General features: G+C 61.2%; 56 protein-coding genes (1 of these 56 only partly in view). 25 read left to right on the top strand and 31 right to left on the bottom strand.

The window, feature by feature from the left end; all coding sequences use genetic code 11:
- On the top strand, positions 1–524 hold the final stretch of the coding sequence (locus tag RI101_10045) for a hypothetical protein (protein ID MEC4890388.1). 1,468 nt of this gene lie to the left of the window's left edge; 524 of the gene's 1,992 nt are visible here — the last part of the coding sequence; its start codon lies beyond the left edge, outside the window; the stop codon is at positions 522–524.
- 38 nt (positions 525–562) lie between these two features.
- On the top strand, positions 563–2,143 hold the full coding sequence (locus RI101_10040) for a hypothetical protein (protein MEC4890387.1): 1,581 nt from the start codon (positions 563–565) through the stop codon (positions 2,141–2,143).
- Here RI101_10040 and RI101_10035 read toward each other — a convergent pair.
- Entirely contained in the window at positions 2,138–3,415 is a 1,278-nt protein-coding gene (locus RI101_10035; protein ID MEC4890386.1) for an NAD(P)/FAD-dependent oxidoreductase, read from the bottom strand. The genes RI101_10040 and RI101_10035 overlap by 6 nt on opposite strands.
- A gap of 97 nt (positions 3,416–3,512) precedes the next feature.
- On the opposite strand from RI101_10035, the gene RI101_10030 reads away from it, so the two are divergent.
- Positions 3,513–3,683, top strand: a complete 171-nt coding sequence (locus RI101_10030; GenBank protein MEC4890385.1) for a hypothetical protein — start codon at positions 3,513–3,515, stop codon at positions 3,681–3,683.
- 86 nt (positions 3,684–3,769) lie between these two features.
- Here the strand turns inward: RI101_10030 and xth are convergent, their stop codons facing one another.
- A complete protein-coding gene (gene xth, locus RI101_10025; GenBank protein MEC4890384.1) occupies positions 3,770–4,549 on the bottom strand; it encodes an exodeoxyribonuclease III in 780 nt (259 codons plus the stop codon).
- Between the two features lie 144 nt (positions 4,550–4,693).
- Positions 4,694–5,074 carry a hypothetical protein gene (locus RI101_10020; protein MEC4890383.1) on the bottom strand — a complete coding sequence of 127 codons (381 nt, stop codon included), beginning with the start codon at positions 5,072–5,074 and terminating at the stop codon, positions 4,694–4,696.
- Positions 5,075–5,252: 178 nt separating this feature from the next.
- On the opposite strand from RI101_10020, the gene RI101_10015 reads away from it, so the two are divergent.
- Positions 5,253–6,329 (top strand): cytochrome c peroxidase, encoded by a 1,077-nt coding sequence (locus RI101_10015; protein MEC4890382.1) that lies wholly within the window; start codon positions 5,253–5,255, stop codon positions 6,327–6,329.
- A 75-nt stretch (positions 6,330–6,404) separates the two neighbouring features.
- Here the strand turns inward: RI101_10015 and RI101_10010 are convergent, their stop codons facing one another.
- Positions 6,405–7,232 carry a mechanosensitive ion channel gene (locus tag RI101_10010; GenBank protein ID MEC4890381.1) on the bottom strand — a complete coding sequence of 276 codons (828 nt, stop codon included), beginning with the start codon at positions 7,230–7,232 and terminating at the stop codon, positions 6,405–6,407.
- Between the two features lie 115 nt (positions 7,233–7,347).
- On the opposite strand from RI101_10010, the gene RI101_10005 reads away from it, so the two are divergent.
- The 3 genes from RI101_10005 (at position 7,348) to RI101_09995 (ending at position 12,198) form a co-directional block, all read left to right on the top strand.
- Positions 7,348–8,889 (top strand): HDOD domain-containing protein, encoded by a 1,542-nt coding sequence (locus RI101_10005; protein MEC4890380.1) that lies wholly within the window; start codon positions 7,348–7,350, stop codon positions 8,887–8,889.
- A gap of 146 nt (positions 8,890–9,035) precedes the next feature.
- Positions 9,036–10,577, top strand: a complete 1,542-nt coding sequence (locus RI101_10000) for an HDOD domain-containing protein (GenBank protein MEC4890379.1) — start codon at positions 9,036–9,038, stop codon at positions 10,575–10,577.
- A gap of 85 nt (positions 10,578–10,662) precedes the next feature.
- Positions 10,663–12,198 carry an HDOD domain-containing protein gene (locus RI101_09995; GenBank protein MEC4890378.1) on the top strand — a complete coding sequence of 512 codons (1,536 nt, stop codon included), beginning with the start codon at positions 10,663–10,665 and terminating at the stop codon, positions 12,196–12,198.
- A gap of 23 nt (positions 12,199–12,221) precedes the next feature.
- On the opposite strand, the gene RI101_09990 is transcribed toward RI101_09995, so the two are convergent.
- From RI101_09990 to RI101_09975, 4 genes are read right to left on the bottom strand one after another with little or no spacing between them, the layout of a single operon-like run.
- Entirely contained in the window at positions 12,222–12,644 is a 423-nt protein-coding gene (locus RI101_09990) for a hypothetical protein (protein ID MEC4890377.1), read from the bottom strand.
- Complete coding sequence (locus RI101_09985) at positions 12,641–12,877, bottom strand: hypothetical protein (GenBank protein ID MEC4890376.1); 237 nt, start codon at positions 12,875–12,877, stop codon at positions 12,641–12,643. The genes RI101_09990 and RI101_09985 overlap by 4 nt, the downstream gene beginning before the upstream one ends.
- A 32-nt stretch (positions 12,878–12,909) precedes the next feature.
- Positions 12,910–13,593: a tetratricopeptide repeat protein gene (locus tag RI101_09980; GenBank protein MEC4890375.1), complete on the bottom strand. Its 684-nt coding sequence runs from the start codon at positions 13,591–13,593 to the stop codon at positions 12,910–12,912.
- The gene (locus RI101_09975; GenBank protein MEC4890374.1) at positions 13,590–14,981 is read right to left on the bottom strand and encodes a dihydrolipoyl dehydrogenase; all 1,392 of its coding nucleotides are present in this window, start codon (positions 14,979–14,981) and stop codon (positions 13,590–13,592) included. The genes RI101_09980 and RI101_09975 overlap by 4 nt, the downstream gene beginning before the upstream one ends.
- 50 nt (positions 14,982–15,031) lie before the next feature.
- On the opposite strand from RI101_09975, the gene RI101_09970 reads away from it, so the two are divergent.
- The 4 genes from RI101_09970 (at position 15,032) to bcsS (ending at position 19,297) form a co-directional block, all read left to right on the top strand.
- Positions 15,032–15,259 (top strand): DUF1653 domain-containing protein, encoded by a 228-nt coding sequence (locus tag RI101_09970; GenBank protein MEC4890373.1) that lies wholly within the window; start codon positions 15,032–15,034, stop codon positions 15,257–15,259.
- A 105-nt stretch (positions 15,260–15,364) separates the two neighbouring features.
- Complete coding sequence (locus RI101_09965; protein MEC4890372.1) at positions 15,365–15,979, top strand: CBS domain-containing protein; 615 nt, start codon at positions 15,365–15,367, stop codon at positions 15,977–15,979.
- A 218-nt stretch (positions 15,980–16,197) separates the two neighbouring features.
- Positions 16,198–18,510 carry a glycosyltransferase gene (locus RI101_09960; GenBank protein MEC4890371.1) on the top strand — a complete coding sequence of 771 codons (2,313 nt, stop codon included), beginning with the start codon at positions 16,198–16,200 and terminating at the stop codon, positions 18,508–18,510.
- Between the two features lie 85 nt (positions 18,511–18,595).
- Positions 18,596–19,297, top strand: coding sequence for a cellulose biosynthesis protein BcsS (gene bcsS / locus RI101_09955; GenBank protein ID MEC4890370.1), 702 nt, complete (start codon positions 18,596–18,598; stop codon positions 19,295–19,297).
- 49 nt (positions 19,298–19,346) lie between these two features.
- Here the strand turns inward: bcsS and RI101_09950 are convergent, their stop codons facing one another.
- A complete protein-coding gene (locus tag RI101_09950; protein MEC4890369.1) occupies positions 19,347–22,964 on the bottom strand; it encodes a response regulator in 3,618 nt (1,205 codons plus the stop codon).
- A gap of 253 nt (positions 22,965–23,217) precedes the next feature.
- On the opposite strand from RI101_09950, the gene RI101_09945 reads away from it, so the two are divergent.
- Positions 23,218–23,970: a Crp/Fnr family transcriptional regulator gene (locus tag RI101_09945; GenBank protein ID MEC4890368.1), complete on the top strand. Its 753-nt coding sequence runs from the start codon at positions 23,218–23,220 to the stop codon at positions 23,968–23,970.
- 46 nt (positions 23,971–24,016) lie between these two features.
- Here the strand turns inward: RI101_09945 and RI101_09940 are convergent, their stop codons facing one another.
- Entirely contained in the window at positions 24,017–24,487 is a 471-nt protein-coding gene (locus tag RI101_09940) for an MEKHLA domain-containing protein (GenBank protein ID MEC4890367.1), read from the bottom strand.
- Positions 24,488–24,560: 73 nt separating this feature from the next.
- Positions 24,561–24,773 (bottom strand): hypothetical protein, encoded by a 213-nt coding sequence (locus RI101_09935; protein ID MEC4890366.1) that lies wholly within the window; start codon positions 24,771–24,773, stop codon positions 24,561–24,563.
- A 136-nt stretch (positions 24,774–24,909) separates the two neighbouring features.
- Here RI101_09935 and leuC point away from each other — a divergent pair, with 136 nt between their 5' ends.
- From leuC to RI101_09920, 3 genes are read left to right on the top strand one after another with little or no spacing between them, the layout of a single operon-like run.
- On the top strand, positions 24,910–26,313 hold the full coding sequence (gene leuC / locus RI101_09930; GenBank protein MEC4890365.1) for a 3-isopropylmalate dehydratase large subunit: 1,404 nt from the start codon (positions 24,910–24,912) through the stop codon (positions 26,311–26,313).
- 6 nt (positions 26,314–26,319) lie between these two features.
- Positions 26,320–26,943 (top strand): 3-isopropylmalate dehydratase small subunit, encoded by a 624-nt coding sequence (gene leuD, locus RI101_09925; GenBank protein MEC4890364.1) that lies wholly within the window; start codon positions 26,320–26,322, stop codon positions 26,941–26,943.
- Between the two features lie 16 nt (positions 26,944–26,959).
- The gene (locus RI101_09920; GenBank protein ID MEC4890363.1) at positions 26,960–27,346 is read left to right on the top strand and encodes a hypothetical protein; all 387 of its coding nucleotides are present in this window, start codon (positions 26,960–26,962) and stop codon (positions 27,344–27,346) included.
- Between the two features lie 49 nt (positions 27,347–27,395).
- Here RI101_09920 and corA read toward each other — a convergent pair whose 3' ends face one another.
- Positions 27,396–28,451, bottom strand: coding sequence for a magnesium/cobalt transporter CorA (gene corA, locus RI101_09915; GenBank protein MEC4890362.1), 1,056 nt, complete (start codon positions 28,449–28,451; stop codon positions 27,396–27,398).
- Between the two features lie 91 nt (positions 28,452–28,542).
- On the opposite strand from corA, the gene RI101_09910 reads away from it, so the two are divergent.
- On the top strand, positions 28,543–29,340 hold the full coding sequence (locus RI101_09910) for a 3'(2'),5'-bisphosphate nucleotidase CysQ (GenBank protein MEC4890361.1): 798 nt from the start codon (positions 28,543–28,545) through the stop codon (positions 29,338–29,340).
- 15 nt (positions 29,341–29,355) lie between these two features.
- Positions 29,356–30,219, top strand: a complete 864-nt coding sequence (locus RI101_09905) for an NAD(P)-dependent oxidoreductase (protein ID MEC4890360.1) — start codon at positions 29,356–29,358, stop codon at positions 30,217–30,219.
- 24 nt (positions 30,220–30,243) lie between these two features.
- Here the strand turns inward: RI101_09905 and RI101_09900 are convergent, their stop codons facing one another.
- The 6 genes from RI101_09900 to RI101_09875 all read right to left on the bottom strand — a co-directional run bounded on the left by RI101_09900 (position 30,244) and on the right by RI101_09875 (position 35,950).
- Positions 30,244–30,705 carry a hypothetical protein gene (locus RI101_09900; GenBank protein ID MEC4890359.1) on the bottom strand — a complete coding sequence of 154 codons (462 nt, stop codon included), beginning with the start codon at positions 30,703–30,705 and terminating at the stop codon, positions 30,244–30,246.
- A 29-nt stretch (positions 30,706–30,734) separates the two neighbouring features.
- Positions 30,735–31,889 (bottom strand): aminotransferase class I/II-fold pyridoxal phosphate-dependent enzyme, encoded by a 1,155-nt coding sequence (locus tag RI101_09895; GenBank protein MEC4890358.1) that lies wholly within the window; start codon positions 31,887–31,889, stop codon positions 30,735–30,737.
- 168 nt (positions 31,890–32,057) lie between these two features.
- On the bottom strand, positions 32,058–32,675 hold the full coding sequence (gene msrA, locus RI101_09890) for a peptide-methionine (S)-S-oxide reductase MsrA (GenBank protein ID MEC4890357.1): 618 nt from the start codon (positions 32,673–32,675) through the stop codon (positions 32,058–32,060).
- A gap of 139 nt (positions 32,676–32,814) precedes the next feature.
- On the bottom strand, positions 32,815–33,357 hold the full coding sequence (locus RI101_09885) for a hypothetical protein (protein MEC4890356.1): 543 nt from the start codon (positions 33,355–33,357) through the stop codon (positions 32,815–32,817).
- Between the two features lie 26 nt (positions 33,358–33,383).
- Positions 33,384–35,084 carry a hypothetical protein gene (locus RI101_09880; protein MEC4890355.1) on the bottom strand — a complete coding sequence of 567 codons (1,701 nt, stop codon included), beginning with the start codon at positions 35,082–35,084 and terminating at the stop codon, positions 33,384–33,386.
- Between the two features lie 152 nt (positions 35,085–35,236).
- Positions 35,237–35,950, bottom strand: a complete 714-nt coding sequence (locus RI101_09875) for a hypothetical protein (GenBank protein ID MEC4890354.1) — start codon at positions 35,948–35,950, stop codon at positions 35,237–35,239.
- A 474-nt stretch (positions 35,951–36,424) separates the two neighbouring features.
- Between RI101_09875 and RI101_09870 the strand changes: the two genes are divergently transcribed.
- From RI101_09870 to RI101_09860, 3 genes are all read left to right on the top strand, one after another.
- On the top strand, positions 36,425–37,270 hold the full coding sequence (locus RI101_09870) for a hypothetical protein (GenBank protein ID MEC4890353.1): 846 nt from the start codon (positions 36,425–36,427) through the stop codon (positions 37,268–37,270).
- Positions 37,271–37,453: 183 nt separating this feature from the next.
- Positions 37,454–37,729, top strand: a complete 276-nt coding sequence (locus RI101_09865; protein ID MEC4890352.1) for a DUF433 domain-containing protein — start codon at positions 37,454–37,456, stop codon at positions 37,727–37,729.
- Positions 37,726–38,082 (top strand): DUF5615 family PIN-like protein, encoded by a 357-nt coding sequence (locus RI101_09860; protein ID MEC4890351.1) that lies wholly within the window; start codon positions 37,726–37,728, stop codon positions 38,080–38,082. Before RI101_09865 ends, RI101_09860 begins: the two co-directional genes overlap by 4 nt.
- 285 nt (positions 38,083–38,367) lie before the next feature.
- Here RI101_09860 and RI101_09855 read toward each other — a convergent pair whose 3' ends face one another.
- The 3 genes from RI101_09855 to RI101_09845 form a co-directional block, all read right to left on the bottom strand.
- Positions 38,368–38,847 (bottom strand): hypothetical protein, encoded by a 480-nt coding sequence (locus RI101_09855; protein MEC4890350.1) that lies wholly within the window; start codon positions 38,845–38,847, stop codon positions 38,368–38,370.
- 81 nt (positions 38,848–38,928) lie between these two features.
- On the bottom strand, positions 38,929–40,272 hold the full coding sequence (locus tag RI101_09850; protein MEC4890349.1) for a TldD/PmbA family protein: 1,344 nt from the start codon (positions 40,270–40,272) through the stop codon (positions 38,929–38,931).
- Positions 40,269–41,726, bottom strand: coding sequence for a TldD/PmbA family protein (locus tag RI101_09845; GenBank protein ID MEC4890348.1), 1,458 nt, complete (start codon positions 41,724–41,726; stop codon positions 40,269–40,271). The genes RI101_09850 and RI101_09845 overlap by 4 nt, the downstream gene beginning before the upstream one ends.
- Before the next feature lie 94 nt (positions 41,727–41,820).
- On the opposite strand from RI101_09845, the gene RI101_09840 reads away from it, so the two are divergent.
- From RI101_09840 to RI101_09830, 3 genes are all read left to right on the top strand, one after another.
- A complete protein-coding gene (locus tag RI101_09840) occupies positions 41,821–42,141 on the top strand; it encodes a hypothetical protein (protein ID MEC4890347.1) in 321 nt (106 codons plus the stop codon).
- A 134-nt stretch (positions 42,142–42,275) separates the two neighbouring features.
- On the top strand, positions 42,276–43,892 hold the full coding sequence (locus RI101_09835; GenBank protein MEC4890346.1) for a SulP family inorganic anion transporter: 1,617 nt from the start codon (positions 42,276–42,278) through the stop codon (positions 43,890–43,892).
- Positions 43,893–43,901: 9 nt separating this feature from the next.
- On the top strand, positions 43,902–44,138 hold the full coding sequence (locus RI101_09830; GenBank protein MEC4890345.1) for a hypothetical protein: 237 nt from the start codon (positions 43,902–43,904) through the stop codon (positions 44,136–44,138).
- Positions 44,139–44,140: 2 nt separating this feature from the next.
- On the opposite strand, the gene RI101_09825 is transcribed toward RI101_09830, so the two are convergent.
- From RI101_09825 to ettA, 3 genes are read right to left on the bottom strand one after another with little or no spacing between them, the layout of a single operon-like run.
- Entirely contained in the window at positions 44,141–44,941 is an 801-nt protein-coding gene (locus tag RI101_09825; GenBank protein MEC4890344.1) for a DUF1295 domain-containing protein, read from the bottom strand.
- Positions 44,938–45,849 (bottom strand): SDR family oxidoreductase, encoded by a 912-nt coding sequence (locus tag RI101_09820; GenBank protein ID MEC4890343.1) that lies wholly within the window; start codon positions 45,847–45,849, stop codon positions 44,938–44,940. Before RI101_09820 ends, RI101_09825 begins: the two co-directional genes overlap by 4 nt.
- Positions 45,850–45,857: 8 nt before the next feature.
- Positions 45,858–47,543, bottom strand: coding sequence for an energy-dependent translational throttle protein EttA (ettA, locus tag RI101_09815; GenBank protein MEC4890342.1), 1,686 nt, complete (start codon positions 47,541–47,543; stop codon positions 45,858–45,860).
- A gap of 136 nt (positions 47,544–47,679) precedes the next feature.
- On the opposite strand from ettA, the gene RI101_09810 reads away from it, so the two are divergent.
- Complete coding sequence (locus tag RI101_09810) at positions 47,680–48,135, top strand: hypothetical protein (protein MEC4890341.1); 456 nt, start codon at positions 47,680–47,682, stop codon at positions 48,133–48,135.
- Between the two features lie 87 nt (positions 48,136–48,222).
- Here the strand turns inward: RI101_09810 and RI101_09805 are convergent, their stop codons facing one another.
- The 7 genes from RI101_09805 to RI101_09775 all read right to left on the bottom strand — a co-directional run bounded on the left by RI101_09805 (position 48,223) and on the right by RI101_09775 (position 55,841).
- Positions 48,223–48,390, bottom strand: a complete 168-nt coding sequence (locus RI101_09805; protein ID MEC4890340.1) for a hypothetical protein — start codon at positions 48,388–48,390, stop codon at positions 48,223–48,225.
- Positions 48,391–48,399: 9 nt separating this feature from the next.
- Positions 48,400–49,149, bottom strand: a complete 750-nt coding sequence (locus tag RI101_09800; protein MEC4890339.1) for an alpha/beta fold hydrolase — start codon at positions 49,147–49,149, stop codon at positions 48,400–48,402.
- Positions 49,146–49,871: a hypothetical protein gene (locus tag RI101_09795; protein MEC4890338.1), complete on the bottom strand. Its 726-nt coding sequence runs from the start codon at positions 49,869–49,871 to the stop codon at positions 49,146–49,148. The genes RI101_09800 and RI101_09795 overlap by 4 nt, the downstream gene beginning before the upstream one ends.
- A 19-nt stretch (positions 49,872–49,890) precedes the next feature.
- Positions 49,891–53,196, bottom strand: a complete 3,306-nt coding sequence (locus RI101_09790; GenBank protein ID MEC4890337.1) for a hypothetical protein — start codon at positions 53,194–53,196, stop codon at positions 49,891–49,893.
- 115 nt (positions 53,197–53,311) lie between these two features.
- Complete coding sequence (locus RI101_09785; GenBank protein ID MEC4890336.1) at positions 53,312–54,793, bottom strand: YdiU family protein; 1,482 nt, start codon at positions 54,791–54,793, stop codon at positions 53,312–53,314.
- An 8-nt stretch (positions 54,794–54,801) separates the two neighbouring features.
- A complete protein-coding gene (locus tag RI101_09780) occupies positions 54,802–55,449 on the bottom strand; it encodes a carbonic anhydrase (GenBank protein MEC4890335.1) in 648 nt (215 codons plus the stop codon).
- A gap of 17 nt (positions 55,450–55,466) precedes the next feature.
- Entirely contained in the window at positions 55,467–55,841 is a 375-nt protein-coding gene (locus tag RI101_09775) for a DUF2294 domain-containing protein (protein MEC4890334.1), read from the bottom strand.
- A 375-nt stretch (positions 55,842–56,216) separates the two neighbouring features.
- Between RI101_09775 and RI101_09770 the strand changes: the two genes are divergently transcribed.
- The coding region (locus RI101_09770; protein MEC4890333.1) for a proton-conducting transporter membrane subunit at positions 56,217–57,117 on the top strand (901 nt) is incomplete at its 3' end.

The following is a 57,117-nucleotide window of genomic DNA, read 5'->3' as shown; positions in this document are numbered from 1 at the left end:
AGAAAGACGACGTCCACCGGTCGAACTTCGGCGAGACATGCGACAAGTGCCATGGTGAGCAGACTTGGAAAGCGATCGCCTTCGACCATGACCGCGACACCACATACCCCCTCCTCGGCAGGCACCGCACAACAGCCTGCGAGAGTTGCCACACCGGCCGCCTCTATAAGGACAAGACACCGGCCGCCTGCTATGCCTGCCACAAGAGCGAAGATGTCCACCGGCGCAAATTGGGGACAGAATGCCAGGACTGCCACAGCCTGCGGGACTGGAAATTGTGGGACTTCGACCACAATCGCAGGACGACCTTCAAACTGGATGGCGGACACAAAGGGCTCGACTGTTATGCCTGCCATACGGAGCGCATGGATAAGAAAGTGAAATCCTCGTCGGCCTGTGTCAGCTGTCACAAGAAGGACGACAAACACGAAGGCAGTTTTGGCTCGCAATGTGAGCGCTGCCATGAAACAACGTTGTGGAAAACGATGAAACCGGGCACCGGAGTCTTTCGCGGCCGGCCGTGATGACGCGCGACCTGTGACGGAACTGAAGGAACGATCACGTGAGGTATCAACGCAATATCACTTCTACGCTCACCCTTCTTGCCGTGGCGTTGCTGCTCTTTGTCGGATACCAGGTCTGGCTGAAGCCCGCCTACCTCGATCCCAAACCGGCTGCAGACCCTGCGTCAACGACAACATCCGCATCACCAACGTCAGCGCTGACCTTCCCAGGCCAGCAGAAGAATCCGACCTGGGATGTACCGGCATCCCGATTGGTCGAACTTGGTCCGGCGCCGGATTCGACGCTCGAGAAGATTCGCGACGAACTCGACAGGGGCAATTACGGTGGCGTCGAGCCGCAGCTGAAAGCCCTCTCCCACAAGAAACTCACACACGTGCCAACGCGGCAATACATTGCAGGCCTCTGGAACAATCTCGGCATCCAGCAGGAAAAGTTCGGCGGCACCGCCCTCTCCGTCAAGGCCTTTAAGCAGGCGGTTTCCTGGGATCCCTCCAATCCCCTGGCGCACCTCAACCTCACCCAGGCCTACTGGGAGCTGCGTGATCCGGCCATGACGCCGCAGTTCTTGGAAACCGTCATTCGCCTCGCCCCACAAGACCCGTTTCCCCATCTTGCGCTCGCCGACCTTCTGCTGGCTAAGGGAAATGCCAGTCTGGCGGCGAAACACCTGGATCTGGTTCGTACACGAGCGGAACGCGATCCCAACAATCAGTCGTACTTGCGAAAGTTGCTCGCCAAGATTCCCAAGAGTGAACTAGTAACCACTGCGGCGGCACAAACCGTCCAGCCCCCGCCCTCCACACAGCCGGACAACGCTCGAACGACTGCGGCTTCGTCCGTTCCCGTCATGGCTTCGAACACAGCCAGCCGCACACCCACCGCCACGGTACCGTCTCCTGCGACACCACCACCCCAGCCTCCCCGGTCAAGCACGGCTCATTTCATCATTCAATTCGATGGACCTGCGGACCAGACCATCGGGACACAGATGCGCGCGATTCTGGAATATGCCCACGACGAACTGACACAGAAATTCGGACATGTCCCATCGAAACCCATCACCGTCGTGCTCCATACCGCTCAAAAATTTGCCAGCACGGCAGGCACTCCGGCATGGGCCGATACCCTCTTCGACCGCTCATCGGGAACCATTCACCTTCCCACGCAGGGAGCCCTTGAAGATTTGGCCATCCTTAGCCGCATCGCCCGTCACGAATTTGTCCATGCCTTGCTCTTCGAGCATGTCAAAGGTGCCGTTGCCGCCGTGCCCCATTGGCTCCTCGAAGGCCTGGCCCTGCAACTCACGGAAGACCCGTGGCCAGACCTCGACGAAGGCGGACAGCAAGCCGGCGCGTTCGTTCCCTTACCGTCATTACAAGGAGAGTGGATCCAGCTGACGGACGACGCTCGTCAGAGCGCCTATCGTGAAGCCCGATCAGCCACACAGCATCTTCTCGACCGCTACAGCATGTATGGAGTACGCCAGGTCATCAATGTGCTGGCAACCGGACAGGCGATCGACGCCGCGATGCAGCAGAAGCTCTCAGTGTCCTATGACCAGTTTCAACGCCAATGGGAACAGACCTACCGCTCATCGATGACGCCGAGCCGCTCATGACCGCTCGCTCATGGCAGCCTGTCCCGCCAGCCGGCCCGTCGTCCAGGCCCATTGAAAGTTGAAGCCCCCGATGCGGCCGTCGCAGTCGAGAATCTCTCCGACAAAATAGAGTCCCGGCACCAGCTTGGATTCCATCGTCCGAAAGTTGACCTCTTCGAGCGGCACTCCGCCGGCCGTGACTTCGGCATAGTTCCATCCGCGATCCTGCACGATGGGAAAGGGAAACTTCGTCAGCAGAGGGAGAAGATGGTCTCGATCTTTCCGTGGCAATTGAGCGCTAGCGATCTGGCCGTCGCAGCCCGCGTACTGGATGAGGGATTCGGCAAATCGTTGGGGAAGCCGTTGGGCCAGCGTCTTGACCAGTGAGCGTCGGGGGTGCTCCCGCGTCTGCTCGATGAACCATTCCCGCACATCCTCTTGTGTGTGACCCGGGAAAAAGTTGCCGTAGACCGCCACTGGATCTTTCTGCTCGCGAGCCAGACACCAGAAGCGGCTGGCATCCATCACGACCGGCCCGCTGATGCCGAAGTGCGTCCAGAGCAAGCTCCCCGTTCGTGCATCAACGAGTTTCCCGTTCACCATTGTTGTTAGCTCGACCTCCTGGGAGAGGCCGGAAAGGTTTTTCTGAAACATGCGGTCATCCAGCACAAGTGGAACCAGCGCAGGAACGGTCGGCGTGACATGATGTCCTAGCTGTCGGGCGAGTTCGTAGCCAAATCCATCGCTCCCCGACTTCGGGATAGACCGGCCTCCGGTGGCCAGAATCACCTTCTTCGCAAAGAGGGTTCCCTGCCCATGATGAATCGCAAACCCCTCGTCCGCTCCCGACCTGCGCTCAATGCGCTCGACTCGATGGTTCGGACACATGCTCACACCGAGCGCGCGGCACTGCTCGACCAGCGCATGGAGAACGGTTCTGGCTTTATCGGTCACGGGAAAGAGCTTGCCGGTCTCTTCACGCTTGAGTTCGACGCCCATGGAGGCAAACCACTGGATCGTCTCCTCGACAGAACACGCGGCGAGAACGTTCTTGATGATGCGCCGATTCCCAAAGAAGTCGTTTGGCGACACTTCATCGTGCGTGACGTTACAGCGGCCGCCTCCGGAGACCAAGATCTTGGCCCCGAGGGTCTTCGCGCCATCCAGCAGTACGATGCGGCGTGGATCAGAACGTGGCGCAGCCTCCCCGGCGAAAATGGCCGCAGCCAAACCGGCGGCACCGGCCCCGACGATCGCGACATCGCACTGTTGAAAATGTTCGAGATTAGACACTTTTAACTACCCGTTAACATGGAATTAATCTGGCGATGTTACGTTCCTTCCCGTATGTCGCAATTCCCGCGACTGATTGCAGCAGGAGGTAGATCCCATGACCTGTCAAAAATGTAAAGGCCTGATGATAGAAGAAGAGCAGCCGGAATTGGCGCCCACGGCGGTCATCCATCGGTGCATCAACTGTGGACTCGTCCTCGATCCGTTGATTCAGAAGAATCGACTCGGCGCCCGGCGTGGAAAAGAAACTTTCGTGCATGCGGCATAAGGGAGGAAGTCTGATCTGATCCCATCCGGTGGTACGGACGACTTCCGTAGCCCCGGATCGGGCGGGTGTGGGCGTCGCGCGTGCGGTTAGATCGAAAACTCTGCCCAGAGAAACGTATGGTCTGAAGGGTCTTTCGCTCGCCGCGGCTCGACGTCCACGTCAACCCTCACACATTTCTCCGCCAGCGGCGCCGTCGCCAGAATATGATCGATGCGCCACCCCTTATTCGCCTCCAGTGAACTCGGCGCCCGGTAATCCCAAAACGTATACTGCCGCCGGTCCGGATAGAGCTTCACAAATACATCCTCGAATCCCCACGCCAGAGTCTTCTCGTAGGCTTTTCTGGCATCTTCGTGATAACAGACGTGCTTGAGGTGCTTCTCCGGGCTGTGGACGTCGATCGGCCGCGGCGCCACATTCATGTCGCCGCACCAGATCGCGGGCTGCGAGGGAGAGAGATGTTGCGCGAAATACGTTCGCAGCCGGTCATACCATCCCAATTTGTATTGATACTTGGGTGAATCGATCTCATACCCCTGCGGCACATAGGTGTTGATGATTGGAATCCCGTCGATCACCACGCGCAGCAGCCGCGCATCCTCCACCTCTCCTCCGTCGTCGAATCCGTGGAACACGGCCTCCGGCTTCTTCCGGCTCAGGATTGCCACACCGTTGTATGATTTCATGCCGCGAAACGTGATCTCATAACCTGACGGGGCCAGCGCCAGGAGTGGAAACTCGCTGTCCTGCACTTTCGTTTCCTGAAGGCAGAGCACGTCGGGCTTCTGCTGGTCGAGCCAGTCCAGCACGATCGGGAGGCGCTTGCGCAGGGAATTGACGTTGAAGGTTGCAATTTTCATAGGCATGAGCGGTCTTGCCGGGCGGGGATGCTACCAGATGTGTGCCGACGGAACAAGCGCGCCCGGCGGACTCATCTTGCGTGGGCCTCACATAACAACGGCCGCCGGCGGAAAGCCGGAGGCCGTTGAGAACCATTCGGAGCGAGTCCGTTACTTACCCAGGCCGCCGAACGCGTCCTTCAATTCCTGACCGGTCGCTTTCATCTCCTGGCCGGCGGCCTTCATCTCTTCTCCCTGAGCCTTCACCGCGTCGTGCTTTGCCTTGGCCTGGTCCTTTGCGGCATCTGCCTTACCCTTTACCTCATCACGGCGGGCCTTCGCCTTCCCTTTCACTTCGTCTTTCTTCGCCTTGATATCGGCTTTCATCTGTTCTTTATCCGCCTTGATCTTATCCCCCTCAGCCTTCAGATCACTTTTCATCTGATCTTTCATGGCCCCGAGTTCACTCTTCACTGGATCATCCGCCAGCACAAAGGACGCCGTCCCCACCAGAGACAATGCCGCCACGGTCGCGATCAGTATGTTTCGCATGACACCCTCCTGAATACCGAGTTGATCAACAAAAGAATGTTCCCTAGGCGCAGATCCGCATATCCTGCCTTGGAATGAGACTAGAGTCAAATTCCTCTATTATGATAATCCATTGAACTGCTCACATCGATCTCGCTACATTACGATCCTGGGATTCACGCTCGAAAGGAGATATCCAATGCGCGCACATACGCAATCCCTCACGATACTCGCAGGGGGACTCCTGTTCATGGGCGCAAGCCTCCTGCTCTCGCTTGATTCGACGCAAGCCGACGCCGCACCGGGTTCCGCCTCAGATTCGCCCTACCTCCTGCCGCAAATCCAAGGCTTGGAGGATCCAAACGGATTTGTCCCGGCCGAGAACCCGCTCACCGCTCGAAAAGTCGAACTCGGCCGGCTGCTATTTTTCGACAAGCGCCTGTCGAAAAACGACACCATCGCCTGCGCGAGCTGCCACTTGCCGAGCAAAGGATTCACAGACGGCAAACCCGTCTCGACCGGCATCAACGGACTAAAAGGCGGCCGGAGCGCGCCGCCGTCGCTGAACCGCGTCTTCAGCAAGGGCCAGTTTTGGGACGGGCGGGCAGACACTCTGGAAGCCCAATCCATCGGGCCATTTGTGAGCCCGGTGGAGCACGGATTCATCAATCACGATGACATGGTGGCCAAGATGAAGAAGATCGCCGGCTACCGGACATTGTTCCAGGAGGTGTTCGGGCACGACATCGTCATCGAAGACGTCGGCAACGCCATTGCGACCTTCCAACGGACGGTCTTGTCAGGCAACAGTGCCGTGGACAAATTCGACCTCGGCGGAGACGAGAAGGCCTTGTCCGAATCGGCACGCCGCGGTCTTGAATTATTCCGAGGAAAAGCCCGCTGCACACGCTGCCATTCAGGATTCAATTTTACCGATGAGAAGTTTCACAATCTCGGCATCGGGTGGGATACCAACACGGTCGATCTCGGCCGCTACATGGTGACAAAGAATCCGGAGGACATCGGAGCCTTTAAAACACCGACCTTGCGGGAGATCGCCCGCACCGCGCCCTATATGCACGACGGGCGATTCAACACGCTCGAAGAAGTGGTGCGGTTCTACAACCAGGGCGGGATCAAGAATCCCCATCAGGACAACACGATCATCCCGCTCGAACTCACCGAGCAAGAGCAACAAGACGTCGTCGCCATGCTCAAGTCACTCAACGGAGAAGGCTGGCAGCACGTAACCGCGCCCAAATCCTTTCCGAAGTAAGGGTTCAGTCGGTGGCGGCGACCGATCAACGGGTCTCGCGCGGGAGTTGCACGGGGCCCGCTCTCCATTTCCGATCTACGGCGTGGCCATGTCCAGGAGATACCGCCGGAGAATCGCCTGCTCCACGCGGGACCGGCCCCGATCGGGCGCGGGAAACCGAAGCACCAGATGGATGCGGCCAGGCTCATCCAGCTGAATCGTAATGCGCGGCTCCGGCGAGGGCGCTTCCAGCAGATTCGTTTGTTCGAGCAATTTCATCTGCCGGGCCGCCTCCTCCATAAACGGTCCGCATTCCATCTTAGCCACCGCCAGCAACGTCCGTTCCGCTTTCCGCCAATCGTCCTCCGCCTTGAGCGGCACGATCAGGGTATATAAACCATACTCTTGTTCCGGATTTTCTTTGACCAGCGCGTTCGTGAGCAGCAGGCTGTTGGGAAAGCTGGTCACGCGTCCCGTATACAAATGGGTCGCCTGGCCGGGGCCGATCTCCAACAGTTTGGTCGCAAAGACATCATGGTCCAGCACCACACCCCGGCACCCGGCAATCTGAATCCGGTCGCCAACCGCATAGAGCTTGCTCCCGACACGCAGGGCCGCGCCGCTCCAGCAAAGAATCAACTCCTTCGTCGCCAGGACCAAGGCGGCCGCGAGCGCCACCAATGACACGGCAAAGGCCTGCAGTTCATGCGCCCAAATGACCACCAGTCCGAGCAGAAACACGAAGACCATCGAGTTTCTGGTCGTCACCACCCAGCGGCGCTTCGCCTCCATCGACAAGGCCGGATTGCGCGACAGCCATCGCACCACCAGCGTCCGCGTCAGCACGATCGAGACCAGAAGGATGAGGGACTTGAGCCCGTCCAAAATCACAGAGCTATCGACACTCATCCAGCCGCTTTGCATCTCCACCTCCTTTGAACCAGCCGATCCGCCCCACGACCATGAGTCTATCGTTTCATCTTAAGTCTATCCATAATTGACCGATAGAGAAACTGGTTCACATTCTATGGGAGATGCCATGTCCGCACCAGTTATCATGGGCGACTCCGCCTTGATCGATTCGATCCGGCCGCAGCTTCACGAACAGCTTCAGCCGTTATTTGAGCAGAAAAACCCCTGTTTACCCGCTCTTCAAGCGACGTGCCGCAAGATTCTGGAGCTCATGGAAACCACCTCCAGCGCGGAAACCTTTGCGCAGCAGATCCGCCGGGACCCTGGACTCACCTGCAAAGTGCTCCAAATTTCGAACAGCATCGCCTATAGCCCGCAACAGACGATCGAGTCCGTTTCGCACGCCGTCAGCTGGCTCGGCCTCGACACCGTCCGGTCCCTGGTGGTGGCCGCCCATTTAGTGGATCAATTGAAGCACCTGCCGAACAGCCAGCGCACATTGGAAACCATCATTGCCCGATCGCTCCTCGCCGCCACCTACGCCGGAGAATTGGGAGCCGCACTGGCGTATCCCTCTCCCGGACAATTGTTCACCGGCGCCTTGCTGCATTCCATCGGCGATTTGGCCATCGCCTATCAAGCGCCAGACCTCCATCAGGCCTTGCGCGCCATTCCACTGGTCAACACATCGCCGGAGGAACGCGCGACGGCCGAACGGCGCGTGATCGGAGTCCCGCGTCTCACCTTGGCGCGGGCGCTCGCCAGTCTGTGGAACCTGCCGGAACAAGTAGTCGGGCTCTTCAGCCTCACCACCCACGAGATGCCGCGCGGCCGATGGCTCAGCAGCCCGCAAACCTATCAAGGAATGGTGCTGGGTTCCACCAGGCTGGTTGAAGCCATGACCAGCCCGGGTTCCCGGACAGCCATCGACGAAGCCAAGCGCACACTGCTCGAGGGCAGCGGCCTTCCCCCCGGCCGCTTCGCAGAAGTCTTGACCCTGGCCGCCGACCGCGGACGCCAATTGACCCGCTCCATGGGGCTCGCCACGGGACTCCCGGAGAATAGCGACCGGCCGGCTAATCGCCAGTCTATCCAGACCGACCCCGGTTCGCCGGATGCCGCGTCCGTGAGTGCAAGAAGCGCCCTGCCCATCCACGCCAATCCGCTCAAATCGCTGCAGGCCTTTCAGGAATCGCTGCAAGAGATCAAGGATTTGAACAAGCTCTTGGGAACCCTCTCTCAAGCGCTCCAGCGTGACGTCGGGTTCACGCGTGTCGGCTTGGCCCTCCTCAATCCTCACGACAGCGATCAGCTCGTCGGACGGCTGGCATTGGGAGTCTCTCCGCTGGCGCCCTATCTTCAAGCGCTGTCCGGTTCGCTCAGCCAGGAACACGCTTTTTTTCTCAGCATCCTCAAACGATTTGACCCTCTGCTTGCCGAAGACATGGCGCGGGAGGCCGGCAACTCGCTTGCGAAATCGTTTCTCGATACCTGGGCGCCCACCGCCGCGATTCTGGCTCCGCTCCGTGTCGGGACAAAACCCATCGGGTTGATCTATTGCGATCACGGCGCCCAGGCGCCGCCCCCGCTGCCCCAGGACTATCAAGCGTTCCTGCTGTACTTTACACAGACGACGCTCGGGATCAATCGCCTGGCCGGTCTGATGTAGCCGCACACAACCCGAGCTGACCGTCCGATGAACAGCCCCCCCTGCACGCCGATGGCAAGCGAAAACAGCGGTGTTCTGCTTGTTGTCCGTTAAGGTTTATTCCCTACCGTCCGATACAGTCCGTGACATTCTCTCAAGGAGTTCGCATGTCCTCATCCTCCCTGTCATCGGAAGTCGGCATTGCCACAACACTGAAACCCCGGCTCCATCAGGCCTTGCAACCCCTCTGCGATGAATCCACCCCTTGTCTGCCGGCGCTGGAGAAAACCTGCCAGAAAATCCTGACGCTCACGGGCGAGCTCACGGGCGCGGATCAACTGGGCCGCTTGATCAGCCGCGATCCCGCCCTCACCTGCAAAGTGCTCCAGATCGCCAACAGCATCGCCTATAGCCCGCAACAAGTCATCACCTCCGTTCCCCATGCCGTCAGCTGGCTGGGACTGGATACGGTCCGGTCGATCGTGACGGCCGCCCAGCTGGTTGAACAACTGAACCAATGGCCGGCTCGCCAGCACATCGTCAGCGGGGTGATCGCGCGCGCGCTGGTCGCCGCCGTTCACGCATCCGAATTAGGAACCGCCATTGAGTACCACTCACCCAGCCAGCTCTTTAGTGCGGCGTTGCTCTATTCGGTCGGCGATCTGGCCGTGTCCAATCAAGCGCCGGACCTCTATGTGTCGCTCCGCAACCTTGCCCAGACACACCGGACACCAGCCGCTCGAGATCTCGAAGAAACCACCCTCCTCGGCGTTCCCCGCCTCCGGCTGTCACAAGCACTCGCACAACTGTGGGGCCTCCCTCCATTCGTAATCGACCTGTTCTCCACAGAAGCGGAAAAGCCCGAGGGCCGCTGGCAAACCAGCAATCAGATATTCAAGGGACTCGTGACGGGATCAGCGGCATTGATTGAGGCCATGACCGGCCCCGCCGGCCCCCTAGCGGTAGAATCGGCAAAACGCGCCCTGCTATCCGGCACCGGATTGCCACCTCAACTGTTTGGAGATCTGCTGGTGCGTGCGCTCGACCGGGGAAAGCAATTGGTCCTGTCCGCCGGACTGTCGTTCGATCTGTGGAGCGACGCCACGGAACCGATGGCCGACCGTTCCGCTCAGACCCCATCCTCGGCAACCGCCGGCACGGACAACACGCCGCACCGGGGACCCTCCGCGATCGAAACCAACCCCATGGAAACGCTGCAGGCGCTTCAAGCGGCGTTGCGGGAGACGAAAGATCTCAATACCTTGCTGGGCACGCTGGTGCGCGCACTGCACCGGGACGGAGGGTTTGCGCGTGTCGCCCTCGCCCTGCTCAACCCGAATGACAGCGATCAGCTGATTGGCCGGCTGCTCCTGGGCGTGGAACAACCGGCCCCGTACCTCGGGAGCCTCTCCGGGTCATTGACCAAAGAGCATCCGTATTTCTTGAGTTTAGTGAAACGCGCCGAACCCTCCCTGGTCGAAGATTTCTCCAAACCGATGAGCCACGCCGTCAGCCCAGATTTTCTTCGCGTTTGGGCTCCCAGCTCTGCCATCATTGCCCCTCTCCGGGTCGGAACCAGGCCGATCGGCATGATTTATGGGGATAACGGTCCTGCGCCGGGACGGGTGCTGTCCAAAGACCTTCAGGCCTTTCAACTGTTCTTCAGTCAGACCACCCTCAGCATGAACCGCTTGGCCGGAGTGCTGTAGCGCAGGGCGGCGGGTAGGCCCGCCCGTTAAGATTCGTGCGGTTCCTCCGATACAATTAACGGCGGCCTTATCCATCAGGAGTGCTATGTCCCTGTCCTCTGCATTTTCGGTTTCAGCGCTGGCGACATCCCTCCAGCCTCGCCTGCCGCGCGTGCTCCAGCCGCTCTGCAGCCAGGCGAGTCCGGACTTGCCGGCTCTGGAACAGACCTGCCAAAAGGTTCTCAGCCTCACCGTCGGATCGGCAACCGCCGATCGCCTGAGCCAATTGATCAGCCGTGACCCCGCCCTCACCTGCAAAGTGCTCCAGGTGGCAAACAGCATCGCCTACAGCCCGCAACAACCGATTACCTCGATTCCCCATGCCGTCACCTGGCTTGGGCATAACACTGTGCGCCGCCTGGTCGACGGGGCTCATCTCGTTGAGCACCTTCACCACCGGCCGGCCCACAGGCAGATTGTCAACGGCGTCCTGGCCAGGGCCCTGGCCGCGTCTGCCTGTGCCATGGAGCTCGGCATGGCGATTCGCTATGCCAATCAAAACCAAATCTTTACCTGCACCTTGCTCTATACGGTCGGGGATCTGGCCATTGCGAATCAGAGTCCGGAGATTTTCCAGTCTCTTCGACAACTGGCTTTTGAATCCGACTCACCGGCGGCCCGCGTGGCCAAAGAACAGGCCCTTCTCGGCATGCCCAAACTGCGCTTGGCTCAAGCCCTGGCCCAGATGTGGTCTTTACCGCCGGACCTCGTGGAACTCTTCGCCGCCGCGCCGGAACGGCTGCCCCTACGCTGGCATACGGATCACCAGAAATTGCGAGGGATCGCGGAAGGAGCGTCGGCCCTGATCGAAGCCTCGACCGGTCCTGCCCGAGCTGCAGATATGGACAATCTCAAGCAGCGTCTCCAATTCGGCCTCGGATTACTCGACGAGCCGTTTGCCGATTTGATCGCCCATGCGTTGCACCGCAGCTGCCAATTCGTCGCCCACACCTCCGGTTTGTCCCTGGAGGGGCTTGACGGAATCGAAATGGCCGCCCCCTCCCGATCTGCGGAATCGTCCCATTTTTTCGCAGCCCCATCCGCCGAGCGCGCGCCCGCAGCCATCACAACCAATCCTCAGGACACGCTCCAGGCCTTGCACCTTGCACTCGACGAGGCCAAGGATCCGATCGCATTGCTTGACATGCTGGTAAGACGGCTCCATCGCGACGGGGGATTCGGACGGGTCGCCTTGGCGCTCGTGCAGGAGAAAAACCGCGATGAATTGACGGGACGGCTCATCCTGGGCGTGAAGGACCCGATTCCCTACCTCTCAACCTTCTCGGGATCGCTTGAACAGGATCACCCCTTTTTCCGGCCTGTGATAGAAGGAATGGAAGCCGTGCTGGTCGATGATTTCACCACCCCGTTGGGCAAGCCGATCAATCCCGCCTTCCTGCACGTCTGGAACCCCGGATCAGCGATCATGGCGCCGCTGCATCTCGGCGCGCGCCCAATCGGCCTGGTGTTGTGTGACCACGGGCCTGTCCCCCACAAAGTGGACCCGAACGATCTTCGGACATTTCAATTGTTCTACCAACCGACCATCGCCTGCCTGAACCGGCTGGCGGAAGTCCTCTGATAGGGAAAAAGAGAGCGCAGGGACTAGTGAGGCAGGAGCGTGTCGCGGGTACCGGGCACACATTCGTCCCGCTTCCAGGACTTTAAGATTTTCTGCTCGTTGAAAATAAGCGTATAGCGGTAACAATACAGCGTGGGTTTCGGCGCCTCGCCGGCCTTCGTCATCAAGGCGCTGACAGACTGTGACGCCTCGCCGAACATCGAGGGATCAAGCTCCTTGTCGCTCATGGGAACCCGGTAGGTCCAGACCGTATCCCCGCCCAACGCCGGAGCCTTCGCCGTGTGCGGCGCCCCGAACTGTTCACGAATCTCCTCCTGGGTTAGCCGGTCCACCCCCTTCTTGAAGTAGGTGTCCCGCCACGGCGCGCCACAGGCGGCAAGGCCGAGCGCCAGCACGACGACCACTCCGCAGAGCCCGCGCCTGATCCAGCTACCATGCCGCGTCATGATTGGGAATTGATCTGCTGCATGCGCTTGATCGAGCAATACAACGCGTAGCCTTGCGCCAGCATGCCGGTTACCAGCAACCCGAGCGCCGTCGGCATCCAACTCGTCTCCGGATGATCGAGCCCCTGCATGCCGCAGACAAAACCCAGCGCGATCGCCACAATCCCCACCGCCCGGGCGATCATCGCATTCGTGCGCCATTGCTTGAGAGCCGCATCGTGTTCGGACATCATACGCGTACGCTACACCGGACGGGAACTCGACTTCAACTCTGCGGTTTGCGAAGGACGGCAAGCCGCGCCTCGTATCCCGCCGCGTCAGTATCGCGATGCATTTTGCGCAACAGCCCGGCCAGGTCTTCCAAGCTTTTCGCCACCTCGGCGTGAGTTGGTCCCAATACCTGTTCCCTGATCGTCAGCGCCCGCCGATACAACGGCTCCGCTTTCTCCAGTTGGCCTTGGGCGGCATAGAGAAGCCCCAAGTTATGCAGAGACAGCGCCACATCCGGATGATCCGGCCCGTGCACCCGCTCTTTGATCGCCAGCGCGCGAACCAGCAAGGGCTCCGCTTGGGTATATTGCCCGTGCATCCGGTGGAGCACCCCAAGATTGTTCAACGTGGCGGCCACATCGGGGTGATTCTCTCCGTGCGCATCCTGATAAATCTTCAAGGCCTGCGAATAGACCGGTTCGGCCTCGACATACTTCCCCTGCGCGGCAAGGGCCTGCGCTTCGCTCGACAGCGCCACCCCGACATGCCGGTGATGCAGCCCATCCCGCTGTTCGGCCTTCCGCACCGCCACGGCAAAGATCCGTTCCGCCTCTTCATACTGCCCCTGCTGCATCGCACGCTGGCCGGCGGCCATCGCCGACTCCCAGGTCTGCTGTTCACAGGAGAGGCACAAGGCCACCAGCACGACGGCCAGCATCGGTGAAACAGTCCTGTTCATGATACGTTCAGTTGCTCCGCAATGGACTCGGCCGGATAGGTGATGATCTCCGCCAAGGTCGGGTGGTAGTGCGGCATACGGAGCAAGTCATGCACCGTGCCGCGATAGTACATCACGGCGATCAGTTCATGAATCAGCTCGCCGGCTTCCGGCCCCACGATCTGGGCGCCCAGCACCAGGCCCGTTGATGGCTCCGCCACCAGCTTCACAAACCCCTCCGTCGCGCCCAGGCACATCGCCTTCCCATGATCGGCAAAGGGATAGGAACCGGTGAGATAGCGAATCCCGCGCCGCTGACAGGCCTTCTCCGTCAGCCCCACCGCGGCGACCTGCGGATCGGTAAAGATGACTTCGGTCGCCAGCCGCTCCTCGAAACATTTCGGCGCCTGTTCAGGATGACAGGCATTCCACCCGGCGAGCTCGCCCTGTTGTATGGCAATATGCACGACGTCATAGAGATTCGTGACATCGCCGGCCGCAAAAATATGGGGCTGCGACGTGCGCATGGCTCCGTCCACGACCACACGCCCCTCGTCCACCGCCACCCCGGCAGCGGACAGATTCAACCCGGCTATGTTGGGCACACGGCCCAGCGCGTTGAGCACCACCTCTCCCGAGACCGTCTGGTCCTGACCCTGGCGCGACACCTCCACCACCGGCCTCCCCCCGGCCATGGCGACGCGATGCAGCTGTGTGCCACTCATCACCGAGAGGCCTTCCCGCTCCAGCGCGGCGCCGAGGGCACCCCCGACATCCGCATCAAGGTGCGACAGCACGTGTGCGGAGCGCTGAATGATCGTCACCTTGGTGCCAATCCGCGCAAAGAACTGGGCGAACTCCAGCCCAACAGGCCCGGCTCCGAGCACCACGAGCGACTCCGGCTGCTCCCGCCTCTCCAGCAACGTGTCGCTGGTGACGCAGGCGCCGGTATCCAAGCCTGGGACGACGTCCTCGCGCGGGATTGACCCTGTCGCGATAATAAACGCCTTGGCAGCGACCTGGCCGGTGCCCACTTGGATCAGCTGCGGTGAGAGAAAAGAGGCCGGAGCCTCATATAATGTATAGGCCGGATCGCGCAGTTGCTGAATGCGATAGTCGGCGAATTCGCGGACCAGCCGATCTTTCCGATCAACGATGGCCGGGAGGGCCGCGCGTACATCAACAGGAGCCAGACCGAACTCCGGCGCGCGCCGCATGAGCGCGGCAATTTCTGCCGAGCGCAAGACGGCCTTCGTCGGCATGCAGCCCCGTAAAATACAGAGCCCGCCGAGCGGACCGGGATCCACGATGGCCACGTCGGCGCCCGCCTCGCGGGCCGTTCTGGCGGCCGCGTAGCCGGCCGACCCGCCGCCAATCACCACGACATCATGCACCCGTTGAGTTGCCACAAGCCTTCCTTTTATAGTGGGGAGTTAGTGGGAGTCAGAAAGGATACACCATGATTCAACCAGGCCGCTATCGTCACTATAAGGGCCACGACTACCAGGTGCTCGGCGTGGCCCGGCATTCGGAAACGGAAGAGGAGTTCGTCGTCTACCGCGCGCTGTACGGCGAGCACGGACTCTGGATCAGGCCGGCAGCCATGTTTCAGGAAACCGTCCTCGTACAAGGAACTCCCTGCCCCCGCTTCCAATTCGTCGCAGAATGCCCCACTTCGCCCGACTAGTCGCATTATTACCAGGAATTATTGCTCTGCTGTGACGATATCCTCATGGTCACTGCTTAAGTATTGCCCGCAGTCTTCCGATAGAGAGCGCGAGGAGACATTTCGATGTCCATCGTGCAGGCTGTTCATGGAATCGCCGAACCGTATCCGGTGAAACCCGTGACCCCTCGGGAGCCACTGGTCAACGCCGTGGATACGGAGGGGAATACAGACCAGCGCCAGCCGCCGGCCGACCGGGCCGTGCTGGCAGCCCAGCAAGCCTATGAGGAACACACCAGGAACACCCGTCCCTCAAAACCGGCGATGCTCGCGCGAGATCTGATGACCGCGCCGGTGCTCACGCTTCCCTCCGACAGCACCTTAGCCGAAGCCTGGGCCATCATGACACGCCGATCCTTCCGTCATCTGCCCATCACATCGCTCCATGGCGCCTTGGTCGGAATGGTGTCGGACCGGGATCTGATCCGCCATGTCCCCGAACTGGTGACCAACGGCGTCTCCACCCAGGCAGCCAGCCGAAAGCTGGCGGAAATCATGAGCCCTCGTGTCTTTTCGGCTACTCCGACCACCGACATTCGTGACATCGCCCGGGTGATGATGGAGGAACGGGTAGGGGCTCTGCCGATCCTCGATCCAGAACGGCGGCCGATCGGAATCGTCTCCAAACAAGATTTGCTCCGCGGCCTCGCCAATCACGGCCCGCTCGAACTCTGGACCTGATCCCCCGCTTTTGTGCATGAATCCGAATCCTGCCCATTCAAATTACACACTTATATTCAACTAGTTATCTCTCACACCCCTCAAAAGGTCGCCTGCCTTCGTAGGATAGGCTTCTATTCCGTTCAGGATTAGTCTGGCTACACGAGGCGGCTCCACACGGGAACGATCAGCGCCCCCCTCTACTGGCTTGCATTGAGGAGATTCACGCAACGTCTGTGATGGATTCATTTTTCAGTACACCCATAGCCTTCGGAATCTCCGGTCTCGTGCTGGCGGTGATCGGCCTCTTGCTAACCCAGCCTCACAGGCAACGCTGGGTGCTGGGCCTCAGCCTGTTCTTGTACCTCCGGTACCTCGTATGGCGCGGGCTCTACACCATCCCTTCCGACGATTTGGCGAGCCTGTCCATCGGCTGGATCGTCTATCTGGCCGAGCTCTACGGATTTTGCCAATTTGCCTTTTTCACCTATCAATCCTGGTCGCCGCTGGAACGCCAACCGGTTCCGTTGACGGCCTATCCAATCGTTCCCACCGTGGATATGATGGTCACCGTAGTGGACGAGCCCTTGGAGATCCTGTCCCAAACACTGGTGGGCTGCCTGGCTCAGGACTATCCGAAGGACCGGTTCCGAGTGTACGTCTTGGACGACGGCCACCGGCCGGAGGTCAAGACGCTGGCCGAGTCCCTCGGCTGCGGCTACCTCCGTCGCTCTGATCGGCCTCGCCATGCCAAGGCCGGAAATCTGAATCACGCATTGCGGCTGACCGACGGCGACCTTATTGCCGTATTTGACGTCGATCATGTCCCGACCCGCGCGTTCTTGCAGGACACCGTCGGCTTCTTCACGGATCCGAAAGTGGCTATCGTCCAGACGCCCCACCATTTTTACAATCCGGATATCTTTCAGCGAAACCTGCGCGTCGGGGACCAGGTGAAGAACGAACAAGCGCTCTTCTTCAGAGCGCTGCAAGTGGGACGCGATGGGCACAACAGTGCCTTCTTCGCCGGCAGCGGCGGGCTCTTCCGGCGGACACCGCTGGAGGAAATCGGCGGATTTCAAACCGCCACGATCACGGAAGACATCCATACCAGCATGCAACTGCATGCGAAAGGCTATACGTCCTGCTACCTCAACCGCGTGCTGTCGGCCGGATTGATGCCCGAAACCTTCGAAGGCTATCTCAAGCAGCGCAAACGCTGGGCCATGGGCTGCATTCAAGTCCTCCAACAAGACAACCCCCTCACCAAACGCGGCCTCACTCTGGCTCAACGGCTCGACTATTTCGGATCCATTTTCTATTTCTTCTTCGGCACCCCCCGTCTGATTTGTCTTGTCGCACCCTTAGCCAGCCTCCTCTTTCAGACGCCTCCGCTCAAAGCCGATGTGTGGGCCCTCTCCGCCTATTTCTTCTCCTTCTATATCGCCTCCGCCATGGTCATGAGCCCGGTGAGCCGCGGATCCCGCAATCCCTTCTGGTCGGACATCTACGAAATCGCGATGTGCTTTTCGCTCAGTGCCGTCGCGCTCAAGACGCTGGCCACGCCGCGAAAAGAACGGCCGTTCGAAGTGACGCCCAAAGGGCAACGGGTGAAGAAAAACACCGCCTCGGAACTCTCGCTGGCCTGGCCCCTGCTCCTGACCTTTGCTCTCTTGATCGTCGGACTTGTGTGGGGCATTCAGCACTGGCGGGAGGGAACCGGCGACCCGGGGCTGCCGGTCAGTTTGTTCTGGGGCTCGGTGAATCTGTTCCTATTAACCATTGCGCTCTTCGTGGCGAGCGAACAAACCCAGGGCCGGCACATGTTCCGGCTCAATCGCGATTTCGCTGGGGAAATCCTGATCCATGGGGACACGGTCCCGGCCCGCGTGGCCAACATCAACGAACGCGGCGCCGCCCTCGTGCTGGACCGTCCGCTCTATTCCGCGCAGGCCTTCATCACGCTGTTACTCACCGGCCCCGACGGCGCCATCATCCGTTTGAGCGGCCGCATCGTTCGGCAGGCGCCCATGCCGTCGGGACAGATCGACATCGGCCTCCTCTTCACGGATGTAACCCCGCTCTCCGCACGCGCCTTGACCGAAAAAATGTTCGGTGACCCGGCTCCATGGCAGGAAGGCGACCGGTTCCGCCCTGGCATAGCCAGCAGCGTGCGGTCCCTGCTACAAGCCCTGTCCGTCCCCTGGCGCACCTATGCGTGGAACCAGCGGCGCATGCTCCGGATCCAACACCAGGCCCCCTGCCGCCTGAACACCCATAACCAGCTCCTCACCGGATACCTGGCAGATATGTCTTTTTCGGGAGTCAGCGCCGTATTCGGCCGGACTCCAACCGGCTCGCTGGCAGGCAGCCTACTGGAATTGCCGCACATCACGCTGAAGGTCAGCCCCGTCGCGATCGTCCGCCGTTGGACGACGACGTTGGTCCGATTCCGCGTCGACAGCATCGAACGAGGGGAATCGCACTGGCGCGAGTGGCATGAGAGGGAATGGCAGCAACGTCGTCAGGAAGAGAGACCCGCGCAGGCCTGAGGAAGAATCCTCGGCACTCCCATCCCTCAGGAGTATCTGTGCTATACATCATTTTCTGCAAGGGATACCTATGAAGGAGCAAGCGATGACACGAGCGGCACTACTCCTATCGGCCGTACTGATCCTGATCGCCGGTCCGGCGACCAGCCAGGCGGGAGATGTGTTTACGGGGTTTCAGATCGACAACAAAAACCAATATATGGGCTACCTCGGTGTGCGCACGCCTCTTCTCCAGATGTCCGGAGAGACCACGCTGTTTGTTCAGATCATGACCGCCGGGCTGGGCTATAGCTCAAAAGTGAACGGACAGGTGCTGGACTCCAACGTGCAGTTCGTCGTGCCTTCCCTAGGCATCAGCCAGACCATCGGGGGTTGGACCCTCTCCGCCCTTGCCGGACCGCAATTGCGCCGCATCGAAGAACAACGATTCAACGCCAGCGCGTCGATCGATCACCAAGCCGGCGCGTACGGGCAACTCGAAGCGCTGTATTGGCACGAAAAAGGCAGCCTCCACGCCATCGCGTCCTACGCCGACCTCGACAATTTTTTCTGGAGCCGCCTCAGAGGCAAACTGCTGGCCTACCAGACGGACAAGGGTTGTTGTAAGACCTACGTGGGATGGGACGTTGCCGCGATGGGCAATGCCGATTTCAAGGCCGTGCAGACCGGCCCGCTCGTCGAAGTGCCGATCGGGAAGGTCTTTCTGCTCGCCAAAGGCGGCTATCAGAACAGCAGTTCCTTCCACAGCGGCGCGTATGGAGGCTTTGAGATCTACTTTCCCTTCTGACCCCTTCGTCTCTGAACCAACCCATGTGCAACCTGCCCCTCACCGCCAGCTACAAGAATGGGTCCGCGATGACCTCGTGCACGGCCTCGATCAATTGCTCGCGGGAAAAGGGTTTCACCAGCGTGCCGGCCGCCCCAGCTTGGCGCGCACGGGCCAGATACACGTCCGGCGTGACGCCAATGCCCCCGCCGGACATCGCGAGAATCTTCACCAACGGCCAGCGCTGTTGCACGGCCTGAATCACCAGCACGCCGTCCATATCCGGCAGCGACAAATCGACGAGTGCCACATCCACCGGCTCCTGCTGCAATCGCTCGATGCCCTCAGCCCCGCTGGCGGCGGCAAGCACGGGGAAGGATTCGCTGCGGAGCATCTCCTGCAATAGCGCATTGATCTGCGCATCGTCGTCGATAATGAGCACCCGGGCCGGCTCGCCGGCCTCATTCGGAACCTCCCGCCGGCTGGCTGGAAGATCCAACACCTGTCTGACCGCTTCCAACAAGGCCTGCATCGTGAACGGTTTCCGAAGGACGTGGCCCTGCTTCGATAGCGCGCCGTACCCGCTTCTCCCGGCATCGAGGCTTCCGGTGATGAACAACACCTTGAGGGCAGGGCGCTGGCTCCGCAGGCGCCTGGCCATCGCCGGGCCGCTCACGCGCGGCATCCTCGCATCGGACACCAGCAGATGAATGGGGCCCTCATACTGCTGTGCCACCGCGACGCCTTCCTGCCCGTCTTGGGCGGTCAGCACCCGATACCCCCGGCTCTCCAGCATCGATGTGGCCAGTGCTTGAACCGACGCCTCGTCTTCGACTAACAGAACGGTTTCATCACCACCACGAACCGGCCCCTCGCCGCCCGCAGCCGGCGCCTGTTCCACCGGCGCCTCGACCAACGGAAACACCACCGTAAAGGTCGTCCCGGCTCCCGGCTCGCTCGCCACATAGATGCCCCCATCATGTTCCATGACGATGCGGTAGACCGTCGCCAGTCCCAGCCCGGTGCCCCGGCCCACCGATTTCGTGGTGAAAAACGGCTCGAAAATGCGCGCCTGCGTGGCTTTGTCCATGCCCACTCCGGTATCGCGCACCGTCAGCATGATCGAAGACCCGTGCGCGGCCTGCATCAAAGCCGGGCTCGCCGCAGCGGGGTCGAGAATCGCGCCGCGAATCTCCAGCCGCCCGCCGTTTGGCATCGCATCCCGGGCATTGACGACCAGATTGATCAGAATCTGCTCGAACCCGCCCACGTCTGCCTTGATAAACCACCGCCCATCGGGCAATGCGATATCCACGGTGATGCCCTCGCCGGCCAGCCGCCGGATGAGCGACTCTACGCCGCGAATGGCATCGGTGACGCTCACGACTTTGCGTTCAACCGGCTTCTTCCGTCCAAACGCCAGCAATTGGCCGGTCAGCACCGCCGCGCGATCGGCTGCTTTCTTGATTTCCTCGACCTTCGCCCGCACCGAGGCCGGCGCGTCAGCCTGCAGCAGCGCCAGCTCGCTGTAGCCCGCCATCACCGTCAGCAGATTGTTGAAGTCGTGCGCCACCCCGGCCGCAAGCTGGCCGAGCGTCTCCATCTTCTGTCCCTGCCGGACGCGCGTCTCCATCGCACGGCGCTCGGTGAGATCCGAAAAACAGACGACCGCGCCGGTCACCGCATCGTCCTCGCCCCGCAACAGCGTCACCGCGCATATCGCGGGAAACGAGGTGCCATCCTGCCGCCAGAAGCGCTCCTGTTCGAGCCGGCACCCATGCTGGGCGCGCAACGCGCCGAGAATCGGGCAGGCGGTGTCCGGGCAGGGCGTTCCATCCTCCCGCGTATGATGCACCGCCGCATGCATGTCCCGTCCGACGAGGTCGCTTGGGGCATGCCCGAGCATCGCAGCTCCGGCCCGATTGATGAACAGACAGCGGCCCGCCAGATCGACGCCGTAGATGCCTTCATCCACCGAGTCGAGCAAGGCGCGATCCCGGCTTTGCGTCGCCCGGATTTCCTCGATTAACCTGGCCGTCTCGATCGCGGTGCCCGCTTGAAACGCCAGCGCCGCAACCAATTGTTCGTCGAGTTCCGTGAATTCGCCGGTCGCAGGCTCACCGGTGCGCTCCGCAAACCCATCGGCGGGCGCGCAGAGCTTGTCCGTCAAGTAGAGCCGGCCGAACAGGGTGCCGCGCGCGCGAATGGACACGCCAAGAAACGACTGCATCGCCGGATGATGGGCCGGAAAGCCGACCGATTCCGCATGCCGCGTCAAATCCTTGAGCCGCAGCACGCCGTCCTTCTTGATAACCGCGCCCAAGAGCCCGCGGCCGGTCGGCAACGGTCCGATCGCCCGCCTGGTCTCGTCATCAATCCCCGCCGTTAAAAACTGTATGAGCCGCTCCCCGGTCTCATCGAAGACGCCCAAGGCTGCATAGCGGGCGCCGGTCAGCAGTTTGGCCGTGTGAAGAATCCGCTCCAGGAGGGCAGGAAGCGATACAACATGTTCCTGAATGCCGCGGCTGCTGTGGTTCAACAGGGACAGCTGGCTCAGATGCACATGAATCTCTCTGGTCTGCGCGTGGAGCTTGCGCGCAAGATCGCCCAGCTCGTCGTCCCGCCGCAGCAACCGCTCCTGAGAGGACGCACCAGACTGATCGTGCGCCAGGACCTCTGTCATCAGGTCATCGGCTGCGCGGTGCGGCGGCACCTCCAGCATCAACACCTGAGACTCCAGATCGGCCAGCGGCCGGATCACTTCACGCCGAAAAATCCACGCCAGCACCGCCGTGCCGGTGGCCGTGAACAGCATGATCGCCATGCCCCCCCAGCCGGCGAGCATCCATTGCTGGCGGCGGAATTGCGACGGCATATAGGCTTCGAGCGTCCACCGGCCGCCGGGCCAGCGGGAAAATCCTGAGGAACGGACAATGGCATCCGGAGGGGCATTCTCCGAAACCCCGATCGCGAGCAGCCGCTCGCCGGATGCGGCTTTTAAGACCATCGGGTAGGGCACACTCTTGTCTGCCCCTCGGCCCATCGGCTGAAACACATGGACGAGCGACTCGACGACAATGTGCGCCGACCACACACCGACAACGGTCCCGGCCGCGTTGCTGATCGCCCGTGCGAGCACGATGATGGCCTTTCCATCGTGCGCCACCGCCTGAGTCAAGCGATCGCGGGGACCATCGTCGAACACGACCTGCTGGGGATGGGCCAGGGCCTCCAGAAACCAGGGCTCCGCCGAAACGGAAAGGCCGATCTCCCGGGCCGAGGCGGGCGTCGGACCCGTGGAACCGGCATCGCTGACTGCCAGCACCGCTCCGGATCGATCGGCGATGGCCGCCAGAGCATAATACGGCGCATAGGTAGACACGTAGAGATTGGCGACCGCCTGGAGATTGTCCCGGTCGAGCGTGCGCACGGCGGGCAAGCTGGCAAAGACTTCCACATCGCCATAGCGCTCGAACATCAGGCGATCCAGCGTTTCCATTGCCTGGCGAGCGGCCAATTCGACGCTCCGTTCCGTCGAGACGATAGTCATGTGGTAGAGGACTCCGGCCAGCGCCGCCCCGACCGCCAATGACGGGAGCCCCGCCATAAGTACCCAGACTTGCAGGCGAAACGCCAGACGATGGGACCACTGTTGCGCAAGCAGACGGGGGAAATCGCTGAGCGGCATTTGCAATCTCTTCAGATAGAAGGCCAACGCACCGATACAGAGGACACGATCGCCGGCCTTGAATGTTCTCGTCGCAAACGCCATGACACGGCAGAGTAGCGGCGAGGCATTGTATCTGATTCCCCATGGGAGGAAGTGACCTGCGTCACAAAACCCTTATTTCTTCTATAATAAAATTTTCGGGAGGAAGGCGGGCCGCCTCACACGTGGCGCCCCCGCAACCGCACGACAGGCACAGAAGGCCGGGATATCCATGAAACTGCTCCCTCCGATTGATTTATGCCTCGATTGTCCCGTAGAGGGCAATTGTGCGCTGGTGAAGGCCGACAGCCTCCCTCCCCTCCATCAAACAGCTGTCGGCACTCACTGTGGCTTGGTCACGACCTATCGGAGCGGAGAGTTTCTCTCGCGCCAGAATACCCGCGCCTCGCACGCGCTGATGATCTGCCGCGGGGTTGTCGCGATGGTGGTCTTTACGGCGGACGGCGAAGAAATCCTGCTCGAAGCTCTGGGCCCCGGCCACCTCGTCGGATTCTCCGATTGGCTCCAACGCACCCGCACCGATTCGCTCGCCGCAAAAGCCGTCACGGACGTGACCATACGATCGGTGACCGTCGACGATCCTTTAACCCTTCTGCGGAAAAACGACGAGGCGCGGACCGCGCTGCTGGAACAAACACGGACGCACATCACCACCGCGCAGCGCGCCATGATCGGCCTGCGCGGGCACAATGCCCGCGCGCACATGCTGCTCGCCATTCATGAACTGACCCGGCTGCTCCGGCTGAAACGGAACCGTCCGGTGATCATCCCGCACAAAATTCCCCGGTGGTTTTTTTCGGCTTACACGGGACTGCGGCCGGAAACGGTCAGCCGGATCTTGAGCCGATTGCAGCATGAAGGCCTGATTGCCCGTCGGGATGGCCGTCTGGCAATCCCAGACTTTCATAAACTGGGGCATGGCATCCGCCAATACTCCAGCTTCCTGTTCGAGCATCTCGACTAAGGTCGATGCGCTGCCCGCCTCATCGTATTCGGTTGCCATGCCGCCGTCACCCGATCGGCGTCCAGCGGACAAAGGTGGCCGCCTGGCCGACCAGGACGCCTGACCCATCAACCACGTTCCACACCGTCGCGTCCTCGACCAGAAATCGCTTCCCGGTAGCCGAAATCCGCACTCCCCGATAGCCCGTGAAATAGCCCTCTGCCGCCGCCACGGCCAGCATGCGGGCGCGCTCCTCGCGGTTCATCGGTTCCGCCGTGAGGCGGGACGGTGTGCGTGTCAATTGTTCCCAGGTCATCTCCCAGAGATCCAGCGCCGCCTGATTGCCGTAATTCAAGATCGGATCGGCTTCCGTGCCATGCGACACCACCACACACGGGGCACTGAACAACGCCCGCGCCTGTTCACCCGGCGACCCGGCGCGCGGCAGCAACTCCCGGCCCGTCCAGCGATGAAAGCTGTCGAGGAGACAGTGCGACCAGGCTATCGTTTCCGGCTGAGTCCACAGCATACTGGACATGACCTCTCCTCATTTCAGGCGTGCAAAGCGATGCTCTGCTACCACGTCCGATGAGGCAAGGCAAGCGGAAGGGTCAGGGCTGGGCTGATTTGACTTTGCGGATATTCGGCCTTGGCAGCAGGCGGTACTCGACAAGGCGGCAACTGCAGAAGGCGATCTGACGGGCGTCGGTCGTGACCCGCACAATGATCGAGTGACAAAACGCGCATTCCGACGACCGGGTATCGCGGGCAATGGTCCAGCGGGGAATGGAAATGTTGTCGGGGTTCAGTCTGTGTTCGTCCATGCCCCCTTTATCGGCACCGGCGAAAAATTCTGAAGCGCGTTTCTTTCACGACAAACCGCCCTGGCATGCCGCAAGAGCCCGATGTATAATAGGCGTTCTTTGAACTCCACTGTTGATCGTTAGTGAGGAATGAGTGATGGCAGGCAAGACCTTATTTGACAAGATTTGGGATTCGCATCTCGTCCGTGAAGAGCCGGACGGGACGACGCTGTTGTATATCGACCGGCAGCTGGTGCATGAAGTCACCTCGCCGCAAGCCTTTGAGGGCCTGAAGCTGGCCGGCCGTCGCCCCCGCCGCCCGGCGGCGACGCTCGCCGTGCCCGACCACAATGTGCCGACGACGGACCGCACGCTCGGCATTGCCGACGCCATCAGCGCGAAACAAATCCAGACGCTGGAAGAAAATTGCCGGGACTTCGGCATCACCCTGTTCGGCATGAACGACATCCGCCAGGGCGTCGTCCACGTGATCGGCCCCGAGCAAGGGTTCACGCTCCCCGGCACGACCATCGTCTGCGGCGATTCCCACACCTCGACTCATGGCGCGTTCGGCGCGCTCGCCTTCGGCATCGGGACGAGTGAAGTGGAGCATGTGCTCGCGACGCAATGTTTGGTGCAAAAGCGCCCCAAGACAATGGAAATCCGGGTCGACGGCGTCCTCTCCGATCGCTGCTCGGCCAAAGACATCATTCTGGCCATCATCGGCAAAATCGGCACGGCCGGCGGCACCGGCTATGTGATCGAATATACGGGTTCGGCCATTCGCGCCTTGAGCATGGAAGGCCGCATGACGCTCTGCAACATGTCGATCGAAGGCGGCGCCCGTGCCGGCATGGTCGCACCCGACGACAAGACCGTCGCCTACATCAAGGGGCGCCCGCTCGCCCCGAAGGGCGAGCTGTTCACGCAAGCGGTGCGCGCGTGGGAATCCTTAAAGACGGATTCCAATGCCCGATACGACGCCACGCTGGTGCTGCGGGCCGAAGACATCGCCCCGCAGGTCAGCTGGGGCACCAGCCCCGGCATGGTGCTGGGTGTCGATCAGCGCGTGCCAGACCCCGCGACGATGACCGATGAAAAAACACGCAAGGCCACCGAACGGGCCTTGGAATACATGGGTCTTGCCCCTAATATGCCGATCACCGACATCACCATCGACACGGTCTTCATCGGCTCCTGCACGAACTCACGCATCGAAGACCTGCGTCTCGCCGCCACCCTCGCCAAAGGGAAAAAGGTGGCAAAGGGCGTGCGCGCGATGGTGGTGCCGGGCTCCGGCCTCGTCAAGCAGCAGGCGGAGCGGGAAGGGCTCGACCAGATCTTCCGCGACGCCGGATTCGAATGGCGGGAAGCGGGCTGCAGCATGTGTCTGGCCATGAATGCCGATGTGTTGAAGCCCGGCGAGCGCTGCGCCTCCACGAGCAATCGCAACTTCGAAGGCCGGCAGGGCGCAGGCGGGCGCACGCATCTGGTGTCGCCGGCCATGGCCGTCGCCGCCGCCGTCGAGGGACATTTCACCGATATTCGTCATTGGAGTTAGGACATCATGCAGGCATTTACGACACTCACCGGCCTCGTCGCCGCCCTGGACCGGGTCAACGTCGATACGGACCAGATCATCCCGAAGCAGTACTTGAAGACGATCAAGCGCACGGGGCTGCGCGAAGGCTTGTTCTTTGACTGGAAGAAGCAAAAGGACGGATCGCCGGACCCGAACTTTTTTCTGAACCAGCCCCGCTATCAGGACGCGACGATTCTCTTGACCCGCGACAATTTCGGCTGCGGCTCTTCGCGCGAACACGCCCCCTGGGCCTTGCTCGATCAAGGCTTTCGCTGCGTCATCGCCCCAAGCTTCGCGGACATTTTCTATAACAACTGTTTCCAGAACGGCATCCTCCCGGTCGTGCTCAAGGCCGAGGAGGTGCAAACGCTCATGCGGGACGTCCTCGCCACGCCGGGCTACCGGCTGACCGTGGATCTCAGCACCCAAACCGTCACGGCGCCAGGCGGCAACACCTACCGGTTCGACATCGATCCTTTCCGCAAGGATTGCCTGTACCGCGGGCTCGACTCGATCGGCTTGACCCTGCAACACGAGGCGGCCATCACCGCCTACGAACAGAAGCGGAAGAGCGACGCGCCCTGGCTCTTCGCCGACTTGCCATCGTAATGGCACGGAGCACGCGATGAACCCGATGGCCGTGCTGGCACCAGTCCTCTGGATCGTCCGGCCGCGCGTGCTCTTCACCCTCGCAGTCTTCGGCCTCTCCGCCTATCTGCTCATCGCGTTCAATTGGAGCTACTCGGACGGGAATCGGGCCGGGTACATTCAGAAATTTTCCCACAAAGGCTGGATCTGTAAAACCTACGAGGGCGAGCTGGCCATGACGACCGTTCCCGGCGTGGCACCGGTGCTCTGGAGCTTCAGCGTGTGGGACCAGCGCGTGGCCGATGAGCTGTCAAAAGTCATGGGCAAACGGGTGATCCTGCACTACAAGGAATACCGCTACCTCCCCGGCACCTGCTTCGGAGACACGGACTATTTCGTGGACCGGGTGGAAGTCCAGGAATAGGCCGTTCCGGGTCCTCAATACGACGCTGGCAGGCTTTTTCAACGGCCTGCTACAACCAGCGCCGCTGGCGAAACGCGATCAACATCCCCGCGGCAATCACTCCCATCGATCCCAGCACCGCCGGATAGCCCCACTGGGACTTCAGCTCCGGCATATATTCGAAGTTCATCCCATAGATACTGGCAATGAAACTCAGGGGCATGAAGATGGTCGTAATGACCGTCAGCACGCGCATGACGGCGTTCAACCGGTAACTGACGCTCGAGAGATAAATATCCAGGCTGGCCGAGACCATCTCGCGCAGGGTTTCGATCGTATCGATGATTTGCACGACATGATCGTACACGTCGCGGAAAAAGACCTTCGTCGGCTCATGCAGGAAGAGGCAGTCCGACCGCGACAGGCCGTTCGTCGCTTCGCGGAGCGGCCAGACGGCGCGGCGCAAGAACAACAGCTGCCGCTTCAGCGCATGAATCTCTTTCAGCGTGTCCGGCTTTGGATCCGCCATCACTTTTTCCTGGAGCGACTCGATTTTCTCCCCGAGCGATTCCAGCACCAGAAAATACTGGTCCACGATCGCATCCACCAGCGCGTAGAGCAGATAGTCGGCGCCGTTCTGGCGCATGCGGCCTTTCCCCCCCCGCAATCGGTCCCGCACCGGCTTGAAGACATCGGTCCCGTTCTCTTGAAACGACAAGACGACATTTCTCCCGATGACGAAGCTCACCTGCTCGACCAGAATGTCCTGCCGGTCGGTCAGCGAGAGCACCTTCATCACGAGGAATAAATAGGTGTCGTAATCGTCCAGCTTGGGCCGCTGATCCGTATTGGCAATATCTTCGAGCAGCAACGGGTGCAATGAAAACTGTTTGCCGAAGGCTTCGAGCAGGTCGAGCTTGTGCACGCCGCCGATATCCACCCAGGTGACCGATTCATCGGACGGCGGCTGCAGTTCCTCGGGCTTCGTAACCGTCCGCTCGTCGCAGCGGGCGCCGGAATAATTGAACGCCGTCATCGCGACGGTCTCGGCCCTCTTCTCGCCGATATGGACGAGGGTGCCCGGAGGCAGGCCGCTTTTTCGGGACCGCTTTTGCACCAGTTTCATCGTGGCTCTGCTTGTACGCAGATTCTCTCAGGAGGTCAAGCGACGGCCCCTGCGGCTTTCAATCCGCCCGTGACCTTGCTACCCTGAGACCATGCCATGGGATCATGAATATCGCGTGCTCACCTCGGCCATACGGGAAGCCGGCGTGGAAGCCTTGCGGTGCGCCACGGATGGATTTGAGGTGTTTACCAAACCGGACCAGTCGCCCGTCACCTCCGCCGACCTGACGGTGAACGCCATCCTGCAAGACCGCCTGCTTGGGCAATTTCCCGCCGACGGCTGGCTGTCGGAAGAATCCCCGGACACCGAGGCCCGGCTGAGCGCCTCACGCGTCTGGGTGATCGATCCGATCGATGGCACCAAAGCGTTTATCCGCCGGGAATCGGAATTCTGCATCTCAGTGGCACTGGTCGAACAATCCCGGCCGGTCCTCGCCGCCATTTTCAATCCCTCCACCGGCGAGCTGTACACCGCCCGGCGCGGACAAGGGCTCCATCTCAACGGAGCGCCGGTGCGCAAGCCAAACGGCCTCACACCCCCGCAGCCGATCGTGGCCCTGGGCCAGGCAGAGATTCACAGCGGCCGCTTCAAGCTGGTGGCGGAACAGTTTGACGCCCGCACCATGCACTCGATTGCCTGGGCCATCGCCCGCGCCGCAAGCGGCGCCATTCACGGCGTAATGACCTTTGAACTGCCACACGAATGGGATGTGGCCGCCGGCGTCCTGATGCTCGAAGAAGCCGGCGGCTCGGCCTGCGACAGCACGGGACAGCCCTTGCAATTCAATCGGCCGACTCCCCGCTTCCAGGGATTTTTCGCCACCGCGAGCGGGTTTCCCGGCAGGCTCATCTCCCAAATCCTCAACTTGCCACAGACCTCATTGATCTGAACTGGATACACTGCCATGCGTGTTGCCGTCATAGGAATGGGATTGCTGGGACGGGCGGTCGCGGAACGGCTGCACGAGATGGGGCATGCGGTTACCATCTACAACCGCACTGCCGCGAAAACGGATCCATTGCGTGCGCGAGGCCTCGCGGTCGCCGCCTCGCCGTCAGCCGCCTTGGCCGCCTCAGACTGCGCCTTGTTGTTCCTTACCGATGCAACGGCCATTCGATCCGTTCTCTTCGATTCCACGCCGCGTGAGGCGCTTCGCAACCGCACCCTGATCCAGATGGGCACGATCAGCGCTGACGAAAGCCTGGCGCTGTTCTCGTCCGTGACAGCAGCCGGGGGGGCGTACTTCGAAGCGCCCGTCTTGGGGAGCCTTGCCGAAGCCAAAGCCGGGAGCCTCATTGTCATGGTCGGCGGCACTCAGGACCAGCTCGACCACTGGAGCCCCGTCTTTCGTTCACTCTCTCCTGCGCCCACCTTGATCGGTCCCGTGGGGCAAGCGGCCACCCTCAAGCTAGCGTTGAATCACTTGATCGCCGCGGAACTGACCGCCTTTGCCGCCAGCCTTGGGCTCATCCAGCGATCGGGGATCTCTGTGGAGCACTTCATGGCGATTCTCAAGTCCAGCGCCTTGTTTGCGCCCGCCTTCGAGAAGAAGCTGCCCCGCTTACTGACACGCCAGTACGACAATCCGAATTTCCCCACAACCCATCTCTTAAAGGATGTGAACCTGTTTACCGGAGAGGCTCGGCGTCGGGGGCTTCCTGTGACCAGCGTGGAGAGTCTTCGCGACGTCCTGAAGGAAACCATCGCGCGCGGATACGGAGAAGCGGATTATTCGGCCTTGTTTGAAACGATGAATCCGAAAGACTAACACTTAGACTTTTTCAACAACCTGCTAGGGGGCGGGAGGGGTGTCGCTCAAACTGGCGTGAGTAGACTTTCGCGTGAGGTGAAACGTGCCCCCCTTTTCGGTGGGCGCCTGGTTGGCGCCGATCCTGGTATACCACCATCGGCCCTCCCCCTCGGTATAGTCCGGTGAGAGTTCCACGGTAAATCCACCCTCGCGATCGTTTTCACGCTGCATCCACAGCCCCTGCCAGCGATGCCCATCGAGGACCTGCGTCTCAAAATGGCCATCCTTCCAGGCGTAGGTCCCATTCCCCTGCTCATCCAGCCGCAGGGTGAGAATGGCGCCATCTTCATATTCCCATTCCCCGGCCAGCAGGCTGCGATCGCCCACGTGGCCGGCCAGCGGGGCTGACACAGCCGGCACCGGCAATGGGTGACGCCCATCGGCCGCCGCGCAAGCCGACAAAAGAGCGGCCACAAGAATCACCGGGATCGTAGGTATTCGCATGTCACACCTCCCTTTCACGATTCCGGCTATCACAGTGTCCCGAACCGCCGGCAGGCTTCGTCGAGATCGGCGTCGGTCTTGGCATAACTAAACCGAAGGAAACGCGATCCTTCCGGGCCTGAGAAAAAGGCTTCGCCGGGAACGCCAGCCACGCCGATTTTATCCAGCAGATACATGGCCCGCTCTTTTCCCGTCTGTCCCGGCAGGCTCGACACATCGGCCAGCACGTAATACGCGCCCTGCGGAATCGACGGCGTCAACCCCGCACGCGTCAGCGCCGCGCAAAACCGATCCCGTTTCTGCTGAAACTCCTGCGCCATCTGGCGATAGAACGATTCCGGCAATGCGGTGATGCCGGCCGCCACCCCCATCTGTAACGGCGCCGGCGCGCAGACATAGAGCAAGTCGTTCATGGCGCCGATGAGATGCGCCCAGCGCTCGGCCGCCACGCTATAGCCGATCCGCCAGCCGGTGATGCTGAAGGTCTTGGAATAACCGCCGATCGTGATCGTCCGCTCAGCCATGTCCGGCAGCGTCGCAAGACTGATGTGTTGGCGGCCGTCATAGAGGAAATACTCATAAATGTCGTCGGTGAAGACAAAGAGATCGTGGGCCTTTGCGACCGCCGCTATTCCTTCCAGCTCCGCGCGCGAGAAGACTTTGCCGGAAGGGTTGCCCGGACTGTTCACGACGATCGCTCTGGTCCGCTCAGTCACCGCCCGCTCGACGTCGGCGAGGGCGAACGTCCAGTCCGGCGCGTGCATCCGCACCGGCACCGGGACCGCTTCGACGGAGAAGAGCGCCGTCGCATGGTACTGATAGTAGGGCTCGAATAGAATCACTTCATCGCCCGGATTCAACAGCGCCGCGCAGGCGCAGTGGAAGGCGCCCGTGGCCCCCGCGCTGACCGTGATGTCCGTTTCAGGATTGGCCCGAAGCCCGTTGTATCGGGCCAGCTTGTCCGCCAGGGCCTGCCGCAGTTCCGCCAGTCCGTCAAACCTCGTATAGGTATTGATCCCGCGATCCATCGCCCGCTTGGCGCCGTCGATCACCGGCGGTGGCACCGGCGTATCGCAGACCCCTTGCGCCAGGTTCAATCCCTTGGCTTTGGTGCAGGCCTGCGTCATGGCCCGAATTTCTGACGGGCCCAGCTGCGCCATCCGTCGATTTCCTGTGCGCTTCATCCTTGTGTCTCCCAAGACAAACTCATTGGGCTCATTTTTCGCAGAGCACCCGCCGAAGGTCAACTATTTGTATATGCCGATCCGGCCCTCTTCAAGATTGATCAGCGGGAACGGCGATGACGCGGGGCCATGACAACAGAGCGGTACGACAATTGGAGCGAACCGGCCTTACGGCTTCCCCCACAGCTCTTCCAGCCGTTGGGCTCGGCCGCAATTATACTTGTAGAATTTATAGCGCACCGGATTCTTCTTGTAGAAGTCCTGATGATAGTCCTCGGCGGGGTAGAACGTCGACGCGGGGCTGATGCGGGTGACGATCGGCGCGGTGAAACGCTGCGACTGTTCGAGGGCCTTCTTTGAGTCCTCGGCGGATTTCTGCTCGTCGGCCGTACCGGGGAAAATTTCCGCGCGATATTGAGTGCCGTGATCGCAAAATTGCGCGTTGGCTGTGAGCGGATCCACGTTATGCCAGAAGACGTCCAGAAGTGTCTGGTAGCTGACCTTGGCCGGATCGTACGTCACCTCGACCGATTCCGCGTGGCCGGTCTTTCCCGCTGAGACTTGCTCGTAGGTTGGATTCGCCACGGTCCCGCCCATATACCCCGAGACGGCTGACATCACCCCCTCGACTTTTTCAAAGGCCTCCTCCATGCACCAAAAACATCCGCCGGCAAAATAGGCTTTGGACTGGGCGGTGGCCGCCAGGGATGAGTCCCAACCCATCCCTCCGGCCATGACCATCATGAGCGCCACACACAGACCGATAACAGCGTTCCGCAGAGTCATACGCTATCCCCCTCTTGGGTCATTGATCGGCCCAGCCTCAGAAATCTTACCACGGACTACGGCCGGCACGGTGAGGTGGATGTGGCCTGGCAATGGGCGGAGAGGAATTGCGATGGGAGACGCACCTTCCAGGCGGAACTTACATCGAGAGTTCGTCATATGCGGGAAGGTCTTCCGAACGTGATCGCCGTTTCCCGACCCCCATCTGTTTCATAATAAGCTCGATCGCTTCCTCCGGAGAAGAGGCGGCGGAGACCAGCCGCTTGCCGAGTTTTCGGAAGAAGGCCACATCGGCGGGAGACGCATCCACGAGGATGACGGGCTTCCCCGCCTTCACCGCCAGCGCCACCTCGGACACCGTTCCCGACCCGCTCAGCCCGCAGGCCACCACGACATGACTCGTCAGCACATTGATATTGTTGCGGCCGCTGCCCATTTCCGTGATGATCGGCACATCGACGTGCCGGGAGACTTTGTCCTTTGCCGTGGGCAAGATCCCGACGGTCAGGCTTCCCCCAACCCGCTTGGCTCCCTCGCAAGCGGCATCCATCACCCCCACATCGCGCCCACCGGTCAGAACGACCCAGCCGCGCCGGGCGATAAATTCCCCCAGCACCCGTGCGTTGTCCAAATCTTTCTTCTTGGCCTTGGCCGGCCCCATCACTCCGACGATAAATTGCATGCTCCTCCTACTCCTAACCGATTCGATCAAAATCGTGATGCCGTCAATATGACATCGGCAGAGGTCCAGACCGACTTGAATTGCTGTTCGACGGTATCGGCCTCGCCGGCTTTCTGTTGCGCGCGCAGGCTCTGCATCAACCCGAACAAGCTCCACCCGTTGGCCGGATTGCGCTTTAGATCCGCCCGATAGACCTGCTCGGCCTCTCCAGGCCGGCCGGCCATCAAGAGAATCGCACCAAGATAGTGGCGCACGGGAATAGGCCAGTAGGGAGGCTCCATATAGGGGAGCGTGTCTTCCAGCTGCACCCCGTCGTGCAGCATCGTGATCGCGTCCTCATACTGCTTTTTACGGGCGGCGATCTCACCCGCCAGCACCCGTTCCGCGATTTTCAGCAGCGTCCGCTCCGTCTTGTCCTCCGGATTCCGGTCGCGCCGGAATTGTTTGACCAGACCGGCCAGCACGGCATGCTCGCCCTCTGCCCCGGGAATCCGGCCGATCGCCGCGTTGGCTAACCCGCGCCCCAGCCGCCACATGCCCTCGTGATACCGCAATCCTTTGGCCGGAACCGGCTCCCGCAGCACGTCGTCCCACCGGCCGAACCGGATGAGCGAGAACAGCGGCGCCGGAAGATAGAATTGCTTCCACGTATCTTTCCGCGCTTCGGATTCGGTAATCGTCCTTGCCAAGTCCTTCGCCACTTTGAGCGCCTCGGCCTGGCGGCCTTCCATGGCGAGCGACGCCCAGAGAAAATGCAGATTGTGCGCGTAGTAGCCATCGGCGTAGTCTCCGGCCGGCTCGCGCCCCAACAGATACGTCTGGTCCACCTGCACCGCATGAACGTTCCGCTCCGCCGCCTCATGATACTTTCCGAGACGGATATAGATATGCGACGGCATGTGCACGAGGTGGCCGGCGCCCGGCATCAAACCAGGCAAGCGCTCGGCACAGGCAAGCGCACGCTCGGGTTTCGTCGACGCTTCCACGGCGTGAATGTAATAGTGGCAGGCTCCCGGATGGTCAGGCGCGCGGGCGAGCACCGTTTCCAGCGTCGAGACGAGTTCCTCCGTTCCCGGATGCGGACGGCCGTCGGCGGTCCACAAATCCCAGGGACGCAGATCCATCAGCGCTTCGGCAAAGAGCGTCCCGGCATCCGGATCGTCGGGCGACTGCTGCCAGAGCCTCCGCATGGCGCCCGCATAGGCCTTATCGAGCGCCGCGCGGGATCCGCCCCTCGCACTGTAGCGTGCGCTCAGAGCCTCGATATACCGCTGCTCCGCCAGGCTGACATGCCCGGCCTGCGCCCGCGCCTGCTGCAACGCTGCCCAGGCGCGCCGCTCATCGGCCTTGGCCATCGTCGCATTGATATTGGGCCCCAAGGCCAGGGCGATGCCCCAATAGGCCATCGCGGCGGTCGAATCGCGGCGGGCTGCTTCCTCAAAAGACCGAATCGCCTCTTCGTGATTGAAGGCATAGAGCCAGCGGAGGCCCTGATCGAAATACTGTTGCGCCGGCTCCGACGTCGTCGTGATCGGATGGTGGAGGGACCCGAGATTGGCATAGCGCGGCACCACATCGGACAAATCGCCGGCGATGGCTCCGGAACAGAGGACCGCCACACACAGCAGCGCACTGAACACCAGACGGCTGGCTCGACTCACCCGGCGCGCGAAGCCGCGCAGGCGGAGCCTGAATCCGGCCGCGATCTGCCGGGAGTCAACCGGCATAGTGGTCACTATTGCAAATGAAAACCGCTCGTTCACGATTCGTCCACAAAACGTTGGGGGTTGTCGCCCACAGGGGCAGGCCAATGCGGCAGAGGATGGCGTCTTACAGGGCAATGGCAGAGGAGGCGGCGCACACACCCTTGTCCGCCGCGTTACAGATTGAGCGCCGGCTTCTGAGCCGTCTTCCGTGAGCCAGACGCGGCCGTCGTAGTCGACTTGGCGCGGGCGACTCTGGGTTTCTTCGGACGGGAAGGTCCCAGCGCCGCTGCCCCAAGAATCGGCATCTGCTGGGTTTCCATTTCCTGGCCCAAATACATCAGCACCTGTTGCTGTGAACCCACCATCGATTTCAATTCTTGCAATTGCGACGACAACCGCGCCACTTCCAGCCGTTGCGCGATAAGTTCGGTGCGCAACGCCGCCACTTCTTCCAAAGACACCGGTTCGGGAACAGGCTCTCCCGGTTCCGGAACCGTGAATGCCACCGTCACTGGCGGTTGCGGCGCCGGAGCTGCCGGCGCATCGAGCGGACCCACGGCTTGTCTATCATCCATTCCGCTGAGCACGAGGTCGAGGGATTCGGAAGACACGGCACTCGGATGTTCTCCAGACACTATCTCATCATCACGCATCGGTTCGTCGGTTTGGGGAATGCCGGCTTCTTCCGTTTTCTTGCCGTTGAAAAATGCCGCCACCGTCTCACCCGCCTGCTGCACCCGCTCGGCCATCCGACGAAGAGATGCCGCCGCCGATTCTTTGACCTGCTCGCCAAACGATCGCTTGTGATTCCGCGCGGCAGACAGCTGTTCCGGCGTGGGAATGCGCGCGATAAGATTGATGGGGGCATCGCTATACCGGCGGGACATGGCAACATCTCCTTGCTGAGCGGCGGACCATCCAGAACGCCGGAGCACCGTGAAGCTGGGAGCAACGATCTGACTGGAGGGACGCGAACCATTCTGTAAGCCCGGGGCTGCGGAAACGAATCCACCGGCTCACTAGGTACTTCTCTACTCCTGACCCGCAGGTGAGTCAATGATTTTTCCAATAGAAACGAAGAAAACCGGATAATATCCTGCCAAGGCCGGAAGCCGAATTTTTAAATCCGGTCGCTCCCCTTACGCTCATACCCAGCCGGTGGTTGAAAAAGACTCCCAGCAGTATGTTTAGGAACCGCGAAATGTGAATAGGGAAACGAGAGGTGGCCCTGAGCTGAAAGGCCGTTTCTTGTTGCCTGTTTACCCCATGTAAATTACAAGTACATCAATGGGTTAGAGGCATCTGCTAGACTGAAGCCTGTTGGGTTCTTTCATCTCGAACGACCGCCCAAGGAGCTTGTTATGATCGTCACCGTTGTGCACGTTGTACTGGGACTCATACTCTCTTGCTGGTCTCTCCCCGCGTGGGCCGGAGCAGAGAGCCAGAAGCTCCTCGTCCAAGAGGTCATGGCCTTATCAGGCCTGCAACAGCAGATTCAGCAGATTCCGCAACAAGTCCTGGCCGGATTCGATCAACAACAGCGGAAACTGCCGGGCGAACAACAGGCCGCCCTCCGTCACGCGCTGGCAACCTCGTTCGATGCCCCCATGCTCGAACAGGCCATCTCGCACAATCTGGAAACCTCCTTGCGCCCGAACGTGCTCACCGCAACCCTCAACTGGCTGAAGTCGGATCTCGGCCGAAAAGTGACGACACTGGAAAACGTGGCCAGCGAGCCCCGGTTCCAGCAGGAATTACCCTCCTTCGCCAAACAGCTGGAAAAAGCCCCGCCGGACAACGACCGCCTCCAACTGATTCGCCGGATCGATCGGGCAGCCAACGGTACGGAACTGCTCTTGGACATTTCAGAGTCGCTCGGACTGGGGGTCGCGGCGGCCTATGAGGAAACCTTGCCCGCCGCCCAGCGATCAGGCCTGGACCATCTCCGCGGCCAGCTCGCCCGCAGCCGCGAAGCTCGGCGGCAGCAAATACAAGCCCATGTATGGGTCAGTCTGCTCCTTACCTACCGCACACTTCTACAGGAAGACCTGCGCCGCTATGTCGAATTCCTTGAAACGGAGGAAGGGCTCGGTTTCTACACACAGGCCAACCTTGCGATCAAGGACGCGCTCGACATCAGTGTCACACGGATCAGCCGAGCGATGATCGACATTCTCAAACCGCCAGCCGGCCGGAAGGCGATCTAGCAGGCGGTCCTCAATAGCTGTCAGCAGCAGATCTGATACGGTGACATGCGACGGGTTTGAACGGGAGAGACGGGCGCGTTCCGATCATCAAGCACGCCAAGCGGCGGCTCAGCGTTCAAATTGACTTCTCAGGACACCTCCAGTAGGCTTGGATTTTAGAATTTCCACGAGTATGGTCGAGTCATGACAACCGCGACAAGCCATCCCTACATTGTCTGTACTGAAGACATTCTTCGGGGGGCTCCCATTGTGAGCGGAACCCGCACCCCCGTGCGAGCGATCGCTGAATTATGGAAGTTCGGCGTCGCGCCGGAAGAAATCATCGGACGGCTGCCTCACCTCACGCTGGCCCAGGTCTTCGACGCGCTCAGCTATTATCAGGAGCACCGTGACGCGATTGACGAAGACATCCGCTGCAATCGCGTCCCAACCGAAAAGATTCATCCCCGTCTCCAGTGACCGAGTCCTCGCTCTTCGTCCGGCTTTACCTCGACGAAGACGTGTCGGTCTTCATTGCGCAACTTCTGCGTCCGCACGGCTTCGAGGTGCTGACCACGCGTGAGGCGAACAATCTTGGAGGCTCCGATGCTGATCAACTGCACTTTGCGGCAGCCCACCGGCACGCGATCCTCACCCACAATCGAGTCGATTTTGAACAATTACACCAAGCCGCCCTTCGCGACCACCGCCAGCATGCAGGTATCCTCATCGCAAACCGCCGCGCTTCGGACTTCGAACTTGCGAGACGGATCATGACCCTGCTCAATACATTCACCGCCGAAGAAGTCGCCAACCAACTCCTGTATCTCTAGAAATCTACGCAAAGAGGTTGGACCGGATCCACATGGCCCATCTGCCGCCTGCGTCAAGCGTCGACTGACCGTGGCGGGATGCAACCTGAGATACGCCGCACTCTCGGCAAACCAATACCCATACTGGAGAAAGGCGCTCCAGATGGGCCAAGCCTGCGCGCCCCCAATTGGTTGCTAACGATTCTCACTGCCATACTGAAGAGTGGGACCCTGTGGCGGATCGCGACCAGTCAGCCCGCCAGACCGAATCCCCATTTTTTAAATTCTTTCTCGCTGCAGTTCTAATCAAAGCCCACATTTTGGGCATTTCACGCCCAGTAGTACCTGCAAGGGAACCTTTAGCGGTGCGACAAGATCCAGAACACTTTCGACGCGGGATCGCTCCAAGTAATCGGGATCACGCTCCATTGCTTGAATTGCATAATCATAAAACTCTGATTGATCCGCTAACTCTTGCTGACTTAATCCCATTTTCTGTCGAAGAGCCTTGATCAACTCATGGCGTGGCAAGCGATACTCCTCCAAATATGCTGCGTTTGCATCACAAAAGGCGCATTGCATAGAAAGTAACTTAAACATCCCTAAGCCAAGCGTTTGTGAAAGCAGCTTGATGCTCCGTAGTTCAACTGCCTTTATTAATTCATCTGCATGCCATTCAATATCGTAGTAAGAATTAAGATTGACTCCGATAGAATCGGCAACCTGCTGAACCGACAAACCCAATTCTTTTCTTCGTGATTCTATAACCTTATTGATATCCATCATGGCTCTCAATGTGACAACAACTGGTCAAGTCCTGCAATCGTATATAGGTGCAACCACCCTCACGGGGGTTTCCGCCACTTCCTAGAACCGCGTCACGCTGGAGAAATGGAACTCCGGCAGGACGACGGCGGGGACCAGCATTTTGCCGGTCTCGGATGTGACCGCTTCCATGGGCGCGGTCCAGGCTTCGACCTGTTGAAAGGCCCGCAGCGGGCTCTCGTGAAAGCGGAAATTCTTCACCGCCGACACGATCTCCCCGTTCTCCACCAAGAAGGTTCCATCGCGCGTCATCCCCGTCAGCGTGAGGTCGGTCGGGTTCACGGTCCGGAGATACCAGAAATTCGTGACCAGGATCGCCCGATCCGTCGATTTGATCAGCTGGGCCAGTGAGCCGGCCGGCGTGCCGTCGAGGGAGAGACAGGGCGCCTCGATCGTCGGAATGACACCGATCTGCTGCGCCTGCGCGGTGAACCGGTCATAAAGGAGCTGTTGCAAGGCTCCGTGGTGAATCCAGCGTGACGCGGAAGAGGGCAATCCGTCGGAGGTAAAACCAACGCCGAGCAGATCAGGATGTCCCGGCGCATTGTCCAGCGAAATCCGCTTGTCGAGGATCCGCCGCTTCAGCTTGCCGGCGAAGGGACTGGTGCCTTTCAGGTAGGACTTGGCCTCCAGCATCCAGATGATCCAGGACCAGAGGCCGGCCACCGCCGCCGGTTCGAGGATCACCCGATAGCGGCCGGGCGCCAATTCCTGCGGATCAGCCCCCTGAATCGCCTTGTGGATCGCGGAGAGTGTGCGCTCCTGCACCTTCAACCGGTCGATGGACCGATGCGCCGATGAGGCCCAGCCGGTGGCATCGCCGGATTGCACCGTGATGCTGAACCGTGCTTCCGTCCGCTCCTCAAACGCCAGGAGCCCTGTCCCCGCCGCCACGCCGACCGAGGCGCGGGCTGAGGAGACAATCCCCGCCGCCGACAGATTTTCCATGCGGCATTGCCCGATCGCTTCATTGGCATATTCCAGACGCACAACCGGACCTGCTTTGATCGTTTCGCCGCGCGCAGCCGGACAGGCACCGTATTCTTGAGGGCCGGCCGGCGGCAGAAATTCCGAGTCTTCGGGAGAGACCCGCGCGAGGGCTTCGGCCCGCTTCACCGTCTCGCGCAACGATCCGGCGGTGAAGTCCGTCGTCGTGGCAGTGCCCTGACGCGCCCCGAATGCGACGGAGACGGCGACGTTTCCCCGGCGGGTGTTCACATTTTGCACGATCTGATTGTTGGCGAAGCGGGTGGTCCCGCCATCCTGATCCTGCAGCGTCACCAGCGTGTGGTCCGCCGTCGAACACTTGAGGACCAGCTCGGCGAGGAACTGAAACTCCTCACGGCTGGTCATCTTGGGCCAGGGTTTGGCGTTAGTGGTCGTCATGAACGCCCCTCCCCCCGTATCACCTGGATGTTCCGAAAGCGGGCGTGCGACGCAGGATGGCTCATCCAACCTGATTGCCCCGGCTGGCCCTTGCCGCAGGTAATGAACCCATAGCGCCGGCGATGCGACCGGTCGGCCACGCCGTCGCAACTATTCCAGAACTCCGGCGTGATGCCGTGGTAGATCACGTCGCGCAGCATGTGGGTGCGCTTCCCGTTCTCGATCAGCCAGAACGCGTCGCCGCCGAACTGGAAGTTGTAGCGCCGTTGATCGATGCTGTAGGAACCGTGGCCTTCGATGTAGATCCCGCGCTTCACATCGGCGATGAGCTGATCGAGCGTGGCCGATCCCGGCTCCAGACCGATGTTCGCAATGCGGACGATGGGGACGCTCCCCCACCCATCGGCGCGGTTGGACCCGCGTGAGCGGGCCTCGCCGATCTTCGGCGCCACTTCGCGATTCGTGCAATACCCGACGAAGATCCCCTCGCGCACGATGTCCCACTTCTGGCAGGCCACCCCGTCATCGTCATAGCCGGTGGCCGCCAGCGTGTCCGGTTCCGTGTTATCCGCCACCAGATTCACCTGCGGCGACCCATACCGGAACGTGCCACGCTTGTCAGTGGTGAGGAAACTGGTGCCTGCGTAGTTCGCCTCGTACCCCAGCGCACGGTCCAACTCGCTGGGATGGCCGCAAGATTCGTGCATGGTGAGAGACAGATGCTCGGGATCGAGCACCAGATCATAGCGGCCCGCCTCGACGGCGGGCGACCGCACCTTCTCAACCGCCTGCCGCGCCACCAGCGGAGCCTGCCGCAGAAAATCGGCTTCTTCGACCAGTTCATAGCCGCGCCGGAGTTGCGGCGTATTGAACGACCGGCTGGCGAACCGCCCGTCGTGGAGGGCCGTCGCGGTGCAGTCGCCGCTGGAGGCGAGCAGGTCGAATTCCACTCTGGTCCGTTCCGTCGAGGCGAAGAGCTTGCGGTCTCGCCGAGTCCAGAGCCCGGCGCTGCTGCGCACCACGCCGGCTTCTTGCTGCAACCGATCCATCGTCGCCAGGAGCAGGCCGGTTTTCTGTTCAAGCGGCACGGTGAACGGGTCGATGCGGACCGGCGTGATAATCCGGTCGCGATGGACCGGCTCTCTGGCCAGGACGACCTTCTCGACGGCGATGGAGGCGGAGCCTTTGGCGATCTCGACCGCCAGGTCGGTGACGCGCGGCACTTCTTCAAGCGAGAGAATGGAGCTGGCCGCGAACCCCCAGGCCCCGTGATACAGGACGCGCACCCCGAATCCGATGTCGTCCTGGTCGCGAATCGAGGCGATGCGGCGATCTTCACCGCGAATGGCTTGCGTCGTGGCCCGTTGTATCCGGATGTCGCCGTACTCGGCGCCCGAGCTTGCCAGACGTTTCAGCGCGAGGTCGGCGAAATCATCCCAGCTGGGAGTCGGCATGCGCTCATCCTGTCAAACTATTGGCCGCGGTGCAAGATGGCCGGTCTTGCTAGGCCCGCCTTGGCTTTTCGTCGATGGTGGCTTACGATGCGGCATGCTGAGCCCCGGCCGGACTCCCCGCCAGCGCATGATCGACCTGTTGACCGGCACCCGTCTGGCCACGCACCAGCTGGCGCAGATGCTCGGGATTCCCGAGCGGCAGGTCGAAGAGCACCTCGAACATGTCGTGAAATCCATCGCCCGTGACAAGACCCGTCGATTCATCCTGGAACCGTCTCACTGCCAGGATTGCGGCTTCGTCTTCCGCGACCGCCGCCGTCTGACCCGCCCCAGCCGCTGCCCTCTGTGCCGGAGCGAAGATATCACCGCACCCCGGTATGGCATCGAGGAAACCGAGCGGCCGACCCCCCACTGAGAACCCTCACCACCAACGCCGTTGGCCTGCCAACAGCGGCGATTATTCAATTTTCATTAGCATTTGCCCTGTTCTTGAATAGACTGGTGCGAGCAGGACGATAGCCCCTGCCAGGCTCGGAAGGCGGTGCGGTCATGACTTTAGCAACCAGCGGTGTTCCCCCTGCGGCCTCGCAGGTGGGCGCGTATAAAGACGATCTCTTTTCTTCTTTCGTGGTGTTCCTCGTGGCGCTGCCCCTCTGCATGGGGATCACCGTCGCCTCCGGCGCCCCTCCCGGTTCAGGGATCATGACCGCCATCATCGGCGGCCTGGTCGTCGGCTGGCTGGCCGGCTGCCCGCTCCAGGTCAGCGGGCCTGCAGCCGGTCTTACCGTCATCGTGTGGGAATTGATTCACACACACGGCGTCGAGAAATACGGGATTATTGTGCTCCTGGCCGGCCTCATCCAAATCGTCTGGGCCTGGCTGCAAGTCGGCCACTGGTTCCGGGCCGTCTCCCCGGCCGTCGTCCGCGGGATGCTGGCTGGTATCGGTCTGCTGATCTTCACCGGCCAGATCCATGTGATGATCGACGACGCGCCTCACGGAAGCGGGATCGCCAACATCCTCTCCCTGCCGGGTGCGTTCATGAAAGCGGTGGTCCCTGACGGACCGATCGCAACCCCCCATCAAGAAGCGGCCTGGATCGGTCTTCTCACCATCGCCATGATCCTCCTGTGGACCGCCTATGCGCCGAAGCAGATGCGCGCCGTGCCGGCCGTGCTCATCGGTGTATCCACCGCGACGGTGGTGACCATTCTGTTCGATCTGCCGATCAGCCACATTGCCTTTCCCGATAATCCATTCACGGTCTTTCATTTTCCCGGCATCGACAGTGCCGGCCACCTGCTCGACCCCACTATTCTGACGGAGGCTGTCGGGTTAGCGTTTATCGCCAGTGTTGAGACATTGCTCTCCGCCACCGCCGTCGATCAATTGCATACCGGCCCGCGCACTAAATACAACCGCGAACTGTTTTCGCAAGGCGTCGGCAATGCGCTGTGCGGCCTCGGGGGCGTATTGCCGATGACCGGAGTCATCGTCCGCAGCGCCGCCAACGTGCAGGCCGGCGCCAAAACCCGCGCGTCGGCCATTCTCCATGGAGCCTGGCTCCTTCTGTTCGTCGGGGCTCTGCCCTTTGTGCTCAACATGATCCCCACCGCCAGCTTAGGCGCGGTCCTGGTCTATACGGGATACAGGCTCATGAACTTCGGCGTCATCCGAGACCTGCGCCAGCATGGGCAGAGCGAAGTCTGGATTTATGCCCTGACCATGGGCTTGATCGTCCTCACCAATTTGCTCACCGGCGTGATGATCGGCGTCGGGCTGGCGGCCGCCAAGCTGATTTATACGACGCAAAATCTTGAGGCCCATCTGAACCAGGATCATGAGCATGGGCCTTTGACGCTGCAGCTGGCCGGCATCGCCACTTTTGTCAGCCTGCCACGCCTCGCGGCGGCCGTGGAAAACATCCCGCCCCAGGCCGAGGTACGGGTGTGCATCACATCACTGCGCCATATCGACCATGCCTGTTTGGACCTCCTGCAGTCGTGGCAGAAACTGCACGAGACAGGAGGAGGGCGGGCGCACATCGAGTGGGACAAGCTGCGTGGGCTTTCCTACCAGACGAGAAAACCGGATAGAAATCTGTCCACCCATCAGTGGCCCTATCCCTTCTCCCTCTGGATGGACAAGAAAAAGCAGGCCGCGTAGGATGATCTGATGATGCGCGCAGCGACAACCCTCCGCACAAGCCTGTGCCTCCTGCTCCTTGGTCTGACCATCGCCTGCGGCGGCGACAAGGCCAAGGAGCTGCTGGACACCGCCGAGTTCGAAGAACGCCAGATGAACCTTCCCCACGCCAAGCAACTGTACGATGATGTGATTCGCCTCTATCCCGGCAGTAAAGAGGCGGAGACCGCCCGCGCACGCCTCGCTCAGCTCAACACCGGCCAATAAGGTTACTTGTGCCGAGACCCCGGCCACCAGGGAATGAAGGCGCTCGTCGTGTCCTGATAGCGGCGATAGTCCTCCCCGCGCCTGCGCAACGCCTGGGCCTCCGCCCAGGGGATGCCGGTGATCTTCACCAGCGCCACCCCCATGACGGCCGGACCAATCCACGTCAGCAGCCAGCCGGGACTTCCGATCGCCATCACCACATAGGCCCACCAATGCACCCATTCGAAAAAATAGTTGGGGTGGCGTGAGACATACCAGAGCCCCTCGCGGCACACACGGTCATGATTCCACGGCTTCGCGCGAAACCGGGCGAGCTGCCAATCGGCGAGGGCTTCCCCTCCGACCCCAAGGAGCCACACCACCACCCCGGCCAATTCCCACAGGCCGAACGGCGGCCTGGGATTCTGCATCACCGCCAGATAGGGGAGGGAGAAGAGCACGACGGCAGCGGCTTGCAGCTGAAAATAGCCGAACATCACGATCGGCTCCGACAAGTGCCACTCACGACGCATGTGTTGATAGCGGCGATCTTCTGTCTTGCCGATCACTCGATTAAAGAGGATGTACCCGCCCAGCCGCAGGCCATAGACCGACACCATCACAACCAAAAGAAGTTTCCGCTCCACCTCACCGGCCGCAAGGCAGGCATATCCTGCGACGACGACGACCAGGCCAACACACCATCCGACATCCGCGAGCGACGCATTGCGCCGCGACCGCTCAACCAGCCAGAGCACCGCCATCCAGGCGGCCATGGCCAGCCAGGCCCAGAGGAGGAGCGTCAGCGGGTTGTACGAGGTCATGGATTGAGCTCTGTCATGGCAAAGTCCCAGGGATCCGCTCCGTCACCTGAGCGTGACGCGATCCAGGTGCGAAAACCTGTGAGAGGGAAGGATAAGAGACGCTGAATCTTCTCGCAGCGCATCGACAAATCGGGCGGCCGTTGGGGCCCTCGATACCCGGCCACAGAGCCCGGCTGGAGGCGTGACGCCAGCTCAGGATACCAGGCCGCAAGGGCTTCACCGATGTCCATGCGCGAGAGCCGTTCAGTCCCGCCAAGATGGTAGAGACCGGGCCGCTCACAGCCGATCAATTCCCAGACCGCCCGTGCGACCACACCAGCCGGAATCGGACTGCGAAACTCATCGGTAAACAGGGTGATCCGGTGATCGCGCGCGGCGCTTCGACGCATGTCTTCCACAAAACTGCGGTCGCCGGTCTGCGAGGTGCCGGCCGTCAGGGCCAGACGGACCACCGTGTGACTGGGATTGGCGAGGACAGTCTGTTCAGCCGCCGCCTTGGTCTCTCCGTAGTAATTGATCGGATTGATCCGGTCCGTTTCGACATACCAGCCTTGCCGGCCGTCGAACACCTGATCGCTGGAACAAAAGAGAAAGGGAATCTCGCCCGCGAGCGAGGCGAGGAGCGCCGTGGCCTCAACATTCGCTCGTCTGGCCAGCTCAGGATCCTGCTCGCAGATGGCGGGGCGGCTGATCGCGGCACAGTGGATGACGGCCGCCGGCTGATGCTCCCGCCATTGCCGGCGGACGGCCGCCTCGTCCGTGAGATCAAGATCCTGTCTGGTAAGCCCGCGCACATCCCAGGCTGGCGCCCAGCGCGAGGCGGTGGCGAGGAGATACCGGCCAATCAACCCGGCGGCGCCGGTGACCAGTGCAACGGGCTTCCGCGCGCCGCCGGGACGGTTGGCCATAAATACGGTCAGTTCCTGGTGAGCTTCCGGTAGCGGATCCGGTGCGGCTGATCGGCTTCTTTGCCGAGACGCCGCTTGCGGTCCGCTTCGTAATCACTGTAGTTCCCTTCGAACCACACGACTTTGCTGTCGCCTTCAAACGCCAGAATATGTGTCGCCAGGCGGTCAAGGAACCACCGGTCGTGGCTGCTCACGACCGCGCAACCGGCGAAACTTTCCAGCCCTTCTTCCAGCGCCCGCAACGTATTCACATCGAGGTCGTTCGTCGGTTCGTCGAGGATGAGGAGATTGGCCCCTTCCTTCAGCATGTGGGCGAGATGCACGCGATTGCGTTCCCCGCCGGACAACTCCTTCACCTTCTTCTGCTGATCGGTCCCGGCAAAATTGAAGCGGGCGCAATAGCCCCGGGCGTTGACTTCCACTTTCCCGAGCTTGATCGTGTCCTGGCCTTCTGAGATCACGTCATACACCGACTTATTGGGATCGAGGCTCCGATCCTGATCGACATAGCCCAGCTTCACCGTCTCGCCGATCCGGATCGTGCCGGAATCCGGCTTCTCCTTGCCGAGAATCATCTTGAACATGGTCGTCTTGCCGGCCCCGTTCGGTCCGATCACGCCGACGATCCCGCCCTTCGGCAGGCTGAAATTCACATTTTCGTAGAGCACCTTGTCGCCGAACGCCTTGCTGATGCCGTTGGCTTCAATGACCACGTCGCCCAGGCGCGGTCCCGGCGGAATGTAGATTTCAAGGTCGGCGGCCACTTGATCCTGTTTCTGATTGACCAATTCTTCATACCGGTTCAGACGCGCCTTGCCCTTCGACTGGCGGGCCTTCGGCGACATGCGAATCCATTCCAACTCATGTTCGAGCGTCTTCTGGCGCTTCGACTCCGCCTTCTCTTCCTTCTCCAGCCGGTCCTTCTTCTGTTCCAGCCAGGAGGTATAGTTGCCCTGGAAGGGAATGCCGTGGCCGCGATCCAGTTCCAGAATCCAGCCGGCGACATTGTCGAGGAAGTAGCGGTCATGCGTGACGGCGATGACGGTGCCCTTGTATTGCTGCAGATGCTGCTCCAGCCACTGGACGGACTCGGCGTCGAGATGGTTGGTCGGCTCGTCGAGCAAGAGGATATCAGGCTCCTGAATCATGAGGCGGCAGAGGGCCACGCGGCGCTTTTCACCGCCGGAGAGCACGCTGATCTTGGCATCCGCCGGAGGACAGCGCAGCGCGTCCATGGCGATCTCCAGCTCGTTTTCCAATTCCCAGCCGTTGGCCGCCTCGATCTTTTCCTGAATCTGCGCCTGCTTGTCGATCAGCTTTTCCATCTCATCGGGACCGACTTCCCCGATCTTGTTGCTCACCGCTTCATATTCTTTGAGCAGCGCCACCAGTTCCGCTTTGCCTTCTTCGACCACTTCCTTCACAGTCTTGTTCGGGTCGAGCTGGGGCTCCTGTTCGAGCAGGCCCACGCTGTAGCCCTTCGATCGGGTGATCTCGCCGGTATAATTCGGATCCACGCCCGCAATGATCTTGAGCAGCGAGCTTTTGCCTGATCCGTTCAACCCCAGCACGCCGATCTTGGCGCCGTAGTAAAACCCGAGATAAATTTCGCGCAACACCTGCCGCTTCGGGGGATAGACCTTCCCGACATTGACGAGAGAGAAAATGACTTGCTTATCGTTGGTTGTAGCCATGGTCCTTGGAATCCTCCGCTAGTAATTCATACTGCCGAATCAAACAACTTAGCAGACCAGCTCGCCCCGCACAACCGAGGTTTGCTTGAAACCGCCTGGAAAGCCGGGTATCGTAGGCCCTATGCGTAGCAGAACGGTGACCGTGCTTCACGGGCTGGTGTGTCTGTTACTGGGCGTGATGACGTCCGGTTGCGGAGCGGTCGCGGCGGGGCTCTTCTCGGCCGGAGCGGAAACGGCGTCGGCCACCGGCGTGTCCTACACGATGGATAACATCGCCTATAAGACGTTCGTCCTGCCGGTCGAGCCCCTGCTCAAAGAAACCTTCACCACCCTCCAGGACATGGGGTTTCCCATCGAGAACTCCGAATCCCATGTGGCCGGGGTGCACATCGTCGCGCACGGCCCCAACACCGCGCACCCGATGGATATTGAAATCGATCTGGAGACCCTCAGCCAGAAGACGACGCGCATGCGGGTCGTCGTGAAGCGCGGCATGGTGCAGAAGGACGCCGCCACCGCCGGCGAAATCATCGCGGTCACCATGCAACGATTGCACTACCCGCCGAAGGACCTCGTCCAAGCCGGCTTGTAGCGCTCCGAGCCTCCCCTCGTTTCACCTTTCACGCCTCACGTTTCACGGGTCCCGAATTCGCCGCAGGCAGGCGTTTTCAACGGTCCGCTAGATGCCGAGGTCTTGCGACAGCCGGAGTTCCGACTCGTCGTCGATTTCTTCCAGACAGGTGAAACAGGGGAAGGGAAAGCGGTCGATGGGAATCGCGCAGACTTCGCCGACGAGCGAATCTTCCATTGCCGGACCGCCGCACTCTTTATGAATCAAGGTGAGCATCGTGTTGCCTCAGGGTTGTTCGACGACGACGTGGCGAAACCGTTCCATATGCTCGGGACTGCTCAATCGATGATCGCCGGGGATCAGTTCGAGGGCGATCGGAAATGCAGGCGCTCGTTCCACGAGCGTTTCCGCAAACTGCCTGCTGCCTTCCGGAAGGATCACGCTGTCTTGCTGTCCGTGGAGGATGGTCGTGCATACCGGCCTGAGCCGGTCGAAGGTCGTCTTCCAATAAGACTCGCTCTCTTCCACCCACTTCCATGACAGCGGCCAGTCTTTGTGGAGGGGCTCGTCGTCCCAGGGCATCCAGCCGGTGCGCTGCCATTCCTCTCGCCGTGCCGCCGGAATCTGCGCGGCCCGCACCCCCATCATGTTGAAGGCCGGGGCGATGAGGATCAGCCGATCGACGACGTCAAACTCCTGTGCCATCAGCCAGGCGATCCAGCCGCCGAGAGAATTTCCGACGATCGTAATTGACGGACCCTGCTTCAATGCATTCAAGACCAGCCGCGCATCGGCCAGCCAATCCGACAGAGTGTAGTCCGTGAACGTTCCATCGGACTCGCCGAACCCGCGCACGTCGTAGCAGCAGAATCCCCAGCCCTGCTCCTGACACCACTGCGCCAGGGACTTGCTCTTGTTCCCCCAGCGCTTGGAGAGGAAGCCGGTAATGAAAAGAACCTGACGATCCTTCCCCATCGCGCGATCGCCACGGATGAGCCTGCCGTCGGCTCCCTTCAATTCAAACCGGTTCATCATGGTGAGGATCTCGTCAGCCGCTTGATGAGAAACGAACCGAGTCGTTGAACGACCGTCTCCGGAATCTCGTGCCCGCCGCGAAACGTATGCCATTCGACGGCGAGGCCGGCCTGGCTCAGCGCATCGCGGAGGCGTTCAGCCCCGGTGAAGGGCAGAATCTCATCCTGCATGCCGTGGCTTTGAAAGACCGGCAGCCCTTTTCGTTTTGGAAGAAGCGGACCCCACAGAGGCTGCGCGAGCAAGGTGCCGGAAAGCTGAACAAGCCCGGCATAGGGACGATCGCTGTGGAGCAGGACATCGCAGGAGAGCATGGCCCCCTGCGAGAATCCCCCGAGGACGGTCTTGCGCGGATCGGCACCGAGTTTCTGCTCGATTTCTTTCAAAAAAGCCAGCATCTGCTCACGCATGGGCGCCAGGCCCTTCGGAATGTCTTGCGACAGATCGCGCACCCGCCCGGCCGCTCGATCCTGGGCGATGCGGGCCATGTCGATCATCCACCAGGCGCGCGCATCGATCGGTCCAAAGCTCAGCGAAAGCGGGCCTTCTGGAAAGATCCAGCGCGTCCCGGCCGGGACATCGATCACCTCGGCCAGCGGCACCAGATCGTCTCCGGGCGCGCCGAAGCCGTGCAATAGGACCACCAGCGGGCCCTGGCCGCCGCCGTGGCCATCGGTGCCGCCGGTCAGGCGCACCGTGAAATCCCCCAGACGAATCGTCTGCATCACCCACGCTCCCCGCCGATTAATTCAAATAGAGATACTGCACCACGGCCAGGCCGCCATAGAACGAGGACTCGACCACCGGCTGCTGCCACAAGGGCACAAAGGCTCCTTGGCTGACGGCTTCAATGTCTTCAATGACCTGGCGGGTCAGTTTGACGTCGGGCTCGCCGGCCGTGCCGCGATCCAAACCTTGCAGCACCAATTGGTTCAGCCTGGACACGCTCGCATTCCGCGCCTGCTCCGCCGCCCGATACAAGAGCAGCGCCGCCGCCATGGCCAGCAACACGTTCACCGCCCACCCCACCACCATCGTCAGGGGGAAATGCCAGTTGTCAAAATAACTGTTGCGCGCCACCATCATGATGAGCAGCACGATGAAGGGATACCGCACGAGCCGGTTGACCACATCGGTCCGCTTGGCGATCAGTTCGATCTTCATCAGCTCCCGCGCCTTGGCCACATGCTCGGCGGACTGCAACTTGAGTCGGCCGGTCAGTGCCTCGGGCCAGCCCTCCGTGGCCTGCGTCAGCGAGCCGATCCAGCGCCGGCACAGCAGCACCGCGTCGAACACGAATAGGTTGAGGACCGCCGCGCACACATAACTGGCCAGCACGAGCACCAGATCCAGCCGGCAACTGAACGTCCCGCGGCAGGGGCCTGAAAAATCTTCGGTGCCCATGACTTTCCAGAGCAGCCCCAACGACACCGCATACACCGTCACCAGCAGCAGGATGCGCGGGAGACGATGCCGGCCTGAACCGGCTTCCCGGTACAGCGTCCACAAATTCCCGACCTGCGCTTCCTCCCGGCGGCCGCGAGGGGACAACACCCACTGCATGGTCGTGAGATACCGCCGCCACCCTTCTGCATGAGCCCCTCCGGTCTGAGCGCCACACCCGTAGCGCTCCTCCATCCAGTCCGAATTCGACCGGAGGTCCCGCCAGGCCTTGATCAAGAAGATAAGTCCCAACAGCGTGGCCAGCCCGCGCAAAATTTCCGTCGGCCAGAGGCTGACGCCTTCCAGCCAATAGAACGGTTCGCCCTGATCGTGATTCCGCAGCACGATATCGAGAAGCACCCGATCGACGAAGAACGCGAGCCCAACGGCGCCCAGTGCCCCGAAAAGCAGGAGGCCCGTGTGCGCCGTCATCCACCGGTGCGAGGCCGGTCTGGTCCATAAGAGGATGAACCCGATCACATAGGCCAAACCGGCGCTCCCATAAATGACGCCGGACGGAGGCCGCCGGCCCGTTGTTTGCGGAGCATCATCCGACAGATCCACGCGGGGGGCGTGCAGGGTGTGCCCCTCTTCAACCGCGCCGACCGAGAGATCGATCGCGCCATGCCGGCCGACTTCGAATAGGCGGGGAGGCTCCACCCCGCTGAACCACACATGATCGGCCGTCAGGTTGGCCCGGTAGCCGCAGGGCGACAACGGTGTGTCGGCGATCCCGCGCGACTGGCCGGCGGGGCTGGGCGGACAGACGGACAAGGGCCGCACATGCCCCACCGCCTGGAGCGTGGCAAAGTAGGCGGAGGTTTGATAGCTGCTGCGAAACGGCGGCACATCGCGCTGCAACATGCCGTACAATTCCAACCCGTAGTGGGAGGCGGTCACGAGATTCCGCGTCCACCGGTATTCATCCGCGTAGACCAGCCGGGTATCCAAATCCGTCGTGAAAAAGACGGCGCCGGGAAAGCGCTCGCGCATGGCCTGCAGAATCAGCAGGGCATCATAGGCATCGCTGCCGAGGATGCCGATGGCGGTGACGGGATTCTTGGTGCTGTCCTCTTCATCGTCCGAGATCGCATTGGCCACTTCGGTCATATCCCGCTCGATGCGGCTGGCCAGCCGCTGCGCATAATCGAACTGGCTCGTGCCGATGGGCCGCTCCAGCACCTGGCTATCGAACAGGGCGCTCTTGATCGACTTCGCGCCATTCCCCTTGGCGGCCTCTCCCTTCTCTCCGGCAGGCACTTCTCCGTCCAGCCCGCGCAGGTAGCTGTATCGCCAGACGTTCAAGCCGAGGCCCCTCGTTCCAGCCGGGCTGTTGACTTGAAGCTCGACCGCCTGGTTGACCGTGGCACATTCCGATTGAATCCTCGCCAGCCGTTCCTTATTGATGGCGCGGTTCTCCGCGTCGGTCCGATGGGCGATGCGATGGCAGACGGCGGCGGTAAACTCCACCGGCAGCACCCGGCCATAGAACGAATCCCATTCCGCGATGAGGATGACGGCATCCCGCTCGAATTTTACCCGGCGGCGTTCGAGCTCCTGCGTCAAGGCGCCGAAGAGCCGGTCGTCCGATCCAATGCTGTGTTTCAGCTCGATCCCCGCCTTCAGCAAAATCCAACAGAGTTGTTCCCGGCTCGCGTCGGGCGAGGCGCATTCCGAGGATTCCGCCGGCTTGGCGGCGACGTTGAGACCTTGCGTCAGCAGCTTGGGCATGGCCGTGGCCCAAGGCGAGTACAGTTCCACGCGCCCGCCGGCGTTCGCCCAAATCAGGTGATCGTCGCGCCCCTGCACCGTGCCGGCCGCTTCTTCGAGGAGATTGCGGAACCCAGAGGAGCTGCGCGGTCCGATGATCTTGAAGCGCAGATGCTGTTCCCGGCGAGGGTCCAGCAGCACCGTGCCATCCCGTCCCGTCTGACAGGCGTGGCGCCCGATGGCGCTCTCCTCGCACAGGATGGACTGCGTCAGCCGCTGCAGGGTGCCGATGGGATGATCCCCGGTGATCTCACTGCTCACCCACAGAATGAGAATGGATGAGGCCCGGGTTGTGTCGAGGGAACAGGTTCGCGGCCCGTCCCCGTACCACTCATAGGGCAAGACCCGGCTCGCTCCGGCACGGTCCCGCCATTCGACATAGGACAGTTGATTTTCATTGTGGGGCACATAACAGGCAATCCCGAGGGCGGAGCCGATCGCATAGCGATCCCGGATACGGGTCTCCCGGCTTTCTCCCGACAATCCGCCTTCGGCTGTCACCAGCAGCACGGTGATGGGCCGCCCCGGTTGCTGGCCGATCTTGTCGTCCAGCTCCTGACGGATGGCTCTCACCCGATCGACATCGTCCTTTATCTCCCCGGCCGCCGACCTGACCTCACCATCGAATTTCGCCACGCGGCGCACGGCTTCCAGGGGATCCTCCCACAGGCGGGCCGCCACGACGCCTTCGGCCACATGCGGCTTGAGTTCGCCCCCCATGGAGGGCGGACGCGTGCTCTTCAGCGGCGACTGGACCAGCATCACCCCGGCAATCGCCAGTCCCAGCGTAATGGTCCCCGCCACCGCCAGCTTGGAATCTCCCTGCTTCTTGGCCATGTGATCGTTCCTGGGTGGACGTGAAAAGCGGGCTCCGAAATATGCTCCGCCTCAGCTTGCGGTTCATCTGATCTATACTGACGCAAGAAACGAGGGCTCCGCAACCAGGAGAGGCTTAGGACGAGCAACTGACGGAGAGGTGTTTCCCCCAGTTCGGCGGCGCAGCGGCATAGGCCTCCATGCCCGGCTGGTCGTCGTAGGGATTCTGCAATAACACCAGCAGGCGGTCGATTTCAGAGAAGTCCTTCTGCTGCGCCTTCTCGATGGCCTGCTGCGCCAGGTAGTTGCGCAGCACGTATTTCGGATTGACGCGCTGCATGCGCGCGCGCCGCTCCTCATCCCGGCTTCCTTCGGCGCGCAATCGTTCCGCGTAGCGCCTGGCCCAGCGGTCGAAGGCGTCACGATCGAGAAAGAAATCGCGCAACCCGTCGTTGGTGTCTCCGGGTGCCGAACGAAACTCGCCCAGCGCGCGAAAGAAGATCGTGTAATCGACGTGATGCTGGGCCATGAGCGCCAGCAGATCTTGAATCAGCCCCGCGTCTGCTTCCTGCGGCTCACGCAGCCCGACCTTGGCCCGCATCAGCTCCATGTAGCGCCCTTCGCAGAGCGGCGTGTAGCGGTCCAGCGCGGCTTTCAGCTCGTTCTTTTCGGCCAAGGGCAGCAACGCCTGCGCAAGGCAGCTCAGATTCCAGAGACCGATATAGGGCTGTTGATTGAAGGCATAGCGGCCGTTGTGATCGGAGTGGTTGCAGATGAAGCCGGGATCGTAGTCGTCGATGAAGCCGAAGGGGCCGTAGTCGAGCGTGATGCCGAGGATTGACATATTATCGGTATTCATCACGCCGTGGGCCCAGCCGACGGCCTGCCATTGGGCAATCAACTTGGCCGTGCGTTCGACCACTTCGTCAAAGAAGCGGGCATACTTGTCGGCGACCTCAACCAGGTGCGGATAGTGTTGGCCAATCACATAATCGGCCAGGACTTTCAGCTGCTCGTGCTGCTTGCGATAGTAGAAGATTTCGAACGAGCCGAACCGGACATGCGAGGGCGCCATGCGCAGCACGATCGCGCCGGTTTCCACCTGCTCGCGATAGACCTGGTGATCGCTGCCGACGATGCAGAGCGCCCGCGTGGTCGGAATCCCGAGGCCGTGCATGGCTTCGCTGCAGAGATATTCGCGGATGGTGGAACGCAGCACCGCGCGGCCGTCGCCGTCACGCGAAAAGGGCGTCATCCCCGCGCCCTTGAGCTGCAAATCCCATTTCGCGCCCCGCTCGTTCCGCACCTCGCCCAGGAGAATGGCCCGCCCGTCTCCCAGCTGCGGGACATAGGTGCCGAACTGGTGGCCGGCGTAGAGCATGGCCAACGGCTCCATCCCCGGCACGAGCAGGCTCCCGCCGAACACGCCGGCGAATTCCGGCCGCGCCGCTTCCGCCGGATCGAGGTCGATGAGTGCCGCCGCGGCGGGATTGAAGCTGATGAGATAGGGCGCGCTCGAGAACGGCGTGGGGTGCAGTTTCGCGTGAAATGATTCGGGCAAGCGGGCGTAGGAATTGTCGAAGGCCAGTTGCTCGAGCGCGCGCAGATGGTGCGTCATTTCGGATGTTATTTCCGTTTGCGGCGGGCCTTGCCGGACGGCTGAATCAACGACCGGAACGTGTCTTGGGCAAAATCATAGGTCCACACATCGCCGGTTTCGATGGAATAGACCCACCCATGGAGTTCCAGCGACTTGTTTCGCAGTCGCGCCGCGACAAGCGGATGGGTCTGTATGTGCCCCAATTGAATCCGCACGTTTTCCTGCGTCGTGGCGACATAGAGGGCGTCGCCGGTCAGATGGCTGTAATTGTCCCGCACGACCCGCCTGGTGGCTTCCGCCTGAAGCAGCCAGGCCTTCACCGCGGGCAAATCGCCCACCTGCTCCGGTTCGAGGATGGCCTTCACCACTCCGCAATCCGTGTGGCCGCAGACGATGATATTTTTCACCCCCAACACGCCGACCGCATATTCAATCGTGGCGATCGTGCTCCCGATCGTCGTCCCGTAGGACGGCACCAGATTGCCCGCGTTCCGGAGAATGAACAGTTCCCCGGGATCCGTCTGGGTCACCAGACAAGGATCGATGCGGGAGTCTGAACAGGTAATGAACAGGGCCCTCGGCTGCTGCCCCTTGGCCAGGCTTGAAAATAAATCGCGCTTCGTCTTGAACACCTCGCGTTGGAACTTTTTGAAGCCCTCGATGAGTTTTTTCATGCGTCCCTCGATTCAGGTTATCGACCGGCGCTTTCCAGTTCTCGATCCATGGAAAAGACGAGGACTTTCTCGCCGATCTGGACATCGATATCGGTAAAGAGGGCCACGGTCTTGGCGCCGGTGATTTCATTCACTTGCTCCACCAGCCGCTCGCGTCCCTGGGCGATGAGCGTCTGGCGCACCCGCTTGACCATGTCGATGCCTTCGGCGGTCTTGGCCAATTGCCGCTCCGCGGGTGTCAGCACGCCTTTCAGGCGCACCACGACCAGATCCCGCACGATGAAGGCCTTTACGTCTTCCGGCCCACGCCCCATGAATTCCTGCTCGAACTTGATGATGGCGTTGCGGATGGCGCTTTCGATTTCGCCTCTGGTCAGTCCTTTGTTGTTCATGACACCGTCCTTCCGGTCAGATCGTCGCGCTCAAGTATAGAGGTGCTTTTGCGGGGTCACAAGGGCAAACCGGCCGCTCGGGGGTCCAAAAGACACGCCGCGTGGGTCCGAAGGCCTAGAAGGCTGCGGGCAATGTACCCGATGTCTTGACTCCTCCGAGACGGATCCTTGATAAGAAGATTCTGTATTCATCTGATGGGGTGGGCTGTCCGCCACGGTTGCACGGGAGAGGCGGCCCCCCCACGATGCATACGACAGAGGCGGTAGGGTGACCGGCACGTTTCGGGCCGGTTTCAGTACAAGCCAACCGTGGTGCGCGGACATGCTGTCGCGCAGCGCGGTTGGCTTTTGTTTTTCCGAAACTGGGAGGGGCCCGTGTACGCCATCCTGCTTCCCTTGCTCCCGCTCCTGACGGCGCTGATGGTCGCAGTCGGTGACGAACGCTCGCGCCGCACCCGCACACAGCTCGCCGCCTTCCCGATCGGGGCGGCGTTCTGCGGCGCAATCGCCACGCTCTATTATGTGGCCACCCAGGGGCCGATCAGTATCCGCTTCTATGACCCCGCCTCCAGTGTGTCGCTCGCGTTTCCGATCGGCTTCTATATCGACCGGCTGAGCGCCGTCATGATGGTGCTGATCTCGGGCATCGGCACGGTCATCTACACCTATTCCCTCGGCTACATGTACCAGGACCCCCACGAACCCCGGTATCTTGCCCTCATCGGCATCGCGACGTTCGTGCTGCTCTGCATGGTCTCCAGCGCGAATCTGATGATGCTGTTCCTGTTCTGGCAACTGCTGAGTTACCTGCTGTATCTCCTGGCCCATAACCATACCCATGCGGGCACGCTGGAAGGCGCCTTCAGGACGTTCACACTGTTGCGAGCCGGGGACATCGCGTTTCTGGCGGGAGTCGTCCTGGCCCATGCCCTGTACGGCACGCTGGAATTTCCGGCCCTGTTCGCCAAGGCCGCCGAGATGCCGGTCACGCTGTCGCCCTGGCCGGGCTTGGACATCAGCGGACCGACGGCGGTCACGCTGCTGCTGTTCATCGGCGGCATGAGCAAGTCCGCGCAATTCCCGTTCCACATCTGGCTCCCTCACTATCTCTATGCCCCGACGCCCGCAACGGCCTTGCTCCACGCCGGGATCATCAATGCGGGGGGCTTCCTGATCAACCGCCTGGCGCCGCTCTTCGGGCTGAGTGCGACGACCCTGCACGTCGCCTTTGTCGTGGGCACGCTGACCGCCGTCCTGGGCGCCACCATGATGCTGG

This window comes from Nitrospira sp., assembly GCA_035968315.1.
In the GTDB taxonomy this organism is placed as follows: Bacteria; Nitrospirota; Nitrospiria; order Nitrospirales; family Nitrospiraceae; genus Nitrospira_D.
Note: the sequence above shows the minus strand (reverse complement) of the source record. Positions and strands in the feature narration are given on the sequence as shown.

Coding starts and splice junctions, on each gene's coding strand:
- RI101_09960 (MEC4890371.1), top strand. CDS start 16,198: ATGGATTCATTTTTCAGTACACCCATAGCCTTCGGAATCTCCGGTCTC.
- RI101_09805 (MEC4890340.1), bottom strand. CDS start 48,390: ATGCTCACCTTGATTCATAAAGAGTGCGGCGGTCCGGCAATGGAAGAT.
- RI101_09795 (MEC4890338.1), bottom strand. CDS start 49,871: ATGCAGACGATTCGTCTGGGGGATTTCACGGTGCGCCTGACCGGCGGC.
- RI101_09830 (MEC4890345.1), top strand. CDS start 43,902: ATGATGCGCGCAGCGACAACCCTCCGCACAAGCCTGTGCCTCCTGCTC.
- corA (MEC4890362.1), bottom strand. CDS start 28,451: ATGAAACTGGTGCAAAAGCGGTCCCGAAAAAGCGGCCTGCCTCCGGGC.
- ettA (MEC4890342.1), bottom strand. CDS start 47,543: ATGGCTACAACCAACGATAAGCAAGTCATTTTCTCTCTCGTCAATGTC.
- RI101_10000 (MEC4890379.1), top strand. CDS start 9,036: ATGTCCTCATCCTCCCTGTCATCGGAAGTCGGCATTGCCACAACACTG.
- RI101_09895 (MEC4890358.1), bottom strand. CDS start 31,889: ATGAAGCGCACAGGAAATCGACGGATGGCGCAGCTGGGCCCGTCAGAA.
- RI101_09990 (MEC4890377.1), bottom strand. CDS start 12,644: ATGACGCGGCATGGTAGCTGGATCAGGCGCGGGCTCTGCGGAGTGGTC.
- RI101_09995 (MEC4890378.1), top strand. CDS start 10,663: ATGTCCCTGTCCTCTGCATTTTCGGTTTCAGCGCTGGCGACATCCCTC.
- RI101_10005 (MEC4890380.1), top strand. CDS start 7,348: ATGTCCGCACCAGTTATCATGGGCGACTCCGCCTTGATCGATTCGATC.
- RI101_09845 (MEC4890348.1), bottom strand. CDS start 41,726: ATGCCGACTCCCAGCTGGGATGATTTCGCCGACCTCGCGCTGAAACGT.
- bcsS (MEC4890370.1), top strand. CDS start 18,596: ATGACACGAGCGGCACTACTCCTATCGGCCGTACTGATCCTGATCGCC.
- RI101_09970 (MEC4890373.1), top strand. CDS start 15,032: ATGATTCAACCAGGCCGCTATCGTCACTATAAGGGCCACGACTACCAG.
- RI101_10020 (MEC4890383.1), bottom strand. CDS start 5,074: ATGCGAAACATACTGATCGCGACCGTGGCGGCATTGTCTCTGGTGGGG.
- RI101_09840 (MEC4890347.1), top strand. CDS start 41,821: ATGCTGAGCCCCGGCCGGACTCCCCGCCAGCGCATGATCGACCTGTTG.
- leuD (MEC4890364.1), top strand. CDS start 26,320: ATGCAGGCATTTACGACACTCACCGGCCTCGTCGCCGCCCTGGACCGG.
- RI101_09800 (MEC4890339.1), bottom strand. CDS start 49,149: ATGATGAACCGGTTTGAATTGAAGGGAGCCGACGGCAGGCTCATCCGT.
- RI101_10010 (MEC4890381.1), bottom strand. CDS start 7,232: ATGCAAAGCGGCTGGATGAGTGTCGATAGCTCTGTGATTTTGGACGGG.
- RI101_09775 (MEC4890334.1), bottom strand. CDS start 55,841: ATGAACAACAAAGGACTGACCAGAGGCGAAATCGAAAGCGCCATCCGC.
- RI101_09945 (MEC4890368.1), top strand. CDS start 23,218: ATGAAACTGCTCCCTCCGATTGATTTATGCCTCGATTGTCCCGTAGAG.
- xth (MEC4890384.1), bottom strand. CDS start 4,549: ATGCCTATGAAAATTGCAACCTTCAACGTCAATTCCCTGCGCAAGCGC.
- RI101_09920 (MEC4890363.1), top strand. CDS start 26,960: ATGAACCCGATGGCCGTGCTGGCACCAGTCCTCTGGATCGTCCGGCCG.
- RI101_09855 (MEC4890350.1), bottom strand. CDS start 38,847: ATGATGGATATCAATAAGGTTATAGAATCACGAAGAAAAGAATTGGGT.
- RI101_09880 (MEC4890355.1), bottom strand. CDS start 35,084: ATGCCGGTTGACTCCCGGCAGATCGCGGCCGGATTCAGGCTCCGCCTG.
- RI101_09950 (MEC4890369.1), bottom strand. CDS start 22,964: ATGCCGCTCAGCGATTTCCCCCGTCTGCTTGCGCAACAGTGGTCCCAT.
- RI101_09875 (MEC4890354.1), bottom strand. CDS start 35,950: ATGTCCCGCCGGTATAGCGATGCCCCCATCAATCTTATCGCGCGCATT.
- RI101_09790 (MEC4890337.1), bottom strand. CDS start 53,196: ATGGCCAAGAAGCAGGGAGATTCCAAGCTGGCGGTGGCGGGGACCATT.
- RI101_09980 (MEC4890375.1), bottom strand. CDS start 13,593: ATGAACAGGACTGTTTCACCGATGCTGGCCGTCGTGCTGGTGGCCTTG.
- RI101_09905 (MEC4890360.1), top strand. CDS start 29,356: ATGCGTGTTGCCGTCATAGGAATGGGATTGCTGGGACGGGCGGTCGCG.
- RI101_09940 (MEC4890367.1), bottom strand. CDS start 24,487: ATGTCCAGTATGCTGTGGACTCAGCCGGAAACGATAGCCTGGTCGCAC.
- RI101_09865 (MEC4890352.1), top strand. CDS start 37,454: ATGACAACCGCGACAAGCCATCCCTACATTGTCTGTACTGAAGACATT.
- RI101_09965 (MEC4890372.1), top strand. CDS start 15,365: ATGTCCATCGTGCAGGCTGTTCATGGAATCGCCGAACCGTATCCGGTG.
- RI101_09985 (MEC4890376.1), bottom strand. CDS start 12,877: ATGATGTCCGAACACGATGCGGCTCTCAAGCAATGGCGCACGAATGCG.
- RI101_10030 (MEC4890385.1), top strand. CDS start 3,513: ATGACCTGTCAAAAATGTAAAGGCCTGATGATAGAAGAAGAGCAGCCG.
- RI101_09825 (MEC4890344.1), bottom strand. CDS start 44,941: ATGACCTCGTACAACCCGCTGACGCTCCTCCTCTGGGCCTGGCTGGCC.
- RI101_09780 (MEC4890335.1), bottom strand. CDS start 55,449: ATGAAAAAACTCATCGAGGGCTTCAAAAAGTTCCAACGCGAGGTGTTC.
- leuC (MEC4890365.1), top strand. CDS start 24,910: ATGGCAGGCAAGACCTTATTTGACAAGATTTGGGATTCGCATCTCGTC.
- RI101_09910 (MEC4890361.1), top strand. CDS start 28,543: ATGCCATGGGATCATGAATATCGCGTGCTCACCTCGGCCATACGGGAA.
- RI101_09935 (MEC4890366.1), bottom strand. CDS start 24,773: ATGGACGAACACAGACTGAACCCCGACAACATTTCCATTCCCCGCTGG.
- RI101_09870 (MEC4890353.1), top strand. CDS start 36,425: ATGATCGTCACCGTTGTGCACGTTGTACTGGGACTCATACTCTCTTGC.
- RI101_10015 (MEC4890382.1), top strand. CDS start 5,253: ATGCGCGCACATACGCAATCCCTCACGATACTCGCAGGGGGACTCCTG.
- RI101_09835 (MEC4890346.1), top strand. CDS start 42,276: ATGACTTTAGCAACCAGCGGTGTTCCCCCTGCGGCCTCGCAGGTGGGC.
- RI101_09785 (MEC4890336.1), bottom strand. CDS start 54,793: ATGACGCACCATCTGCGCGCGCTCGAGCAACTGGCCTTCGACAATTCC.
- RI101_09885 (MEC4890356.1), bottom strand. CDS start 33,357: ATGCAATTTATCGTCGGAGTGATGGGGCCGGCCAAGGCCAAGAAGAAA.
- RI101_09850 (MEC4890349.1), bottom strand. CDS start 40,272: ATGACGACCACTAACGCCAAACCCTGGCCCAAGATGACCAGCCGTGAG.
- RI101_09820 (MEC4890343.1), bottom strand. CDS start 45,849: ATGGCCAACCGTCCCGGCGGCGCGCGGAAGCCCGTTGCACTGGTCACC.
- msrA (MEC4890357.1), bottom strand. CDS start 32,675: ATGACTCTGCGGAACGCTGTTATCGGTCTGTGTGTGGCGCTCATGATG.
- RI101_09900 (MEC4890359.1), bottom strand. CDS start 30,705: ATGCGAATACCTACGATCCCGGTGATTCTTGTGGCCGCTCTTTTGTCG.